55 protein-coding genes (2 of these 55 only partly in view) are annotated in these 56749 nt (G+C 62.8%); 26 read left to right on the forward strand and 29 right to left on the reverse strand.

Translation table 11 applies throughout. The features are described from left to right. The 4 genes from IEV62_RS02045 to IEV62_RS02060 form a co-directional block, all read right to left on the reverse strand. Positions 1-720 carry the 5' portion of an alpha/beta hydrolase gene (locus IEV62_RS02045; RefSeq protein WP_188445112.1) on the reverse strand. The gene continues 447 nt to the left of window position 1, outside the view, so the window shows 720 of its 1167 coding nt (coding positions 1-720); the start codon lies at positions 718-720; the stop codon falls past the left edge of the window. Between the two features lie 75 nt (positions 721-795). Then, positions 796-3357 carry a TonB-dependent receptor gene (locus IEV62_RS02050; protein WP_188445113.1) on the reverse strand — a complete coding sequence of 854 codons (2562 nt, stop codon included), beginning with the start codon at positions 3355-3357 and terminating at the stop codon, positions 796-798. Between the two features lie 222 nt (positions 3358-3579). Next, the gene (locus tag IEV62_RS02055) at positions 3580-5166 is read right to left on the reverse strand and encodes an MFS transporter (protein WP_188445114.1); all 1587 of its coding nucleotides are present in this window, start codon (positions 5164-5166) and stop codon (positions 3580-3582) included. Positions 5167-5259: 93 nt separating this feature from the next. Further along, on the reverse strand, positions 5260-6315 hold the full coding sequence (locus tag IEV62_RS02060; RefSeq protein WP_188445115.1) for a phosphotransferase family protein: 1056 nt from the start codon (positions 6313-6315) through the stop codon (positions 5260-5262). Positions 6316-6399: 84 nt separating this feature from the next. Here IEV62_RS02060 and IEV62_RS02065 point away from each other — a divergent pair, with 84 nt between their 5' ends. Next, positions 6400-7449, forward strand: a complete 1050-nt coding sequence (locus IEV62_RS02065) for a phosphotransferase (protein ID WP_188445116.1) — start codon at positions 6400-6402, stop codon at positions 7447-7449. 8 nt (positions 7450-7457) lie between these two features. Here IEV62_RS02065 and IEV62_RS02070 read toward each other — a convergent pair whose 3' ends face one another. Beyond that, positions 7458-7775 (reverse strand): hypothetical protein, encoded by a 318-nt coding sequence (locus IEV62_RS02070; protein WP_188445117.1) that lies wholly within the window; start codon positions 7773-7775, stop codon positions 7458-7460. Next, complete coding sequence (locus tag IEV62_RS02075; protein ID WP_188445118.1) at positions 7772-8722, reverse strand: LysR substrate-binding domain-containing protein; 951 nt, start codon at positions 8720-8722, stop codon at positions 7772-7774. The genes IEV62_RS02070 and IEV62_RS02075 overlap by 4 nt, the downstream gene beginning before the upstream one ends. A gap of 146 nt (positions 8723-8868) precedes the next feature. On the opposite strand from IEV62_RS02075, the gene IEV62_RS02080 reads away from it, so the two are divergent. Together IEV62_RS02080 and IEV62_RS02085 are read left to right on the forward strand one after the other, a co-directional pair. Then, positions 8869-9660 carry an SDR family NAD(P)-dependent oxidoreductase gene (locus tag IEV62_RS02080; RefSeq protein WP_188445119.1) on the forward strand — a complete coding sequence of 264 codons (792 nt, stop codon included), beginning with the start codon at positions 8869-8871 and terminating at the stop codon, positions 9658-9660. Further along, on the forward strand, positions 9657-10520 hold the full coding sequence (locus tag IEV62_RS02085; protein WP_188445120.1) for an alpha/beta hydrolase fold domain-containing protein: 864 nt from the start codon (positions 9657-9659) through the stop codon (positions 10518-10520). The genes IEV62_RS02080 and IEV62_RS02085 overlap by 4 nt, the downstream gene beginning before the upstream one ends. Before the next feature lie 16 nt (positions 10521-10536). Here IEV62_RS02085 and madM read toward each other — a convergent pair whose 3' ends face one another. Then, positions 10537-11313 (reverse strand): malonate transporter subunit MadM, encoded by a 777-nt coding sequence (gene madM / locus IEV62_RS02090; protein WP_229732763.1) that lies wholly within the window; start codon positions 11311-11313, stop codon positions 10537-10539. After that, positions 11310-11735: a malonate transporter subunit MadL gene (madL, locus tag IEV62_RS02095; RefSeq protein WP_188445121.1), complete on the reverse strand. Its 426-nt coding sequence runs from the start codon at positions 11733-11735 to the stop codon at positions 11310-11312. Before madL ends, madM begins: the two co-directional genes overlap by 4 nt. A 129-nt stretch (positions 11736-11864) precedes the next feature. On the opposite strand from madL, the gene IEV62_RS02100 reads away from it, so the two are divergent. Beyond that, entirely contained in the window at positions 11865-13382 is a 1518-nt protein-coding gene (locus tag IEV62_RS02100) for a malonate--CoA ligase (protein WP_188445122.1), read from the forward strand. 37 nt (positions 13383-13419) lie between these two features. On the opposite strand, the gene IEV62_RS02105 is transcribed toward IEV62_RS02100, so the two are convergent. From IEV62_RS02105 to IEV62_RS02135, 7 genes are all read right to left on the reverse strand, one after another. Further along, entirely contained in the window at positions 13420-14910 is a 1491-nt protein-coding gene (locus IEV62_RS02105; protein WP_188445123.1) for a class I adenylate-forming enzyme family protein, read from the reverse strand. A 13-nt stretch (positions 14911-14923) separates the two neighbouring features. Next, positions 14924-16141, reverse strand: coding sequence for a CaiB/BaiF CoA transferase family protein (locus IEV62_RS02110; protein ID WP_229732764.1), 1218 nt, complete (start codon positions 16139-16141; stop codon positions 14924-14926). A 91-nt stretch (positions 16142-16232) separates the two neighbouring features. Then, on the reverse strand, positions 16233-17567 hold the full coding sequence (locus tag IEV62_RS02115) for an alpha/beta fold hydrolase (protein WP_188445125.1): 1335 nt from the start codon (positions 17565-17567) through the stop codon (positions 16233-16235). 40 nt (positions 17568-17607) lie between these two features. After that, the gene (locus IEV62_RS02120; RefSeq protein WP_229732765.1) at positions 17608-18039 is read right to left on the reverse strand and encodes a cupin domain-containing protein; all 432 of its coding nucleotides are present in this window, start codon (positions 18037-18039) and stop codon (positions 17608-17610) included. A 17-nt stretch (positions 18040-18056) separates the two neighbouring features. Then, on the reverse strand, positions 18057-18827 hold the full coding sequence (locus IEV62_RS02125) for an SDR family NAD(P)-dependent oxidoreductase (RefSeq protein WP_188445126.1): 771 nt from the start codon (positions 18825-18827) through the stop codon (positions 18057-18059). Beyond that, entirely contained in the window at positions 18824-19135 is a 312-nt protein-coding gene (locus tag IEV62_RS02130) for a DUF4286 family protein (protein ID WP_188445127.1), read from the reverse strand. The genes IEV62_RS02125 and IEV62_RS02130 overlap by 4 nt, the downstream gene beginning before the upstream one ends. Positions 19136-19145: 10 nt before the next feature. Continuing rightward, positions 19146-20210, reverse strand: a complete 1065-nt coding sequence (locus IEV62_RS02135; protein WP_188445128.1) for a Rieske 2Fe-2S domain-containing protein — start codon at positions 20208-20210, stop codon at positions 19146-19148. A 230-nt stretch (positions 20211-20440) separates the two neighbouring features. Here IEV62_RS02135 and IEV62_RS02140 point away from each other — a divergent pair, with 230 nt between their 5' ends. The 8 genes from IEV62_RS02140 to IEV62_RS02175 are packed head-to-tail and all read left to right on the forward strand — an operon-like array spanning position 20441 to position 30175. Next, positions 20441-20971 (forward strand): cupin domain-containing protein, encoded by a 531-nt coding sequence (locus IEV62_RS02140; protein WP_188445129.1) that lies wholly within the window; start codon positions 20441-20443, stop codon positions 20969-20971. A gap of 40 nt (positions 20972-21011) precedes the next feature. Next, positions 21012-22022, forward strand: a complete 1011-nt coding sequence (locus IEV62_RS02145; protein ID WP_188445130.1) for a thiamine pyrophosphate-dependent dehydrogenase E1 component subunit alpha — start codon at positions 21012-21014, stop codon at positions 22020-22022. Beyond that, positions 22022-23020: an alpha-ketoacid dehydrogenase subunit beta gene (locus tag IEV62_RS02150; RefSeq protein WP_188445132.1), complete on the forward strand. Its 999-nt coding sequence runs from the start codon at positions 22022-22024 to the stop codon at positions 23018-23020. Before IEV62_RS02145 ends, IEV62_RS02150 begins: the two co-directional genes overlap by 1 nt. 14 nt (positions 23021-23034) lie before the next feature. Beyond that, the gene (locus tag IEV62_RS02155) at positions 23035-24987 is read left to right on the forward strand and encodes a flavin-containing monooxygenase (protein ID WP_188445134.1); all 1953 of its coding nucleotides are present in this window, start codon (positions 23035-23037) and stop codon (positions 24985-24987) included. Continuing rightward, complete coding sequence (locus IEV62_RS02160; RefSeq protein ID WP_188445136.1) at positions 24984-27098, forward strand: acetate--CoA ligase family protein; 2115 nt, start codon at positions 24984-24986, stop codon at positions 27096-27098. The genes IEV62_RS02155 and IEV62_RS02160 overlap by 4 nt, the downstream gene beginning before the upstream one ends. After that, positions 27095-27988 (forward strand): enoyl-CoA hydratase, encoded by an 894-nt coding sequence (locus IEV62_RS02165; protein WP_188445138.1) that lies wholly within the window; start codon positions 27095-27097, stop codon positions 27986-27988. Before IEV62_RS02160 ends, IEV62_RS02165 begins: the two co-directional genes overlap by 4 nt. Continuing rightward, positions 27985-29145, forward strand: coding sequence for an acyl-CoA dehydrogenase family protein (locus tag IEV62_RS02170; RefSeq protein WP_188445140.1), 1161 nt, complete (start codon positions 27985-27987; stop codon positions 29143-29145). Before IEV62_RS02165 ends, IEV62_RS02170 begins: the two co-directional genes overlap by 4 nt. 1 nt (position 29146) lies before the next feature. After that, entirely contained in the window at positions 29147-30175 is a 1029-nt protein-coding gene (locus IEV62_RS02175) for an acyl-CoA dehydrogenase family protein (protein ID WP_188445142.1), read from the forward strand. Here the strand turns inward: IEV62_RS02175 and IEV62_RS02180 are convergent. From IEV62_RS02180 to IEV62_RS02205, 6 genes are read right to left on the reverse strand one after another with little or no spacing between them, the layout of a single operon-like run. Then, positions 30172-31017 (reverse strand): SGNH/GDSL hydrolase family protein, encoded by an 846-nt coding sequence (locus tag IEV62_RS02180; protein WP_188445143.1) that lies wholly within the window; start codon positions 31015-31017, stop codon positions 30172-30174. The two genes, IEV62_RS02175 and IEV62_RS02180, sit on opposite strands and share 4 nt — an antisense overlap. A gap of 34 nt (positions 31018-31051) precedes the next feature. Beyond that, positions 31052-31876, reverse strand: coding sequence for an SDR family oxidoreductase (locus tag IEV62_RS02185; RefSeq protein ID WP_188445144.1), 825 nt, complete (start codon positions 31874-31876; stop codon positions 31052-31054). Positions 31877-31926: 50 nt separating this feature from the next. Continuing rightward, on the reverse strand, positions 31927-33033 hold the full coding sequence (locus IEV62_RS02190) for an alpha/beta hydrolase fold domain-containing protein (protein WP_188445145.1): 1107 nt from the start codon (positions 33031-33033) through the stop codon (positions 31927-31929). Then, a complete protein-coding gene (locus IEV62_RS02195) occupies positions 33030-33485 on the reverse strand; it encodes a cupin domain-containing protein (protein WP_188445146.1) in 456 nt (151 codons plus the stop codon). Before IEV62_RS02195 ends, IEV62_RS02190 begins: the two co-directional genes overlap by 4 nt. Positions 33486-33511: 26 nt before the next feature. Further along, positions 33512-34276: an SDR family NAD(P)-dependent oxidoreductase gene (locus IEV62_RS02200; RefSeq protein ID WP_188445147.1), complete on the reverse strand. Its 765-nt coding sequence runs from the start codon at positions 34274-34276 to the stop codon at positions 33512-33514. Then, positions 34273-36063 (reverse strand): flavin-containing monooxygenase, encoded by a 1791-nt coding sequence (locus tag IEV62_RS02205; protein WP_188445149.1) that lies wholly within the window; start codon positions 36061-36063, stop codon positions 34273-34275. The genes IEV62_RS02200 and IEV62_RS02205 overlap by 4 nt, the downstream gene beginning before the upstream one ends. Before the next feature lie 84 nt (positions 36064-36147). Between IEV62_RS02205 and IEV62_RS02210 the strand changes: the two genes are divergently transcribed. Genes IEV62_RS02210 through IEV62_RS02220 form a run of 3 tightly spaced genes read left to right on the forward strand, consistent with a single transcriptional unit; the run spans position 36148 to position 38188 of the window. Then, positions 36148-36765, forward strand: a complete 618-nt coding sequence (locus tag IEV62_RS02210; protein ID WP_188445151.1) for a TetR/AcrR family transcriptional regulator — start codon at positions 36148-36150, stop codon at positions 36763-36765. Continuing rightward, a complete protein-coding gene (locus tag IEV62_RS02215; protein ID WP_188445153.1) occupies positions 36762-37190 on the forward strand; it encodes a nuclear transport factor 2 family protein in 429 nt (142 codons plus the stop codon). Before IEV62_RS02210 ends, IEV62_RS02215 begins: the two co-directional genes overlap by 4 nt. After that, positions 37187-38188 (forward strand): NAD-dependent epimerase/dehydratase family protein, encoded by a 1002-nt coding sequence (locus IEV62_RS02220; protein ID WP_229732766.1) that lies wholly within the window; start codon positions 37187-37189, stop codon positions 38186-38188. Before IEV62_RS02215 ends, IEV62_RS02220 begins: the two co-directional genes overlap by 4 nt. Positions 38189-38315: 127 nt before the next feature. Here IEV62_RS02220 and IEV62_RS02225 read toward each other — a convergent pair whose 3' ends face one another. The 6 genes from IEV62_RS02225 to IEV62_RS02250 all read right to left on the reverse strand — a co-directional run bounded on the left by IEV62_RS02225 (position 38316) and on the right by IEV62_RS02250 (position 44388). After that, the gene (locus tag IEV62_RS02225; RefSeq protein WP_188445157.1) at positions 38316-38672 is read right to left on the reverse strand and encodes a nuclear transport factor 2 family protein; all 357 of its coding nucleotides are present in this window, start codon (positions 38670-38672) and stop codon (positions 38316-38318) included. Next, entirely contained in the window at positions 38669-39301 is a 633-nt protein-coding gene (locus tag IEV62_RS02230) for a TetR/AcrR family transcriptional regulator (RefSeq protein WP_188445159.1), read from the reverse strand. Before IEV62_RS02230 ends, IEV62_RS02225 begins: the two co-directional genes overlap by 4 nt. 11 nt (positions 39302-39312) lie before the next feature. Next, the gene (locus IEV62_RS02235; RefSeq protein ID WP_308510435.1) at positions 39313-41058 is read right to left on the reverse strand and encodes an N-acyl-D-amino-acid deacylase family protein; all 1746 of its coding nucleotides are present in this window, start codon (positions 41056-41058) and stop codon (positions 39313-39315) included. An 89-nt stretch (positions 41059-41147) separates the two neighbouring features. Further along, on the reverse strand, positions 41148-42200 hold the full coding sequence (locus IEV62_RS02240; RefSeq protein WP_188445163.1) for a cyclase family protein: 1053 nt from the start codon (positions 42198-42200) through the stop codon (positions 41148-41150). A 20-nt stretch (positions 42201-42220) separates the two neighbouring features. Beyond that, positions 42221-43390: an Rv3169 family protein gene (locus tag IEV62_RS02245; protein ID WP_188445165.1), complete on the reverse strand. Its 1170-nt coding sequence runs from the start codon at positions 43388-43390 to the stop codon at positions 42221-42223. Positions 43391-43416: 26 nt separating this feature from the next. Further along, on the reverse strand, positions 43417-44388 hold the full coding sequence (locus tag IEV62_RS02250; RefSeq protein ID WP_188445166.1) for a phosphotransferase family protein: 972 nt from the start codon (positions 44386-44388) through the stop codon (positions 43417-43419). Positions 44389-44453: 65 nt separating this feature from the next. Between IEV62_RS02250 and IEV62_RS02255 the strand changes: the two genes are divergently transcribed. From IEV62_RS02255 to IEV62_RS02295, 9 genes are all read left to right on the forward strand, one after another. Then, the gene (locus tag IEV62_RS02255; RefSeq protein ID WP_188445168.1) at positions 44454-45332 is read left to right on the forward strand and encodes an SMP-30/gluconolactonase/LRE family protein; all 879 of its coding nucleotides are present in this window, start codon (positions 44454-44456) and stop codon (positions 45330-45332) included. A gap of 155 nt (positions 45333-45487) precedes the next feature. Continuing rightward, entirely contained in the window at positions 45488-46459 is a 972-nt protein-coding gene (locus IEV62_RS02260; RefSeq protein ID WP_268234221.1) for an acyl-CoA dehydrogenase family protein, read from the forward strand. Position 46460: 1 nt separating this feature from the next. Beyond that, positions 46461-47639: an acyl-CoA dehydrogenase family protein gene (locus tag IEV62_RS02265; protein WP_188445172.1), complete on the forward strand. Its 1179-nt coding sequence runs from the start codon at positions 46461-46463 to the stop codon at positions 47637-47639. Between the two features lie 2 nt (positions 47640-47641). Continuing rightward, positions 47642-48718 (forward strand): Gfo/Idh/MocA family protein, encoded by a 1077-nt coding sequence (locus tag IEV62_RS02270; RefSeq protein WP_188445174.1) that lies wholly within the window; start codon positions 47642-47644, stop codon positions 48716-48718. A gap of 2 nt (positions 48719-48720) precedes the next feature. Further along, positions 48721-49416 (forward strand): hypothetical protein, encoded by a 696-nt coding sequence (locus tag IEV62_RS02275; protein ID WP_188445175.1) that lies wholly within the window; start codon positions 48721-48723, stop codon positions 49414-49416. Next, entirely contained in the window at positions 49413-51080 is a 1668-nt protein-coding gene (locus IEV62_RS02280; protein WP_188445176.1) for an AMP-binding protein, read from the forward strand. The genes IEV62_RS02275 and IEV62_RS02280 overlap by 4 nt, the downstream gene beginning before the upstream one ends. Beyond that, positions 51077-51934: an enoyl-CoA hydratase gene (locus tag IEV62_RS02285; protein WP_188445177.1), complete on the forward strand. Its 858-nt coding sequence runs from the start codon at positions 51077-51079 to the stop codon at positions 51932-51934. Before IEV62_RS02280 ends, IEV62_RS02285 begins: the two co-directional genes overlap by 4 nt. 30 nt (positions 51935-51964) lie before the next feature. Beyond that, the gene (locus IEV62_RS02290; RefSeq protein ID WP_188445178.1) at positions 51965-52252 is read left to right on the forward strand and encodes a hypothetical protein; all 288 of its coding nucleotides are present in this window, start codon (positions 51965-51967) and stop codon (positions 52250-52252) included. Beyond that, a complete protein-coding gene (locus IEV62_RS02295) occupies positions 52252-53274 on the forward strand; it encodes an MFS transporter (protein ID WP_373868536.1) in 1023 nt (340 codons plus the stop codon). Before IEV62_RS02290 ends, IEV62_RS02295 begins: the two co-directional genes overlap by 1 nt. 5 nt (positions 53275-53279) lie before the next feature. On the opposite strand, the gene IEV62_RS02300 is transcribed toward IEV62_RS02295, so the two are convergent. Continuing rightward, positions 53280-54044 carry a hypothetical protein gene (locus IEV62_RS02300; RefSeq protein ID WP_188445179.1) on the reverse strand — a complete coding sequence of 255 codons (765 nt, stop codon included), beginning with the start codon at positions 54042-54044 and terminating at the stop codon, positions 53280-53282. Positions 54045-54158: 114 nt separating this feature from the next. Here IEV62_RS02300 and IEV62_RS02305 point away from each other — a divergent pair, with 114 nt between their 5' ends. Continuing rightward, complete coding sequence (locus IEV62_RS02305; RefSeq protein ID WP_188445181.1) at positions 54159-55406, forward strand: cytochrome P450; 1248 nt, start codon at positions 54159-54161, stop codon at positions 55404-55406. Between the two features lie 3 nt (positions 55407-55409). On the opposite strand, the gene IEV62_RS02310 is transcribed toward IEV62_RS02305, so the two are convergent. Next, on the reverse strand, positions 55410-56204 hold the full coding sequence (locus IEV62_RS02310; RefSeq protein WP_188445183.1) for an enoyl-CoA hydratase-related protein: 795 nt from the start codon (positions 56202-56204) through the stop codon (positions 55410-55412). Positions 56205-56350: 146 nt separating this feature from the next. Between IEV62_RS02310 and IEV62_RS02315 the strand changes: the two genes are divergently transcribed. Then, positions 56351-56749 carry the beginning of an acyl-CoA synthetase gene (locus IEV62_RS02315; protein WP_188445185.1) on the forward strand. It continues 1140 nt past the right edge of the window, so 399 of the gene's 1539 nt are visible here — the first part of the coding sequence; it begins with the start codon at positions 56351-56353; its stop codon lies beyond the right edge, outside the window.

Consider the following 56749-nt stretch of genomic DNA (forward strand, 5'->3'; position numbering starts at 1 on the left):
GCGATAGGAAAGGTTGAGGACGAGGTTTCCGCCTGCGGATTCTCCCCACAACGCCAGCCTCGATACGTCGCCGCCATAGCGGCCCGCATTCGCCCCGACCCAGGCCAGCGCGCAGCCAAGCTGCGGCTCGACGACATTCCATGTGTGTCGTGTCGCGGTCGACAGGCTATATTCGATCGAAATCACCAGATATCCGCGCGCGACGAACCAGCGATAATCCGCTTCGCGCTGCTTGAGCGACTGGCCACCCCAGCCACCGCCGTGGACATAGACCAGGATCGGCGCGGCGTTGCTGCCGGGCTTCGGGCGATAAATGTCGAGCGGCAAGTGTTGTCCGTCATAAGCCGCGTAGATCATCGTTTCGGGCTTCGGATTTGCCGCACTTTGCGAGGTGGCAAGCAGAGCCTGCGCCAAGTCGATGCTGATGCCATTCGCCCGCGCAACGGCGATCTGCTGTATCTGAACATAGCCAAAGCCCAGCGCCGCGATCGCCGCAAGCGACGCCACGACACCTGTCCGCTTATGGCGGTTGCGACGCCAGCGCAGAAAAAGCCAAACCGCGCCGAGAATCGAGATCAGAGTGACCCAGGGGCCGAACCTGGAAGTGACGACCGGTCCGAGTTCGCCCAGCATCGGGATCGCTGGAATCAGGCTGCCAATCGCCGCAAGGCCGAACAGAGAAAGCAGCGCATACGCGAAGATCTTCAAGCTTTTAGCCACGCACCCGCGCCTTTCCCGAACGCACAAAAGGCGCGGCCTTCCGAAGAAGCCGCGCCTTTCATGTTGTTGCTACTCCTACTTCGAACCGAAGGCGTAGCGCAGCGTCACGCCGAGCTCGCGCGGCAGGGTCGTACGGACCTGATCATAACCGGCTGGTGCAATGGCATAAGGGCCATAGACGTTGTTCACCGGGGTAACGCGGGCCAGTTCCGCCTGCTTGTCGAACACATTCTTGGCATAGACGCCGAGGCTCCAGGCACTGTGCCCACCCGTCAAACCGGCATACAGATCGACGATGGCATAGGCCGGAGTCGACCGGAAAGCGCCCGCCTGTCTGAAGTTGCCGTAGTTGGGATTGTTTCCCTTGTAAGCGACGTTGAAGCGCAGATACCCGTCGAGCGCGTTGGTGAGCGGGATGTTGTAATTCCCGCTCGTAGTGGCCGAGAACGGGGCATCCTGATTCAGCACTTGACCGGCAACCGATGGGCAGAAGTTGATCGGATTGGCAGCGGTTACGGCAGCCGCCCCGGCGCAGTCACCCGGATTGGACGGAACGAGTGCCCCCTTCGACTTGATCTGAGAATAAGCGAGCGTCGCGTTCAGCGTCAGATTCCTGATTGGCTGCGCGTTAATCTCAAGTTCGAACCCGCGAACCTGCGAATCGACGTTACGATAAAAGGCCAAGCTGGTCAGCGCGACCCGGCTCGACACCGTGTTGAAGTACTGAACGCCTTCGAAAGTCGTCAGCTGATTCTTGTAATCCAGCTGGAATACCGACGCATTGACCTGCAGGCGACGACCCCAGCTCGTCTTGATACCAACTTCGTAGGATTTGGCCGTTTCGGGCGCTGGCGTCACGAGATTGGTCGGCAGGCCGGGATTACTGATCGCGGGCAGGCCGGTGCGGAACGAGCTCCCCGTCGTCGCATAGGCGAGGATATCGTCGGTGAATTTATGCGACAGCGAGAAATTATACAGCGCGGCGGTATATTTGTCGTTGTTGTTCTGGGTCGCATTGCCGACGCCAGCTGGCACGACAGCATCGCACGTCCCCGGATACGCCGTGCTCGCGACGATGTTTGCACCCGAGAACGCGCCCACCACTGCGCACGATGTCACCAGCGGCTGGTACGCAGCGGGGAAACCCAGCCGAACGACGTTAAGATTGCCGATGTTGTTCAGCGCCGGGAAGGTAGTGATCGCCAGCGACACGGGCACCCGGTCACGCACGATTGCCAGCCCGCCGGTAAGTTCGGTTTTCGGGCTCAGGTGGAACTTCACATCGCCGTAGAACGAATCGAACACTTGTCCGATGCCGATATTCGTCGAGCTGTTGAGAACATACGCTGGGTTCGGCGTTCTGACCGCTCCCGGCAACGACGTCGGTCCGCCGAAGGCACCCGCGAGATAGACCGGCGCATTGAAGTTGAGGGTGCCCTGAGAATGCTTCGAAAACCAACCGATGTCATAATCGAACGGCCGGTCGGCATCTGGCATCGAAGATAGCCGGATTTCGTGTGTCGAGAATTCGGGCAGCCCAATATTGCTCGGCGAGGTATAGGATTCGAAGCCGGGGATCATGTTGAGCGGGTCCGAAGTCGTAAAGGTGGCCGGGCCGCGATTGAACTGACGGCCGAAGTTGTAGCTCAGCTTCTGGCCGAACACTTCCCAGCTGGCGTTGACTGTCAGCAGGTCAATCTTTTCTTTGAAAATGCTCGGCGCATCCTGAACCGATGCGCGCTGCCCGATTGTCAGCGCAGGGCCGTTGAAATTCGCCGGAATCGCACCGAGCGCTCCGAGGAAGGCGACTGGCGAAGCGGCAGCGCCCGGGCTGCCCGTGCCCACAACCTGATTGTAGAACAACTTGTCGGTCGTGCGGCGCTGATACATCCCCAGAATGCTCACCGTGTCGGTCGGCGTGAACAGCACTGTACCACGGAACGAGCGGTCCTTGATGCTCGGCTTGATCGTGCTGTTTACGCTGTAGACCCGGTTGGCCTCGCTATTCTCGATATTGGTGGCGAGGCGAATGGCAAGGATGTCTTTGATGATCGGCACATTGATCGCGGCCTGCAAGTCCAGGTGATTGGCAGAGGCATAGAAGCCCTGCACATAGCCGCCGAATTCCGTCAGGTTGGGCTTTTTGGTGGCGATCGTAACGGCACCCGATATCGACGGCGCCCCGCGCGACGTCCCTTGCGGCCCGCGCAGCACTTCGATCTGGCCGATATCGAACAGCGACACGACGGTGTTGCCCGGATCGAACGGCACTTCGTTGAAATAGATCGGTGTGGCTGGCGTGCCCGAGCCCGGACGCCACGAAACGCCGCGTAGCGAAACCTGCGTGGAGGCGGCGTCGTTGACGAGAGTCAGGCCCGGCGCCAGCTTGCTGAGTTCATCCGCCGACGTGATCGCAAGCTGCGAGAGCTTGTCGCCCGTGACAACCTGAACGCTGACCGGCACGTCCTGCAAGCGCTCGTCCGAGCGGCGCGCGGTGACGATGATGTCGGCTTCGACGACGGCTCTTTCGTCCGCGGGGGCGGGGGCAGGCGCAGTCTGCGCCAGCGCCGCAATTGGCCCGCACAATGACAATGTTCCAACCGACGCCAGAAGCGCGACCCGGAACGTCCGCGACATGTTAATCTGCTGTGGTGCCTGAAGGCGCATCACCATCTCCCCATTAGTTGCTGTGACCCTCCCTGTCGGGATCACTTGAACATCTTGATCTCGATCTAATTGGGGCGCTCAAAGAATGCAATGACAAAAGCGCATTGTGCATTCCGACGAGACGTTCGCCCGTGTTCCCGACAGCGGGAGTCAGCCGCGGATGGGCACTAACCCTCCAGGTTACGGAAATGTTTAGCCTATTTCACCCGCCGACCGCGCCCGCGCCAGACGCACCTCCGGCGTCTCCCGGCCGATCCGCCGGGCAGCCAGCACCAGCATGGTTGCGGCCAAGGGCACAAATGCGAGGAGGCCGTAAAGACCGGTCGTGAGCGATCCAGTGATCGTGCTGATCTTCCCGGCCCAATAAGGCCCGAATCCCGACGAAATGACGATCATCACGAGCGTGAAAATTGCCGCCGCTGCACCGCGCATCCGCACCAGCACCAGATCTTGTACCAGTCCGGCAAAGGCACCCGGCCACGACATCGAGAAGAATGTCAGCACGCAGAACGCAGCGACAAATCCCCCCAGCGTTGTGGCGCTTAGGAGAATGAAAAGCATTGGCACCGGCACGGCAAGCGCAACCAGCGCAATCCAGATCGGCGCGCGCAGATCGCGGCGTTTCCACCAATCGGACAGGAAACCGCCAATGATAACGCTGATCGCCGCCGATCCCAATTGCGCAAGCCCAAGGGCTATACCGATCTGCCCGGCGGTGCCCGGCAATGTCCGCATGGCATAGGGCGCCGCCCAGATGCTGACCGTGCCGACAAAGCAGGTCAGAAACGCCCCGCCAAGCATCGAGAACATGAACGTGGGGCAGCCGAACGTCAGCGCATAGAGCGGGCGATCGACGTGGCGCAGCACCTGTGCCCAGGTCGCGATCGAATAGGCCCCGATGCCCACCGCGATCCATTGCGCCCAATCCCCGGTCAGGCTGCCGATCACGGTCGCCGTGATCGTTAACACCGCCAAAAATACAATGTTCGATACAGCTGCGCGCTTACCGCCGACCCGGGCCAGCGCGAAGAGCGTGAAAGGCGGGATCGCGGCGGAAAGTTCCCGTAGGATGAGGGTACGCGCGGGCACCGTGACATGTCCCGCCGGGCGCGGCGGCTCGCGGAGGAAGGCAATCAGGATCGCCAGAAGAATGCCGGGGATTCCGACAATCAGAAAACTCGCGCGCCAGTTTGACACGCTGCACGCATTGCCGGGAAAGCTGTGGCACCACTGCGACCAGTTCTGGATGAGCAATCCCCCCAGCACGAGCGAACCACCGATCCCGAAATGCACGCTGGCCAAATAAGTGCCCAGCACGGCCGCCCGGTTGCGGGCGGGGAAATAATCGCACAGCAGCGAATGCGCCACGGGACTGGCGGTTGCCTCGCCGACCCCGACACCGATGCGCGCGACCCCGAGGCCGAAGAAACTCGTCGCCCCGCCCCCCACTGCCGTCATTGCGGACCACAGCGCCAGCCCGAACGCCATAAGCCGGGTACGGCTGAGCACATCGGCGATGCGCCCCATCGGGATCCCCAAGACCCCGTAAAGCACCGAGAAAGCGGTACCGAGCAGGAAGCCGAGCTGGGCATCGGTCAAGCGGAGTTCCGCCTGAATGGCCGGTGCCAAAATCGAGACGATTTGCCGGTCGAGATAATTGAACAGGTTGGCGAGAATCAACAGGAACAGCGCGTAATAGGCATAGGGCGTGGCGCGCTGAACCCCAGCCTGACCGGTTCCGACCGCTGCGGCATTGCTCGCCTGGGGTGCCATGCTCATCCTCGCTTCGATTCAACGTTCGTGAACCTCACCCTAAAATGCTGCGGCAATAATGCAACACACCTTGCGCATTGTGTAAACGATATGTTTCGGTCAACGCGCGAGGTAGCGGGCCGTCTCGCTTCCGGGTTCGGCCGCCGCCGCCATCCCGCGCAAGACCTGCATCCGCACGCCGAGGCATTCCATCTTGAACACGACGAAAATTTCGTACCACTCGATGTCGGCTGCGGATTTCCCCGAAACTTCCGACCAGAGCGCAATCGTCTCGTCGCGCGACCCCATGCCGTCGAGCACAGGAATGCCGCGCCCATCGGTCTGGACATAGTCGCTATAGAGCCACCAGCCGAGATCGTGCAGCGCCCCGCCGAGTGAAGGCTGCTCCCAGTCCATCACCGCTGCGACGCTGAAATCGTCGGCGATCATCATGTTACCCAGACGCGCATCGCCCCAGACGATGCCAGCGGGGCGGTTGGCCGGTTTGCGCGCGAGCAATCGGTCGAACCCGTCGCGCAGCAGCACGCGTTGCCCGGCCGGATCGATCCAGCCGAGATAGCGCCGCCAGCGGTCGGTTTCCTGATCGAAATCCTCGGCGAAGTCGCCTGGCAGGTTGAGGAAAGCGCCATCGGCGATCGGCACCGTCTGGATTAAAGCGAGCTGCGTCACCGCATCGTGCCACATCCGCCGCCGGTCCGCAGGGGCGGCATCCACTAGCCAACCGCTCTGCGAATAGGGCGGATAACTGACCGCAACGCGCCCCGCGACCTTTTCCATCACGAAGAACGGTGCGCCCAGCAGCGCGGGGTCGTGCTCGATCCACAGCGCTTGCGCGACCCGCACCTGTCCGCTGTCGTGCATGACCTGCATCAGCCGATATTGCTGGTCGAACATGTCGTCCTGATAAACGAAGTGGCGGGTGGGCTTGATGCGGACGACCATGCCGCGATGTTCGGTGCGCGCGCCGTCGGTCCATGTCGCATCGAACAGGATCGTCTCATGCGACATGCCCGCGCCGAGCGGATAGCGCAGATCGGTGAGACGGATATCACGCACCGTCGGCATCCGGTCGCCGAGCCACCCGACGAGCGCGTCGGCTAGCGTATCGAGATCGCGCACATTCGGTGCGACGATCGCGGGACCATTGGTGTTCATCTGGTATTCTCCCTGTCTGTTGATTGACGCCGCCGCCGCCGGTGTCCAGTGACAAGCCGGACTCCGACACCGACGGGAATCGATATGCCCTTTTCATTCGACCCGGCACCGGCTCGGCTCGACGATGTGCTCGACCCGGCGTGGCTGACGGGGGTGCTGTCGACCCGCTGGCCCGATGCCGTCGTGCGCGACGTGACGGTCATCGAGACGCTTGTCACGCAGGCGACCAAGGTGCGTCTCGCCCTCGATGTTGCAGGCGGCGGCGATGACGTGCCGACGCAAATCTGCATCAAAGGCATTCTTACGATGACGCAGGTACCGAGCACCGCCTCGGTCGTCGAAACGCGCTTCTACCGCGACTGTGCCGCGCATCAGCCCGTCCGCGTCCCGCACTGCATCTATGCCGCGCTTAACGCGCCGGGCGACAATGGCGTGATCGTCATGCGTGACGAAATCGCAGCGGGCGGCACCTTCCTGTCGGCGCTGGTGCCATTCACTCCCGATGAAGCGCGCCAGACGCTGGAGCAGTTGGCGCAATTTCATGCCGCTGGATGGCACGACCGCCCGCTGTTCGATCAGCCATGGGTGCCGCGCTTTCTCGACCAGATCGGTGCCGCGCCGATCATGCCGCTCGATAGGCTCCAGGCGCTGCTGGATGGGCCGAAAGCAACGCGGTTGCCGCCCGCCATCAAGGACGCGGCGCGGTTGCAACGCGGCGTGACCGCACTTGCCGCGCAAATCCGCGAGCGCCCCGCCTGCCTCGTCCACGGTGATGCCCATGCCGGGAACATCTATCGCTGCGCAGAGGGCTTCGGCCTCGTCGATTGGCAAATCCTGCAAAAGGGCGAATGGGCGCAAGACATTGCCTATCATCTCGCCGCCGTGCTCTCGCCCGTCGACCGGCGCGCGCACGAACGCGCCCTGCTCGACCATTATCGCGACCGGCTTGCGGCGCTCGGCGGCCCCCGGCTTGACGCTGAAGAGGCCTGGCGGCGATACCGTGCCGCAATGCTCTACGGCTATTTCCTGTGGGCGATCACCCAGCGAGTCGATCCAGCGATCACCGAGGTGTTCACCCACCGCCTCGGCACCGCGGTCGACGACCTCGACAGTTTTGCCGCGGTCGCCGACTGATCGGCGCGTCAGCTTTCGACCCTAACGCCTTGCGACATGGCGACGATTGACAGAGTCAGTGAGCTGTCCATCAGGTCCGACAGCACAAGCTGTGCCTTGGCCATATTGCCGAGCACCGCCATCGGATCGCCCTCAAGCCCGTAGATCAGCATGAAATCCCAGGCCGGAACGCCGTCCGGTGCCTTCAGCGGCATCACCGTGTGCCGTTCTGCCGAGACCAGCCCCGGCACCGCCAACAGATCGGGAATGTGTGTTTCGTCATACCATTTGGCCAGTGCCTCGGCCTGCCCCGGCTTTGCCTTTGCCATTACAATCATCTTGTTCATTGTCGTGCCTCTGCTGCGGTTATGAGATTGATCGGGGGGGCGACGTCGAGCCATTCAGGGTGTGCCGCAATGAGCGACTTGGCCACCTCGACGAACGCCGCCGCAGTCGCGCTCAGATGGTCGGGACGCCAGACCATGACGAGTTCCCAACGCATATAGGCCGGCATGTCCGTGATCGGCAGAAAAGTGACATTGGGTGTTTGCCGCAACGCCGCAGTCCCGGCGACGATGCCGCAGCCGAGGCCCACACTCACCAGACTGAGCGTCGTGTTGGTCTGGGTCGCCTCCTGCGTGACCCTGGGGATCACCCCTGCGCTCTTGAACATCGACAGCACGTCATAGCCCTGTGGCGCAAGTTTGCGCGGTGCTGAGATAAAATCCTGCTCAGCGAGCGTAGCCAGCGAGACCGACGCGTGCCGGGCCAAGGCTGAGTCGCCGGGAACCGCCGCCAGAAAGGCAGAGCGTTCGACCAGTAAGGATTCGCACCGTTCGATCTGGTCGGTTGCGGCGGTGACGAAGCCGATGTCGAATTCGCCCGCCAGCATCCCCGGCATCTGCTCGGGCGATGACTTTTCGTAGAGCAAGGTGTTCACATGCCGGTGCGTTTCGCGGCATGTCGCGAGCAGCTGCGGCAGGAAGCGGTAGAGCGCCGGGCCGACGAAGCTGATGCGAAGTTCGTCCTTATGCTCGGCGGCGCGCCGGGCCACCTTGCGCGACAGCTCGGCCTGGATAAGCGTTCTTCGTGCTTCGACAAGGAACGCGCGACCGGCATCGGTCATCTCGACGCCGCGCCGCGATCGGTTGAGCAGGGAAACGCCAAGATCGAGCTCGAGCCGCTGGATCGACTGGCTGAGTGGCGGTTGCGCGATGTTGAGGCGAAGTGCCGCTCGCCCGAAATGCAGTTCCTCGGCCACCGCGACAAAGTGGCGCATGTGCCGCAGGTCCATCGATCCTCGCTCCCCTTGTCGGTCGACCGCATCTGGGGCCAACGCCTTATGCGTAAATCCGAATTTGCCGCGCATCAAACGATTCCGGCTGCAATCGCGGATAAATGCTATTAGGCTTGTGCAATATAAAGCGGCGGAGATCGACAATGAATTTCGGGTTGGACGGAAAGCGTATCCTTGTGCTCGGGGGCGGCCTCGGGATCGGCGAGGCGACTGTCCGGCTGATCGCGGCGGAGGGTGCGCACGTCGCCGTCGTCGACCGCGAGCTGGAGCGCGCGAAGGCCGTCGCTGATGCGGTTACGGCACGCGGCGGCACGGCGGCGGCGTTCTGCATCGACGTGCTCGACGACGACGCCCTCGTCGCTGGCATTGCGCAGATCGAGCGCGACTTCGGGCCACTCGACGGCATGGCAACGGTCATCGGCATGGCGGCGTGGGGGTCGCTGATCGATATCGACATGGCGACGTGGGACGCTGATCAGAACCGCAACCTTCGCTATTTCTTCCTCGCCGCTCGCGAAGTCGCACGCAGCATGATGACGCGGCGCGTGGGCGGCAGCATCGTGTGCGTCGGATCGGTCAACGGCATCCGCTCCGCGCCGAATCACGGGGCCTATGGCGCGGCCAAGGCGGGTCTTATCAACCTCGTCGCCACCATGGCCACCGAATGGTCGCCGTTCGGCATCCGCGTCAATGTCGTCGCCCCCGGCCCGATCGTCACCCCGCGCATTCCGCACACGGGCGAGGAAGGCGAGCGCAAGATGATGGTCAACGTCCCGATGCATCGCCGCGGCAGTGTCGAGGACATCGCCAAGGCGATCGCTTTCTTCCTATCCGACCTGTCGCCCTATATCACCGGCCAGACACTCGCGGTCGATGGTGGCTCGCTCGCCACCAATCCGTTTATCCCGCTGGCGGACGGGCACGTGCCGGCATGATGACGTTGCCGCCCGAACGCGCGGGGCACGGCGCCCCCACCGATCTGGTCGCGCGACGTGATGCGATTGCGGCGGCGGTGACGGCGGGCATTTGGCGGACCGAACCCGCCTTCGAACAGCTCGAGATTGGCGGCGTGCGTTGCCTGCGCTGCTCCCCTCCGGCCGAAACGCGGGGCAATGTGCTGCACATCCACGGCGGTGCGTTCCGGCTCGGCTGCCCGGAGATGGTGGCCCCCTTTGCTGCGGCGCTGGCGGCGCGGTGCGGGGTCAGCGTGATCTGCCCGGCCTATCGCCTCGCACCCGAACACCCCTTCCCTGCTGGTCTCAACGATACCTTCCGCGTGATGACGGCGCTGGGTACCGGCGGGCTGATCCTATCGGGCGATTCGGCGGGCGGCGGCATCGCGGCAGCGCTGGCTGCACGCGTTCCCGAGAACGCGGCCCCGCTCGGCGGGGTGGCGCTGCTCTCGCCATGGCTTGACCTAACCGTCAGCGCGGTCAGTTTCGACGCCAATGCAATGACCGACCCGCTCTTCTCGTCGGAAGCAGCGCACGAGGCGGCGGCGCTCTATCTTCAAGGGCTTTCGCCGCACCACTACCAGGCATCGCCGCTCTTCGGCCCGGTCGATCGCTTCCCGCCGACAATCATCAATGTCGGCGCGGGCGAGGTGCTGGTCGACGATGCCCGCGCCCTTTACGACCGGCTCACCTCTGCCGGTGTCGTGGCGCAGCTCGACGTCGTCACGGGCATGACGCATGTGGCGGTGACGCGCGATCTCGCGCTACCCGGCGCGGCGGAAGCGTTTGCTTTGCTCGCCGCCTTCATTGACAAATGCCTGATCCAGGATCGGGCTGGCTGACCAAGTCGACGCTGCGCTATCCCGTGACCGCTAAAACGGCGAAATAGAGGATCGATGGCGCCAACAGACAGCCCAATCCCGTGTGAAATGTCGCTGTTAACGCACCGTATGGCACGAGCCTCCGGTCGGTTGCGGCGAGCCCGGCGGTCACGCCACTAACCGTGCCCATCATACCGCCGAACACCATTGCGGTTCGCGGATTGTCGAGACCGATGAAGCGTGCGACCAGCGGAGTGGTGATCATGACTACTACAGACTTCACCACCCCGATGCCGATCGACAGCGTAACGATCACCGGTGCCGCGCCCAGCGCCGCGCCGGTTACCGGCCCCACGATATAGGTCACCGCGCCAGCGCCGATCGTCGAGATCGTGACGGCGTCGCGGTACCCGAACGCCCAGGCCAGGCCCGCGCCAAACAGGAACGGCAACACCGTACCCAGCACCAGCGCAATCGTTCCGACCAGCCCCGCACGTTTGGCGCGCTCGATATCGACTTCACAGGCGGTGGCGACGATGGCGAAATCGCGCAGCATTGCGCCGCCCATCAGGCCGAAACCCGACAGAACAGGAATGTCGCTCAGCCCCTTGTGCCCGCCCGTCGCAATCCCGCCCCAGAAGGCAAGGGCGAGGCCGATGATAATGGCAATCGCCGAACCGTGGATGCGACCACCGGTCAACCGCGACGCGAGCGCGTTGGACAGCCACATGATGATACCGACCATCGCAAAGGCGACTAGCAGCGCATTTGCGGTAAGCACATGGTCGAAGAGCGTTATGCCCGCGCCCGTCACGCGGTATCCGCCTGTTCGGTGATCGACGCAAGACGCTCGCGAGCTTCGATCTCATCCATGGTTTCGCTGCGGCCGGACATACGCCCGATCAGCGCCACCATCGCAAAGCACAGGCAGACAACGCAGATGCCGCCGATCAAGACCATCGGCCCGCCCGAGACAGCGGCAGCCACATCCTGCTGGGCGGCCATCGCGATCACGATGGGAATGTAGAGCGAGGCCCACAGCATTACGCCCTGATTTACCCCGGCGGTCCATAGCTTCCGGTCGGTCAACCACACCCGCGCGGCGATCAGCAGAATCATCGCGATGCCGACCCCGCCGACATTCGCTTTCACGCCCAGCTGGACGCCCAATAGTTCACCCAGCACCTGCCCGAGCAGCGTACAGAGCGCCAACAGCGCAACCCCCGAAATGGTCATACGCCTACGTTTTCGACCGCCATGTCCACCACTCCCCTTTTGAATTATTGCAATTGCGCGCTAACATAACATTCATTTGGCGGCCACTGCGGAAACGGCAGACCGTGCGAGGCAAATAAGGTTCATTCGATGGCCAATCTTTACACGCAGCTCCAGGCCGGGTTTCCGCAAGACGCGGCCCGTATTTTTGCGACGCTGCGCGATGGCACGGCGATCAGCTACGCCCAGCTTGAACAAGCCTCAGCGCGCTATGCGACACTGCTGGTGTCACTCGACGTTCAGCCCGGCGACCGGGTGGCGGTTCAAACGCCCAAGTGCATCGACATGCTGATGCTCTATCTCGCCTGTTTGCGGACTGGGGCCGTTTTTCTGCCGCTGAACCCGGCCTATACGGCGGGCGAACTGGATTATTTCATGCGTGACGCACAGCCGACGCTGTTCGTCTGCGATCCGGGACAAGTCGATGCGATCCGCGAGCTGGCACAAGCCGCCGGTGTCGCTCGTGTCGAGACATTGGGGGAAGATGGTCAAGGATCGCTTCCGGCACTGGCGGCGGAATGTGCCGCGGGCTTCGCCACGGTTGAACGTGCTGACCAAGATCTTGCTGCGATCCTCTACACGTCGGGCACCACCGGTCGATCGAAGGGCGCGATGCTCAGTCACGGCAATCTCGCTTCGAACGCGTTTACGCTGAAGGATTACTGGCGCTTCACCGGCGAAGATGTGCTGCTCCACGCGCTGCCGATTTTTCACACCCACGGCCTGTTCGTGGCGACCAACGTCGTCCTGGCATCGGGCGCATCGATGGTCTTCCAGTCAGCATTCGATGTAAGCGACGTGCTCGATGCGCTGCCGCGCGCGACCGTGATGATGGGTGTCCCCACCTTCTATATCCGTCTGCTCAAGGAGGCGCGCTTCACCCGCGCGCTGGTCACCCATATTCGGCTGTTCATCTCGGGGTCAGCACCACTCTCTGCCGACATTCACCGGGAATTCTCAGCCCGAACCGGCCACGCCATCCTTGAACGCTATGGCATGACCGAAACCAACATGAACACCTCCAACCCTTACGAGGGTGACCGGATCGCAGGGACTGTCGGTTTGCCACTGCCCGGCATCTCGATCCGCATCGCGGACCCTGAAACGGGCGCTATCCTGCCACAGGGGGCGATCGGTGTAATCGAAATTGCCGGCCCCAATGTCTTTCAGGGCTATTGGCAGATGCCCGAAAAGACGGCAGCGGAATTCCGAGGAGGCTATTTTATCTCGGGCGACCTCGGGCTGATAGCGACCAACGGCTACGTGTCGATCGTCGGTCGCGCAAAGGATCTGATCATCTCCGGCGGATACAATGTTTACCCGGCCGAGGTTGAAACTGCGCTGGATGAGCTCGCCCAGGTCCGCGAATCGGCCGTGATCGGCGTACCCCATCCCGATATGGGTGAGGGTATTGTGGCCGTCGTCGTGCCCACGGAGGCAGGCTTCGCCGATGGCGCTGCGCTGAAAACTACGCTTGCCGACACGCTAGCACGGTTCAAGCAGCCGCGCGTGATCGCCTTTGTCGACGAACTACCGAAAAACGGCATGGGCAAAGTCCAGAAAACCGTTCTGCGCGCGGAATATGCCAGCGCTTTTGAAGTCACGTGAGCTTACTGGTCGGCCCGGCTCAGGCCGAATCGCGACTTTAGGCTGCATCCTCAAACAATGCCCGCACCGCAGCCGCGTCGGTCTTGAGCGAATTGTTTTTCGGGATTGCGTCCACGAACTTCCACATCGTCGGAATGTGCGTGGCATAAACGTGCTCGCGCAGGTGGGTGTCGAGTTCGGCGATGCCGGGTTCGGCCATACCTGACTTGATCTGGATCGCGGCGGCAGGAACCTGCCCCAGCCTTTTGTCAGCCACGCCGACCACCGCCACCGACACGACGGCAGGATGCAGTAGCAACGCGCGCTCGATTGTTTCGGGAAGCAGCTTGAACCCGCCGCGCACGATCGCCCCGTCGGCACGCCCGCGCAGGAACACGAAGCCGTCCGCGTCGATCATCCCGATGTCGGTGGTCCGAATCCAATGGTCGCCGATGCGCGGAGCGACGACTTCCAGCAGTCCCTCCTCGCCTGCTGGTAAAACGTCGCCGGTCTCGGCGTTGATGGCGCGCAGTTGCGCTCCCGCGAACGGGCGACCGACGGTGCCGATTTTGGCGACGCCGAATTCCTTATAATCGTCGGGCGTCATCAAGGTCACGGGCCCGCCGAATTCGGTCGCCCCGTATGACAACAGGATCGGCACATTGTAACGGTCCTGAAAGCGTTGCTGCACCGTCGGATCGAGCGGGGCCGCGCCGGTCATGATCATCGTTATGCACGATAATTCCTCGGGCGGGATATCGGCGTCGAGCACCATCGTAATCGCGGCGGGCGGCAAGATTGGCATAGGCGGCTGGTAGCGGCGCACGAAATCGCGCCAGGCATCGAGCGTGAATCGGTCGAGCAGCACCGCACGTTTGCCCGCAAGCAACGTCGGCAACAGCCCGTAAATCCCCGAAATATTGCCGAGTGGAAACGTCAGCAGCACCGGGGGCGTCGTCGCATCGACGGAGCCGGAGGTTGCGGCGGAGGCGACATTCTGGCCGACCATATACTGCGCGATCGTGTCGTAGGTGAAACCGACGTTCTTCGGCGCGCCGGTGGTGCCGCTGGTATGGACCGCAATTTGCGGTTCAACCGATGGCACAACCCCGGCCGCAGCAGTGGAGCGCGCTGCCCCCTCGACAACCCACGCGCCGTTTTCACTGAGCGCGATCGCAGCCAGCCCCTGTTCGGCAATGACAGCGAGCAGCTCCGGCGTGAAATCGGCCTCGCCTGCCACGACCGCGGCCGCGCCCACCTTGCCGACATCGCGCGCGATGCCAGCCGCGGCCTGAAACGCATAGACCATGCTGATCGAAAAGCGCCCCGCAATCATGCCCAGTTCTGCGGCACATGCGGACGGGCGGTTGCGCGGGACGAAGGCGACCGCCTGCCGTTCGGCGACACCCGCCGCGGCAAGCAACCGGGTAACATCGTCGCCGATGTGGCGCAATTCGCCCCAGCTGAACCAACGCTGCTCATATTCAATAGCCTGCGATTCGGGCGCGCGGTCGAGCGCAGTGCGGCTCAGTTGATCGAGTGTGCTCATAAATGCCTCGTCCTTACCCGATGACCTGGGCGGCGCGCAGCTCGGCAAGCTCGTCCGCGCTGAAACCGATGCCGGCCAAGATCTCGTCGCTGTGTTCGCCGAGCTCGGGCGAGCAGATGAGGTTGGCGGGTGCGCACTGCGAATCGAACCCGATCGGACCCGCCACTACATCGACGACTTCGCCACTCTTCAATGGCAGTTTGAAGATGGTCCCGGCAGCGACGAGCTGGGGGTCGTCGCCCAGTTCATGGATGGTGGCGATCAATTCCCAAGGCGCGTCCCATGCGAGGAACGTGGGAGCCCATTCGGCCCAGCTGCGCGCGCGGAAGGCGGCATCAAGGATAGTACACAGCTCCGCCCCGTTCTGGATCCTGAGCACGTTGGTTGCAAAGCGCGGGTCGGCGGCGAGCTCGGCCTTGCCGATCATCTCGCACAACTCGGGCCAGGGCTTGTCGGGCGACAACAGCATCAGCTGGATAAAGCGTCCGTCGCTCGTCTTGTAGGCGCGCATCAGCGGCGCGCGGTGCCCGTTGGCGAACCCGGCATGCGGATCGTAGCTGGGATTGTTGCGCGAATAGACGAGATCGGACGAGAGGATCCAGGCCGCGTTCTGCAGTAGCGAGGTCTCGACGACCATGCCTTTGCCGGAGCGTTCGCGCCGGAACAGCGCTGACGAAATCCCGGCCAGCAGCGAGATCGCGCTGCTGTGATCGCCAAGCGCAGGGCGCGGACGTGTGGGGACATCGGCATCGGGCGCGGTCAGCAGATCGGCAAAGCCGCCGCGTGCCCAAAATGCCGACGCATCATAGCCCGCTTTGTTGAATTCGGCCCCCTTGAAGCCAAGACCGTTGCCGCGTGCGTAGATCAGCCGCGGATTGCGCGACATCAGGTCTTCCGGTTCCAGTCGCAGCGCTTTCAGCGCCAACGGGCGCAGGCTGGTGATGAACACATCGGCGGTATCGACCAGCCGCAACAAGGCCTCACGGCCTTTCTCGTTCTTCAAGTCGATGGCGACGCTCTTCTTGCCGCGATTATTCTGCTCCATCGCCAGATTGGCGGTCGCGGTCTCGCGCCCATCGCCAATCATAAGCGTACGATAAGGATCGCCGCTGCCAGGTGGCTCGATCTTGATGACCTCAGCCCCATGATCGGCCAACAGCGTGGCCGCCGCCGGCACGAACACATATTGCGCGAGCTCGACCACCCGGACGCCTTCAAAAATATCAGTCATCGCAATCCCCTGTGGCCGCGCGCACATCGTTCAGCGCGCGAAAACCAGCTTCAGCCGCATTATGCACATACCTATATGCATTATCAATCCGTCACGCGAAATGGAGACGCCGGAATTTGCCGCGAAAATAGAGCAGCGGGTCGCGGTGCGGCTCGAACCAGGCGTGGTCGACATGGCCGACGAAAATCAAATGGTCGCCGCCATCGTGAATGGCGTGGGTGCGGCAGTCGAACGATGCCAGCGACCCGGCGAGAATCGGCGATCCGCCCTCGCCGCGCACCGCCCAGTCGACCCCGTCGAAGCGCGCGACATCGCGCGAGGCGAAGCGTCCACCGACCGGCTGCTGGCCGATGTGCAGGACGTTCACCGCAAAGCGGCCCGCCTTTTCAAAGGCGGCAAGATTGGCCGATTTGCGGGCAAGCGCGAACAGAATCAGCGGCGGATCGAGCGAGACCGACGTAAAGCTATTAGCGGTCAAGCCGAGCGGCTCACCGGCTTCGTTTATCGTGGTGACCACCGTCACACCCGTGGCGAAACAGCCGAGCGCATCGCGCAGCACGCGTGGTTCGGACCCTTCGATAAAGGCCAATGCCTGGCGCGGTGCCTTCCGCTCGAGGAAGTCGAGCAGGATCGCATTGAAGTCGTCTTCACGGTCCGACGTAGCGTAGTGCCCCGCGCCTTCGATCTCCGCGATTTCCGCGCCCTTGATCAGCGCCTGAAGCTTCTCGGTGACTGCCGAAGAAACAGTCGCGTTGAGCGAACCCCGGATCAATGTGACAGGGCAGACCAAGCGCGCAGCCGCTGCCGTCAGGCGCGTTTCGAATTCGGGAAGGCTCCCGCTCGCCAGCGCCTTGGGATCGCCGCGCCAGTAGAACCGTCCGTCGTCACGACGGGCATAGGCCGCCATAATCCGGTCGGTGACCGGGCGCGGCTCCGATGGATAGGCGGCGGCAATCGCGTCGATGATCTGCGACGGATCGTCGAACTCCATCGCCCGCGATGCCAGCGCCCGGCCCATGTGCGCCGCGACGGCCTGTTCGACCCAGATATTGGCATCGACCAGCGCCAGCCCGCTGACGAGGTCGGGCGCGCCTTCGCCCACCGTTGCCATCGCGATCAGGGCACCCAGCCCCGCCGTCACCACCACGGCGCGGTTGGGCAGCGCCGCCAAGATGGTACGTAGATCGCCGATATAAGCACCGAGTCCGTACTGCCCGTCAGGCGACGGCGCGCTGTCGCCGTGGCCGCGCAGATCGACACAGATCGCATAGCGCCCCGCCTCGGCCAGCGCCGCCGCCGACCCGTACCAGAACTCGCGCGTCTGCCCGTGCGAAGGGAGCAGCAGGACCGAAGGGTTGTCCGGCGACCCGAACGCGGTTCCGGCAATATGGATGCCGCCGAAGCCCTGAAAATCGAGTCGTTCCATCTTGTCCCTGTAGATCGTTCGAGGTCGCTCGCTGGCGCCGTCAGGCCGCTGCGGGCGCAACTTCCGCACTGGGCTGGGCCTTGAGAATCGCGCGCTCCATCGCGTCGAGACACATTTTGAGCGCATGCGCGGGGTTCAGTTCTAAGCAACGGGTCTTGTCCGTCTCGTACATCAGGACATGGCCTGAGGGTACGAAATAGGCCTCGCCGGCCTCGATAACGTCGTCGGGCCAGTCGGTATCAGGGTAGCGGACCCGGATGCGCCCCTCGAACAAATAACCATAATGCGGGCACGGACAAACCCCGCCCGGCAGGCCGCCGAACTTGTACGACTCGGTGCAGTCGAGCGGCGAGTCGAGCGTGGTGTAGCCCACTTCCATATCGCCCCAATGCGCCGTCTTGAATCCATCATGGCCCAGCGCGGGCCAACGTCCACCGCCACTCGGCAGGTCTTCCAATTTGCAATGCGGCATCGTCTGTCTCCGATTTACTAGCCGAGGAAATATCGCCCGCCGTCGACGACCAAAGTCTGGCCGGTCACGAACCGCGATCCGTCGCTCACCAGGTGAAGCAAGGTGCCGACCATCGCGTCAGGCTTCATCTGCTCGGCGATCAGCTGGGTTGCCTTGGCGCGTTCTTCCGCGACGGCCATGTTGCCGCCCATGATTTCCGAATAGCCCTCGGTGGCGGTGCCGCCCGGCGCGATGCAATTGACGCGGATATTGTCACGCCCCAGCTCGCTCGCGACGCTTTTGGTCAGACCGATAACGGCCGCTTTCGAGGACGTGTAATCGAGCATATAGGGCATACCGAAAGCGGAGATCGACGACTGGTTGACGATGACCCCGCCACCGCCCGCGCGCATGTGCGGCACGACGGCCTTGATGCACAGCCACGCGCCCTTGACGTTGACCGCCATCGTCTTGTCCCAGCGTTCGACCGTCAGATCGGTCAGCGGTCCGCCCTTCAGGCTGGCAAACATTGCGGCATTGTTGACGAGGATGTCGATGCCCCCGAATTCAGCGACTGCCTTGTCGGCCATGGCTTCGGTCGAGGCCTGGTCGGCAACGTCCACCCGCTGAAAGACGGCACGCCCCCCGCGAGCGCAAATGGCCGCTGCGGTCTCCTGCCCTTCCGCCTCAAGCATATCGGCAATGACGACGGCGGCACCTTCCCCGACCAGTGCCTCGGCATAGGCCCGACCGATACCCCGCGCACCACCGGTGACGATGGCGACTTTACCTGCCAGTGATCCCGTCATTGGTCGGTAATCTCCATGGCGAGAACCATCCCCGACTTCGACCGGTCGAAGGTTGGCGAGAACGGACGAATGTTGTCCCGCATTTCGCGCAGCACACTATCGATATCGTCGCTCTCGATTTCGTAAGTGGCGACATAGGGCCAGTCGATACGATTGCTGCTGACCGCCTTGAATCGTCGCGCCGCGATCACGCCGTCCAATGCCAGAAGATCGGGCATGTGCACGCTGTGGTACCATGCGTTATAGGTCGCCTCATCACCCGCGCCTTCGGTCGGACCGTTGAGCGCGAAGAGCATATATTTCGCCATCGTGCAGTTCCTATTCAGCTGCGACCTGCGTCTCGGCGGGCGCGTCGCCTGCTTCGGCGCGCATTTTTTGTTGCATGATCCGACGCGCCATCACCCCCGCCGCATCGGCTTTCAGGATGATCGGGTTATGTTTCAGGAAATCGGTCGAGTTGCCCATGTCGCGCTGCTGCGCCTCGATCATCGGGCCATCTTGTGTTTCGAACACGTTCTTCATCGTCGCCGCAGCGCCCGCAGTAAACTGCTCGCTCTCGAGCGCAAACGTGCGACCCGACCCCCAGAAATAGTGGCTGGAGAATTCGGTTTCAGGGGTAATCAGATGCGCATTGGGCGTCCGATAGCCCTCGTCGATCGTCTTGCCATGATCCCAGAAGGCGGTATCGACAAACAGCACCCCTGGCACGTCCCAGCGCGAATGACCCTGGCCTTCGACGTCCTCGGGCCCCTCCCCCATGCCGTACATCGAGCGCATCGCCGCCTTGATGTGATAATTGTGCCGATACAGCATCGAAAAAACCGTATCGCCATCCCGCTTCACTTTGTTCGTGAAGTCTTCAAAATTCGATCCTTCGTGCACGCCAGGATGCAAATAGTGGATGTGGCTGAGATCGAGCAGATTGTCCGAAATCAGCTGATAGTTACCCTTCATGTGGGTATAGCCTTGGCAACACGTGAATTTTTCCGTGTCGTCGAAAAAGCTGAAGTCCGGGATAAGATCGGGATTGGCCGCTGCCGCGTCGCCCATCCAGATCCAGATCCATTTGTGGCGCTCGACCACTGTATACCCCTTTATGCAGGCACGCGCTTTCTGGCTGTCGTCGTCATGCGGCGCCTCGACACAGGCACCGTTGCCGTCGAAACGCAGGCCGTGATAGCCGCACTGAAGCGTGTCTCCGACGCGCTTGCCCATCGACAGCGGCACAAACCGGTGGGGGCAGCGATCCTGAATCGCGGCGACGCTGCCATCGCTCTTACGAAACATTACGATCTGCTCATTGCAGATTTTGCGGCTGACCATCGGCTCGTCGAGTTCGGCGGCACTCGCCGCAACGTACCAGGTGTTCTTTAGGAAAGTCATGGCGCTTCCGAGGCTCCTTCATCCATCCAGTCCGACCGCGTTCGCGGGGGCGCTATGTCCTAGCGTCGGCTAATGCAACGCATGTAGCGCATTCTTTCGCCGGATGCGATAGCGGAATTATGGAAATGGGCACATTGAAATGTCCGCACGGCGATATGTCCGCGCGGAAAATTCCCGACTTGGCCAACTAATGCAACTGTGCTATGGCATTTCAATCGAGGAGAGGATGGATGCCGATGGGTTCGCCAACAGGCTTTAGAATCATGCGCGCGAGTGACGCGCCCAGCCTTATGGCGGCGGGTTGCATGTCGATCGAGCCCTATTCGGACGTGCAGCGTGCCGGAGTCACCGCGCTCTTGGCCGCAGGCTATGGCGAAGGTGACGACGTCAAAGTGCTGTGCGACATTCCCGGCTTTTCGCTGACGCATGCGTGGCTCAAGAAGGATTATCCTCTGCCGCTGCATAGCCATGATTCCGATTGCCTTTACTATATCATCGCCGGAACGCTGACGATGGGCACGGAGGCACTTGGGCCGCGCGACAGTTTTTTCGTGCCCGCGGGCGTGCCTTACAGCTATCGGCCCGGACCCGACGGAGTCGAAGTGCTCGAATTTCGTCAAGCGACGCAGTTCAACTTTCTCAATCTATCCAAAGGCGAAGCCTGGTGGACAAAAGCGGCGGAGACCGTTGCCGCCAACGCCGCGGACTGGAAATCAGCACAGCGCCCCAGTGATACGGTTGTCGAACCCGCAACAGCATAACCCGATCAACGATACGCCAAACGTCGAGAAAGCCTAGCCGATGACCACAGCATCCCCCGAACCGAACACGAACGCCGCGATCCCCGACGCCGCGACACAGGTCGATATCTATCGTCGAATGTCGTTGATTTCGCAGAATGACGAAGCGGCACGCAAGACGGTCAAATCGGGTCGGCTGATGATGCCCTATTATTCGCCCAAGGGGCAGGAAGTCATTCCGTCTGCGGTCTCGGTCAACCTCAACGACGACGACCGCATTTGCACGATCTATCGCGGCACGCACGACATGCTCGCAAAGGGGGTGCCGCTGCGCGACCTCTGGGCGGAAATGGCGGGGCGCGTGACCGGAACCTGCAAGGGCAAGGGCGGCCCGATGCACGTCACGCACCCCGCCTCCGGAGCCATCCTCACGACGGGTATCGTGGGATCGTCGATGCCGATTGCCAACGGCCTTGCCTGGGCGGCGAAACTGTCGGGCAGCAAGCGCGTGACGATTGCCTATTTCGGGGATGCGGCGTCCAATATCGGCGCGTTTCACGAAAGCCTGAACCTGGCTTCGGTGTGGAAACTGCCGGTCGTGTTCATCTGCCAGAACAATCTGTTCGGCGAACATACCCGTTTCGAGAATGCGACGTCGGTCGACCAGATTTCCAAGCGGGCTGCCGGTTACAGCATGCCCGGCGTGACGGTGGACGGCAACGACCCGTTCAAAATGTACGCCGCCGCGCACGCCGCCATCAACCGCGCCCGCGACGGCGACGGGCCGACGCTGATCGAAGCCATGACCTTCCGCTTTTATGGCCATGTGTTCGGCGACGATGACCATTATATGACCAAGGAAGAGAAAGCAGCGGCTCTCGCCAAAGACCCCCTGCCCATCTTTCGTGCGCGCCTGATCGCCGACGGGGTCGCCACCGACGCGCAGCTCACCGAACTCGATGCGGACATTCGCGCGCAGATCGAGGACGCAATCCAATTTGCGCTGTCGAGCGAGATGCCGCCGATCGAAGAACTGACACGCGATGTCTATGCCGAAGCGGGAGCCGCCTGATGACCGTCGAAACCAAGAAGCTGAATGCGATTCAGGCGATCAATCAGGCGCTGGCACAGGCGATGGAAGCCGATCCCACGATCCTGGTGCTGGGCGAAGATGTCGCCGACCGTGAAGGCGGCGGTGTTGTCGGCGTGACCAAGGGTCTGTCGACACGGTTCGGCGAGGACCGGGTAAAATCCACCCCGATTTCGGAACAGGCGATTATCGGTGCGGCGATCGGTGCCGCCATCGACGGCTATAAGCCTGTCGCCGAGATCATGCTGATGAACTTCACCACGGTCTGCATGGACATGATCGTGAACCATGCCGCCAAGCTGCGGTATATGTCCGGCGGACAGACGACGGTGCCGATCGTCATCCGCATGATGACGGGTGCAGGCATCGCCAGCGGCGGGCAGCACAGCGATTTTCTCGAAGCCTGGTTCGCGCATACGCCCGGCCTAAAGGTTGTCGCGCCGTCGAATCCGGCGGACGCCAAGGGGCTGATGCTATCGTGCATCGCCGACCCCGACCCGTGCATCTTCATCGAAACCTCGCGCGCCTATGGCGTCACCGGTGACGTGCCCGTCGATGCCATCCCGATCCCACTCGGCAAGGCGCGGATCGCGCGCGAGGGCAGCGACGTGACCCTGATCAGCTATGCCGAAATGGTCACCCGTTGCCTGACGGCGGCAGCCGAGCTCGACAAGGAAGGTATCTCCGCCGAGGTCATCGATCTGCGGACGATATCACCCTGGGATGTGGAAGCCGTGCTGGCATCGGTCCGCAAGACAGGGCGCGCGGTCATTGTCCACGAAGCGGTGCGGACCTTCGGCGTCGGTGCAGAGATTGCCGCGACCTTGCACGAAAAGTTGTTTCGCGAGCTCAAGGCACCGGTCGGCCGGTTGGGCGCGCCGTTCACGCCTGTGCCGTTCGCTGGCAACCTTGAACAGGCGTTCCTCGTGCAGCCGGGTGCCATCGTCGAAGCTGCACGCGCGACGCTGGCGACCCATTGAACGGCGCTGGGCACATGACCACCACCAAAGACATCGCGGCCCTTCGCGCCCTCGTCGGCGACCGCACGCACTTGCAGGAAGCGTTAAAGTCGGCCGACGTTGCGCCGCTACTGATGGTGCTTGTGCATCTCGGCGGCGACCCGGCGTGGCTCGACCGGATTGCGCCCTATATCAAAGGCCCATGGAGCTTTCACGAGGAAGCGCCTGAAGCGCTGAAGGCCGAGCTTCGACAGGCGGTCGTCGATATCCTGACCGACTATGCGGACTCCGGGCGGGCGCTGCCGCTTTCGCCGCCGATGGGGCTGTTGCCGCGGATGCTCGACGTCTGCACCGGCGGGACGGTACCGCCTGAATATTATCCGCTGGTCATTGAGGAAATGGATCTCGAGGATAGCGATCCCAAAACCGTTAAATGGCGCACCCAACCTGCGCCTGCCACGTTGGCCAATTTTCATGTCGCGGTCATCGGCTCGGGCTTCACCGGGGTTGCGATGGGGATAAAGCTCAAAGAGGCTGGGATTCCTTTCACGATCATCGAAAAGAACCCCAGCGTGGGGGGCACCTGGTTCGAAAACACCTATCCCGGCATCGGCGTCGACACCGCTAACCATTTCTATTCCTATTCGTTCAACAACAACGCCGACTGGAATCACTTTTTTGCCAAAGGGCCGGACATCCTCGCCTATATCCGGCGCAATGCCGAGTTGGCAGCGCTGAGCGAGCATACGCGCTTCAACGAGGAAGTGACGCAGTCGGTCTGGGACGAGCAAGCGATGCTGTGGCGCATCGACACCGTCACCAAGGATGGCAAACACGACCAGATCGCGGCCAATGTTCTGGTCACCGCGACGGGCCAGCTCAATCAGCCCCAATATCCCACGATCCCAGGGCTGGAGGATTTTCAGGAGCCGGTTTTCCACACTGCGCGCTGGGATCATTCGGTGGGTTATGCGGGCAAACGCGTCGGCATGATCGGCACCGGGGCAAGCGGGATGCAGGTCGGCCCGGCGATCGCGCCCGTCGTCGAGAATTTGACCATCTTCCAGCGTTCGCCGCACTGGGCGATGCATAACCCGCTCTATTTCGAGACGGTCAGCGACGGCAAGAAATGGGTGCTCAAAAACATCCCCTTCTACACCAAATGGTTCCGCTTCCAGCTTTTCTGGTCTTCGTCGGACACATTCCACCACAACCTGAAGGTCGATCCGAACTGGCCCGACCAGAAGCATTCGCTCAATGCCGAAAACGCGAAAGTTCGCGACCAGCTGGTGGCGCACATCGCCAGTGAAGTCGACAACGACCCCGAGCTGATCCGTAAGGCCACACCCGAATATCCGCCCTATGGCAAGCGTATGCTGCGCGACAATCACTGGTACAGGATGCTGACCCGCCCCAATGTCGATCTGGTCACCGAGCACATCGACCATATCGAAAAAGGCGCGGTCATCACCAAGGACGGCGTGCGCCACGAGCTCGACATATTGGTGCTGGCGACGGGGTTTCAGGCGCGCCGGATGCTGTCGCCAATGCACGTCGTCGGGCGCGGCGGCATTTCGATCCGCGACCAATGGGGCGAGGACAATCCGCGCGCGCATCTGGGCATTACAGTGCCCAATTTCCCCAATTTCTTCGTTACCTACGGACCGAACACCAACCTTGCCCATGGCGGCAGCGCGGTGTTCCATTCCGAATGCCAGGTCCGCTACATCATGCTTGCCATCCGCGAACTGATCGAGGGCGATCAAGCGAGCGCAGAGGTGCGCGCAGAACCCTTTGAGGCCTATCAGCAAAAGGTCGACGACGCGATTTCGAAGATGGCGTGGGCGCATCCGGGGATGAGCAGCTGGTACAAGAACTCCAAGGGCCGCGTGACCCAGAACTCGCCATGGCGGCTGGTCGATTATCGCAACCTGACCGCCGAATTCGATCCGGCTGAGTACATATTTACCAAGAAGGCCTCCGCATGAGTCTCGCCGCGCTGCTGAAGCCGAAATCCATCGCGATCATCGGCGCCTCTGACAACAAGACCCGCATCGGCGGCGTGCCGATGGACCTGTTGCTGCGCGCGGACTTCGTGCGCGTCTACGCCGTCAATCCGAAGAACGACACCGTGCAGGGCAAGCCCGCCTACAAGGACATCGAGTCGGTCCCCGAGGTAGTCGATCTCGCGATCGTCGCCGTGTCCGCCGATGCGACGCTGCCGATGCTCGAACGCTGCCACGCGCTGGGGATCAAGGCGGCAATTGCCTATGCTTCGGGCTATGCCGAAACCAACGAAACTGAGGGCGTGCAGCGTCAGGATGATCTGATCGCCTTCACGCGGCGTACCGGCATGAACGTCGCCGGTCCGAATTGCATGGGCAATGCCAATTTTACCGACGGCATTTTCACCACCTTCGGCCAGTCGTTCCAGCCGGGCGAGCCTGCGGGCAACACGGCGCTCCTGACGCAAAGCGGAAATATGTGCGCCACTGTGTTCCGCATGGCCAAGCGGGCGGGCGTGACGTTCAGCCACGTCATCAACACTGGCAATGAGGCCTCGGTCGAGTTCAGCGACTATCTCGATTATCTCGTGGACGACCCAGCGACCCATGCCGCCGTCTGCTACATTGAGGAGCTGCGCGATGGTCGCAAGTTCCTTGACGCCGCCACCCGGTTCCGCGCAGCGGGCAAACTGCTGGCAGTTTACAAGGTTGGTGCGTCCGAAAAGGGCGCGGAGGCGACGCGGTCGCACACGGCGGCGCTTGCCGGCGACAGTGCGGCTTATGACGCTGCCTTTGCGCGCGCCGGAGTCGCGCGGGCAAGCTCGCTCGCCGAACTCGCCGACCTGGCCTATCTGCACGCACTCAGCACCACATCGGGCACCTGCAGGATCGGCGGCAGCAATTGTGGAGTGCTGAGCATTTCCGGCGCGGCGGGCGCGATTCTCGCCGATGCGCTCGCGCTGGCGGGCGGCGGCACGCCGACCTTCCCGCAGGCTGTACAGGAGGGGCTTGCCGCGCAGATTCCCGGACATTCGATGGTCTCGAACCCGGTCGATCTGACCGGAAATATCGTCAATTCGAACACCTTCCTGTCCGAATGCATCAGGCTGGCGCTGCAGCCCGACGAAATCGATGTGCTACTTCTATATCTGCCCGGCACGTTTCTAACGCAGGCGCTCGATCAGGTGGAAAAGGCGGCGGCCGAAACGGGCAAGACGCTGATCGTCATCGATACCTTTGCAATGGCCGATCAGGACCGGCTGGCCGCGCATGGCATCGGCTATTTCGACGATTTCGACCGCGCGGCCCGCGCCATCTCGGCCTATGGCAATTGGTGTAAAGCAGGTGATGCTGCCGTCACGCGCACGACAAGCAGCGTTCGATGGCCCATGATCGAGGCCGGACGCGAAGCGCTGTCGGAAACCGAAGGCAAGGACGCGCTCGCGCGGTTCGGCGTTCCCGTTGTCACCGACAAACTCGTGCACGATCGTGCCGAAGCGCGGCGCGCCGCCGACGCGATCGGTTATCCGCTTGTCCTCAAACTGGTCAGCCCGGACGTCGCGCACAAGACCGAATACGGCCTGATCCGGCTCGGCCTTAACAGCGCCGACGCGGTCGCCGCCGCCTTTGACGAGGTGATGGCCAAAGCGCAATCGATGGCGGGCATCCACATCGAGGGTGTCACGCTCGAGCCCATGCTGGCCGGCGGGGTCGAAATTCTCGCTGGCGTCACACGCGACCCGGTGTTCGGCTGGATGCTCACCGTGGGCCTTGGCGGGGTGTGGACCGAGCTGATGAAGGATGTGCAGCATCGGTTACTGCCGGTCGACTCGGCGGGGGCCGAAACGATGCTGCGTAGCCTCAAGGGCTTCAAGCTGCTCGACGGCTATCGCGGTGCACCCAAAGCCGATGTCACCGCCGCCGCAAAGGCAATTGCAGCGCTTGGCGAGGCCGTGCTTGCCGGGGGTGACGCCTTACGTGAAGTCGAAATCAATCCATTGCTGGTGATGCCCGACGGGCGCGGCGCGGTGGCGGTAGATGCACTGGTGCTGCTCAACGCAAGCGCGCCCGAAACGATGGAGAAGGCAGCATGAGCGATCTGGTCGAACCCAAGGCCTTCGAGCCGGTCTATGAAACCGAAACGCCGGTCCTGTACGAAGTGATCGATCAGGTCGCGTGGATCACGATGCACCGGCCCGATTTCAACAACGCGCAGAACGGCCAGATGACCTATGCGCTCGACGATGCGTTCCAGCGCGCGACCAACGACGACGCTGTCCGCTGCATCGTGCTGGGGGGCAGCGGCAAGCATTTCTCCGCCGGACATGACATTGGCACGCCGGGGCGCGATGTGCTGAAACAGTTCGACAACCGGCTGATGGTGCCGCCGCATGTCACCCGCCCCGCCGCCGAATTGCTCTATACGCGCGAGCAGGAACAGTATCTTGGAATGTGTCGCCGCTGGCGCGATGTCGCGAAGCCGACGGTTGCGATGGTGCAGGGGGCGTGCATTGCCGGCGGCCTGATGCTGGCGTGGTGCTGCGACCTGATCATCGCGTCGGAAGATGCATTTTTTCAGGATCCCGTCGTGCGCATGGGCATTCCCGGCGTGGAATATTTCGCGCACGCCTTCGAGCTGCCGCCGCGCATCGCCAAGGAATTTCTGCTGCTCGGCGAGCGGATGCCCGCCGCGCGCGCCGCGCAGTTCGGCATGGTCAACAAGATTTTCCCGCGCGACCAATTGCGCGTGGAAACCGCAGCGATCGCGGCCAAGCTCGCCGCGCAACCGCGCCTCGGCGCATGGCTCACCAAACAAGCTGTGAATCATGTCGAGGAGCTGCGCGGCAAACGCGCGGCAATGGACGCGGTGTTCCACATGCACCATTTCGCCCATGCCCAAAACGACCTGACCTCGGACAACAGCCTCGGCGGCCTCGATGCCAAAGCGATGGCGGCGGAAAACAAGCGGCAGGCGAGCCAGTGAAGCTCGACTATACCCCCGACCAGCAGGCGTTCCGGCAGGAAGTCCGAAGCTGGATGGCCGCCAATGTGCCCCCTGCCCGCCTCCCCTCGTTCGATCTGACGCGCGAAGGGTTCGAAGCGCATCGCGACTGGGAACGGAAACTCAGCGAAGGGCGCTGGGGTATGGTGACATGGCCTGAGGCGTACGGCGGACGCGCGCTCGACCTCATCCGCTGGCTGATCTTCGAGGAAGAATATTACCGCGCCGGTGCCCCGACCCGCGTCAACCAGAATGGCATTTTCCTGCTCGGCCCGACTCTGATGGAGTTCGGCACCGACGACCAGAAGGCGCGTTTCCTTACGCGTATGGCAGCCGGCGACGATATCTGGGCACAGGCCTGGTCCGAACCTGGTGCCGGCAGCGACCTTGCTGCCGTGCGCTCGACCTGCACCCGCGACGGCGACGAATATGTCCTTAATGGCCAGAAAATCTGGTCGTCGCGCGCCGTCTTCGCCGACTGGGCGTTCGGCCTGTTCCGCGAGCCCGGCAGCGAACGCCACAAGGGGATGTCGCTGATCCTGTTCCCGCTCGACGCACCCGGCGTCACGCGTCGCCCGATTGCACGCATGGACGGCGAACTTGTTTTCGCCGAAATCTTCCTCGACAATGTCCGCGTGCCCGTCGCCGACCGCTTGGGCGACGAGGGTCAAGGCTGGCATGTGTGCATGGCGACGGCCGGGTTCGAACGTGGGCTGATGCTGCGCTCGCCCGCACGCTATCAGGTCGCGGCGGCGAAGCTGGCGGCAATGTACGAGGCCAATAAGGCGCAGCTGCCCGCATCGGTCGGGGAGCGCGTCGCGCAAAGCTGGATGGATGCCGAAGCCTATGCGCTGTCGATTTATTCGACCGCATCACGGCTTGAGGCGGGCGGCACGATCGGCCCGGAATCGTCGACCAACAAGATTTTCTGGTCCGAGCTCGATGTGGCACTTCATCAAACCGCGCTCGACATATTGGGTCCGCGTGCCGAACTGGTCGCGCAGGCTCCTGGTGAGGCGCCCGACGACACCTGGCTTGATGGCTATATTTTCGCGCTGTCAGGCCCAATTTACGCCGGGTCGAACGAAATCCAGCGCAATATCATTGCCGAGCGGATGCTCGGCCTGCCGAGAGCCTGATATGGAATTCGCCTTCACCGACGACCAGCTTACACTGACCCAGGCCGCACGCGAGATGCTGGTCGACAGCTGCCAGCCCGCCGATCTGCGCCGCCTGCTCGATAGCCAGCAGCCGCGCGACGACGCGCGCTGGGCGGCGATCAACGGCATGGGCCTGATCGGGATGCTCGCCCCCGAACGCGCGGGCGGCATGGGCATGACGCTCGTCGATTTCATCGGCATCGCCGAGGCCGCAGGGTATGTCGGCTTGCCTGAACCGCTCGTGGAACTGACGGGCATCGCCCTGCCGCTGCTGGCGCGGCTCGACGGAACGCGCGGCTGGCTCGACAGGGCGATGGCAGGCGCGGTCGTCGCCATCGGTCACCCGATCAATCCGCTTGTGGCCGGTGCCGACACCGCCGACGCATTGTTGCTGGCCGACGGTGATGACATCCACCTCATCGAGTCGAACGCCGTAACGCTGACGCGCGCCGAGAGCTTCGATCCGTTCCGTCGCCTGTTCGCGGTCGAATGGACCCCCTCGCCCGCCACTAAGGTCGGCAGCGATTGGGGCGATACGGCGGATCGCGGTGCGGTGCTCGCCGCCGCCCAGATGATCGGCCTCGCGCAGCGCTGCATCGATATGGCGGTCGCCTATGCCAAGGACCGGCAGCAATTCGGCAAGGCCATTGGCAGCACGCAGGCGGTCAAGCACATGATTGCCTCGGCGCAGGTCAAGGTGGAGTTCGCAAGGCCGGTCGTCCACGCCGCCGCCGCCGAATTGCCGCTCGGCAGTTTGGCCGCCCGCGCGCGCGTCGCCCATGCTAAGATCGCGGCGGGCGAAGCCGCCGACGGCGCCGCTCGTATGGCGGTGCAGGCGCACGGCGCGATGGGCATGACCTGGGAAGTCGATCTCCACTTCTTCCTGAAGCGCGCGATGGCGCTCAATTATGCCTGGGGCACGCCTGCCGCGCACCGTGCAACGGTGATGGCGCGCATCGCCGCGCTCAGGACCGGACCCGACGCGACATTCGCGAGTGAGGTCGCTTAAACGGCAATTGCCTTTGCGATAGCCTCCGCCGTGGCGCGCGCACCGGCAAGCGTCGGATGGAAGTCGGCACCCGCGGCTGGCCTAAAACCGTTGATCCACGGGTCTGTGCTGCACGCATCATGGCCCTTTGACAACAATGCCATATCCACGACGGTTGCGCCCGCGGCTGCCGCTGCTTCCCGCGTCGTCGCGGCAAGTTTGACGCCGACTCCGCGCATCAGCGCCGCCTGCGCTTCGGTTATACCGGCTGACGCACAAATCGGACCGTCAGGCAGGATTGTCGGGTATGTTACGACGATGATCCTGGCTTGCGGCGAGCGTCGCTGAATCTCATGCAGTGTTTCCCGCAATGTCATCGCGAGGTCGTCGAAGGGGCGTTTGCTGATCGGCTTGGCACCGCGCCAGAATGCCCCGACGACACCACCGATAACACCACCGCGATTGCTGTATGCAATCGCGATCAGATCGCCGACATAGCCGACATCGTTACCCCCGGCCGTCAGCGTCACCAGGCGCGTGTCAGGGCCCAGCGCGTCGATCTGCGGCCCGAGCAGCATCTGGCCGCCATGCAGAACGTGCCGTACCGTCGACCCCGACGATGACATGTCGGTAAAGCTCGGCACGCTCAGCAAGCGAGCAAGGTGCTGCGGGTAGCCGTTGATCGTCCGTTGCGAAACAATCGGGCTGCCGGGCGCACGCGGGCCGAGTCCCAGCCCTGCCGCGTAGGAACTACCCAAAGCGACATAATAGGCATTGGTGACGGGCGGCGTCCGGGCCTGCCAGGCGAGGAGCCCCCCGCCGACGAGAATTGTGCCCGCGCCCCCAAGTCCAAGCCATTTCAAAATACGTCGAAGTCGCATGATCGTCCGACCTGCCCTAGCGCAGCTTCATCACGCCGCCGATATCCTTGATGCCTGCAACTGTGCCGCCATCGACCAGAATATCCGTGCCGGTAATATAGCTCGCCGCAGGCGAAGCGAGGAAGGCAACCACCGCCGCGATCTCCTCCGGCCTTCCCTGCCGACCGAGGCAAGTGACGTTGATCATCCGTTGCATTTCGGGGCCAGCGTCATTCTCCAGACGCCCCATCGCGGTGTCGATGATACCGGGAGAGAGCGAGATGATGCGTGCACCCGCTCGCCCAAACGCCGGGGCCATTTTCTGGGCGTATAACTGCACTGCACGCTTGGAAAGCGGATACGCGGTTCGCGAATTCCGCAACGCCAGGCTGCCGAGTAGCGACCTGCGCCCGTCCATCATCTGTCGGACCGCGCGGTCGAACAGCGGATGCGCCATCAATTGCCCCGAATTCGAAGCGATCAGCACTGCCGCGCCTCCCGGTGCCATATGCGGCAACAGGCCTTCGACAAGAGCCGTCGTCGCTGTGTAGTTGATCGCGAACACGCGCCGACCTTCCGCCATCGACGGCGACACCCCTGCCGCATGGGCCAGCGCGCCAATCTTGCGACCCGCCAATGCCGCAACGATCATCGCGGCGTATGCGGGGTCGGTCACGTCTGCCGCCAGTGTGGCAACAGCGACCTGGTCACGCAGCGTCGTGGCAACGACCTCAAGCGGTTCGGCGTGCAAGTCGCACAAAATGAGCGACCGCCCTTCCCGAGCGAAAGCCGTCGCGATGGCCCTGCCCATCCCTCCGGCCGCGCCGGTGACGATAGCGACCTCATCCAACTGTTCGTTCATCATGTCACCTTAGCTCTGCGCTGCGGACGGCGAGGCGGGTTGCCCGAACCTCAATGCAGATTTTTGTGGAAGAAGTTGGCGATCGCCGCGTACGCGTCTTGCGCCTCCGGCAGGTCAGCCTGGTAAATATAGCAGTGTCCGAGGCCGTCTCCGACAATCAAATCCCCCGGCACGCCAGCCTTGATAAGCTGCGAGTGGGTGTAGATCGCCGGACTCATGTCAGGCGCACGTGTGCCGGTGATCACGAGCGTGGGCGGGAATTTGGCGAGTATGTCCAGATGTCCGGCGGGCGACACCAACGGGTCGTTGGAATCGACGCCTTCAAAATACGACATCATCGTCTTCATCAGCGCCGAAGGAGGCGGGTTGGTCCCGGCGGGAGGCGGCGCGGGGAACGAGCCGTCGATATACCCCGACAGATAGGCAGAATCGCCAGTGGCAAACCGCGCCGCACCCGAACCGAAGATGCCGATCGCGCCCGGCACCGGCAAACCATGCGCCGGGAGCCACGCAGCAACCTGGCCCGACAGTGCGCCGCCGGCCGAACACCCGTAGATGCCGATCTGCGACGGCTTATAGCTTTTCAAAAGCTGCCGATAAACGGCAGCGACATCCTCGCTCGCAGCGGGGAATTTGGCTTCCGGCCCCTGCCGATAGTTGACGCTGATTACCTTGTAGCCGCCGACCACGGCAATGGGCAGCGACTCGAGCAGGGCGCAGGCATCTGCACACACCGAAAAGCCACCCCCATGAAGATTGATGAGCACGCGATTGCGGTTGATCTTGCCAACCTTTGGCGTGACGATCCGTGTTGGAACACCTGCAATCATCTGCTGCACGACGTTGGCAGGGTAGCGCGCCTGCATCAGTTTAACCGCTGGACTAAGCACGGCCTCCATTCCCATGCGCATCGTCTTGATGTCGATGTTCGGCGGAATGTCGAAGGGCGGCACACCGGCTCTTGCCTTGAGCGCGTCAACCGCTTGCTTGCTGGAGAAAACCGATGGCGGCAGGTCGAACGCAGGAACGTGAACCGTGCCATCCTGGGAAAATGTGGGGCGCTTGGCGGCGGTGTCCTGCGCCGATGCGGGAATTGCCGCGCCGATGGTGAGCGCTGCGACACAGGACGCCAGCGCGCCATGCCGGATCGTCTTCATGATGTCGCCTCCGCGCTGCCCTGCGTCTCGGCAGGGGCGGCGGCGATACCTGCCGCTGTCATCTTCTCGATCGCCTTCTGGATGGCATCCATGCACGTCTGCAAGGCAGCTGCAGGGTTGAATTCCAAAACCCGGCTCGGCTCGTCGTAGATCAGCACGTGTCCGGACGGGATGAAATATGCCTCCCCTGCTTCGATGACTTCCTCGGGCCAGTCCGACCCGGGATATTGGGCGCGAAGGCGTCCCTCGAACACATATCCATAATGCGGGCAGGGGCAGACGCCGCCGGGCAAACCGCCGAACTTATATTGTTCGGTGCAATCGAGCGGAGCGTGGACGGTCGTCAGGCCGACCTCCATGTCGCCCCACTGTATCGACCGGAATCCTTCATGCCCGATGGCGGGCCAACGGTCGCCACCACTGGGCAGATCTTCAAGCTTGCTATGCGCCATGGCACGTGTCTCCGTAGAAAGGCTGATTATCCAGCAGTGATGCCGCGGTCCGCGTTGATGCAGGCCCCGTGAAACGATTTGCCGCGCGGACCCGCGAGCAGCAGGATCAGGTCGGTCAGATCCTCGGGATCGGACGACCCGCGCAACGGCACGTAGCGCATGAGCAGTGGGAACTCGATGCCTTCGGGCATGACGGATGATGCCGTCATTGCGGTGTTGATGCCGCCCGGTGCGACCGCGTTGATCCGCACCGGCGTATTGATATATTCCATCGCCAACGACTTGGTCAGATTGACGAGGGCCGCCTTGCTCGAGGCGTAATGCGCCAGATAGGCGTGGCCGAGAAATGCCGAAGCCGAAGCGACGTTGACGATGCTGCCCGCGCTCTCGACCAGATGCGGCAGCGCCGCCTGCATGATGAAGAACGGGCCGCGGACATTGACGGCATGAATTTTGTCCCAGCCCGCCGGTGTGATGTCCGGTGCTCGATCAAAGCGGAACGCGCCTGCGACATTGCACAGAACGTCGAGTTGGCCATAAGCCTGCACCGCCTTTCCGGGCAGGGAGATGCAGGCATCGGCATCGCTGATATCGGTGGGAGCGGCCAGCGCTTCGCCGCCATCGGTGCGCACTGCATCCACGGTTTGCGCGAGGCCCGCCGCATCGACGTCCGCCACGACCACCCTCGCCCCTTCCCGCGCAAACGCCAGCGCGGTCGCCCGCCCTAGGCCCGATGCCGCGCCGGTGACGACGACCACTTTGCCCGCAAATTCTCCGTTGGTCGCCGTCATCGCGCGGTAGCCTCTTGTGTGGAGTGGGTCTCGACACCTTCAAGCGTTCCGTCAGCACGCCAGTCACGCAGGATCTGGACGAAATCGAGCAGCGGGCCGAAATAAGGAATCTGGCGAATAGCCGACGGGTCCATGCGCCCTTCGGCATTGAAGTAACCCGGCGTGCACTGCGCGAAAAACATCGCCTGTGCGCCGATCTTGCCGAGCAGCGTGTGAAACCACGCTTCCTGTGCCTCGGCTGTGGGTTCGAATTCCTCGATGCCCTGCTCGATGCACTGCGCGATCAGCCAGCTCGCATGGTTGGCCAGCTCGGTCATCAAATGCGCGAAATTGATCGCAACGCCGCCCTGCAACTGGTCGAAGATCATCAGGTTGGGGAATCCTCGCGCGAGCATCCCGTGCAAGGTGGCCGGCCCCCCAGCCCAGGCATCAGTCATGCTGACGCCACCGCGCCCGTAGATTTCAAACCCCAGCCGACTCTTATATCCCGTGCCGGTTTCAAAGCCCGAACCGTAGATAATGCAGTCGACAGGGTAAGACACGCCGTCCACGACCAGCGCGTCCTCGGTGATGCGCTCCACGCCCTTGCCGCCGGTATCGACGAGCGTGACGTTCGGCCGGTTGAACGCGGGCAGATAGTCGTCGTGGAAGCAAGGCCGCTTGCACATCTGGTTGTACCAGGGCTTGAGCGCTTCGGCGGTTGCCGGATCGGTAACAATGGATTGGATCCGCGCGCGCACCGCTTCCATCGCCGCAAGGTCGATCAATTCCTCTTCCTCAGTCGAGATCTGCAACGCTTTCGGATTGTGGCCGAAAATGCGCGAGAAGCCGTCATCGACCAAGTCGGCTCCCGCCTCCTGACCCGCCACAATCCGCGTAAAATTCTCCATGCGCTCGGTTTGCCAGCCCGGCTGGAGCGATGTCGCCCACGCGGGATCGGTCGGCCGGTTGGCGCGGACCCCGACGGTGGACGGCGTGCGCTGGACGACAAAGAGGTGCTCGGCCATCTCCGCCACGCGCGGCATGGCCTGCACCGATGTCGCGCCGGTCCCGATCAGCGCGACGCGCTTGTCGGCGAGTTTTGCCATCGGCTCGGTCGGACTGCCGCCGGTGTAGTCATAATCCCAGCGGCTAGTGTGAAAGCTCTTGCCCTTGAACGTCTCGACGCCCGGAATTCCGGGCAGCTTGGCCTTGTGCAAGATGCCCCCGGCGATGATCAGGAAACGCGCGCGCAGCTTGTCGCCGCGGTTGGTCGAGACTTCCCAGCGCCCGGCGTCGTCCTGCCAGCGGACTTCCTGCACCAGCGTTTGAAAGAGCGCCTTGTCATAAAGGCCGAACTGCTTGGCAATCCGCTGGCAGTGGGCGAAAATTTCGGGGGCCTTGGCGTATTTCTCGGTCGGGATGTAGCCCGTCTCCTCGAGCATCGGCATATAGATATACGATTCGATATCGCACGCCGCCCCCGGGTAGCGGTTCCAGTACCAGGTGCCGCCGAAATCCCCCGCCTTGTCGATCACGCGTACATCGGTAATGCCGCGCTGCGCCAGTCGCGCAGCTGCCAACAAACCGCCGAGGCCGCCGCCGATGATCGCGACTTCCGTGTCGCATGTGACGGGATCGCGCTGGAAATCCGGATCGGCATAGGGATCGCGGTCGAAATCTTCGAAGAGGCCGGTCAGGTCGCGATACTGATCGGTACCATCGGACCGCAGCCGCTTTTCGCGTTCAGCGCTGTATTTGGCCTTGGTTGCGCAGAGCGACGCACGTGCCGCTTCGGTGTCAGACATGGCCTTCAGATCCTCAGATTCGCCGTTAGTCTACGACTGTGTACTTACTGGACCTATCACTGCCGGTAGACTATGTAAACGGCTATGAACGCCGTCCCCGCTCCGAAATCGCCTCCCAAAGCCCGCGACGCTGCGCGCACGGCCGAGACGATTTTGCGTGCCGCGCAGACGCTGTTTGCGGCGCGGGGTTACACCACGACTGGCGTCCGCGAAGTGGCGGCCGCTGCGGGCGTGAACTCCGCGCTGGTCTGCCGTTACTTCGGATCGAAGGAAGGCCTTTTGCGCGCCGCGGTAGAAGAATTTCTGATCATCGACGTGTTCTTCGACGGTGATCGGGGGGACTTCGGCACCCGCTCGGTCGGGCTCCTGCTCACTGCAGAAACGCTACCCAACCCGGTGGCCATGATGATCCTCGCGACCGCCGATCCGGCGGCGCGCATCCTGTGCGCCGACCTGCTGCACGAGCGGATCATCGTGCCATTGGCCGCGTGGCTCGGTGGGCCGGATGGCTTGGCGCGCGCCGGGCAACTCAATTTGCTGTGGGTCGGATTCATGGTGGCCCGCCAGATTTTACCCACGCGGCCTGTCCATGATTTCGAGACCGCCACCGTCCGCTGGCTGGCCGAGACAACGCAGACGATCGCGGACGGCGCGACGACACCTGAGAACGGCAGTCTACCCCCAGAGAGGATTGCATCATGATGCCGGACGACATAGCAGACCGCATCGCGATCTGCGAACTCAAGGCGCGCTATTGTCGTCTGCTCGACACCAAGCAGTGGGATGCCTGGACCGAAGTATTCACCGAGAATTGCGTTCTCGACACGTCCGAGGCGGGCGGTCCGCCGCCGATCCACGGTCGCGATGCGGCGGTTGCATCCGTGCGGGCCTTTATCGAAGCCGCGCGCACCGTGCATCACGTCCACACGCCGGAAATCGACATCGACGGCGACACGGCGCAGGGCATCTGGGCGATGCAAGATCGGGTCGTGTTCGACGCCGGCCACAGCCTGACCGGCTATGGCCATTATACCGATCGCTATGCAAAGAGCGACGGGACATGGCGGATCGCGGAGAGCAAGCTTACCCGTCTGATACTCGACATTACCGCGCCGGCAGCCACTTGAACGAGGATTCACCGGCGCTCGTCACGGGCGCGAGTGGCTTCGTCGGCAGCCATATCGCGCGGCTTCTGACGGCGCGCGGCCGCAAAGTCCGCGTGTTGCTGCGAAAGACCAGCAGTCAAGCCGCGTTGCGGGGCTTGCCGGTCGAGATCGTGTATGGGGACGTCCTTGATCGGGCATCGATGCGCGCCGCGATGCAGGGGTGCGCGACCGTATTCCACAGCGTCGTCGATCCGCGCTTCTGGCTCACGGATCAGTCGCCGATCTACCGAAACAATGTCGACGGGCTGGTCAACGCCATGGACGCCGCGCTCGCCTGCGGCATCGAGCGCTTCGTCTTCACCAGCACCATGGGTACATTGGGGCTCAACCCCGATGGGCCGGTGACCGAAGACATTCCGTTCAACTGGCTCGACCGCGCACCGCCCTATATCCGCGCGCGCCTCGAAGCCGAAAACCGCTTCTTCGAATACTGCCGCGTTAAGGGGTTACCCGGCGTCGCGCTCTGCGTCGCTAACACTTACGGCCCGCAGGATTATCAGCCGACACCGCACAACGGCCAGCTTTGGCAGATCGCCCAGGGCAAGGCGAAGATCGCCCTCGATGTCGCCCAGCCAACGGTCGATATCCGCGACGTCGCCCAAGCTGCGCTTGCGGCGGAAATCTGCGGCAGGACCGGCGAACGCTACATCATCGCCAACGAATTCATCGGCGCACGCGCGTTCCATGCGCTTGCTATTGCGGGTCGTGGACAGGTGCCACCCGTGTTGATTTCCTATCGCACCGCCTACGCAATCGCGTGGGGAGTCGAGCAAGCGATGAAGCTGCTGCAGCGCAAAGACTATGTGGTCAGCCGCGACGCGGTCTATTTATCCAACGTCTTTGGCGAAATGGACAACGGCAAAGCGCGCCGCGAACTCGGCTGGCAGCCGCGACCGGTCAGCGAAACCGTCCGCGATGCGGTGAACTGGTTTGCGGCGCGCGAGCGCGAAGCACGCTAGTCTGACCTGGCCGTGGCGAGCGGCACCGGCGAGCTCGGTAAGCTCACCAGAATGGTCGGCATGACCGGTTCCACCGCAGCGGAGCAAGGCTTACCGCACTTCAAAACGAGCGGCTGTCCGGCAAACCTCAGTACCACGCAGCCCGATCGAGATACTCGTCGAGCCGGATCATAAGCCCGTCGCGCACCTCAACGACGAGGCACACCGGCCAGTTCATCCACTTCCCTTCCTTGGTAAGCATTTGCCAGACGTGTTGCTGGACAAAGCCGGTGGGGGTTGGCTGGCGGCGCACGTCGGATAGGCGGCGTTCGGGGAATTGCGCGCACATTGCGGTCCAGCTTTCGGCTGCCGCGTCGCGCGTCATCGTGATTCGGTCAAACCCGTGCCAGATTACCGCATCCGGCGTGTAGCAATCACGCGCCGCCTCCACGTCCCCGCTAACCAGTCCGGTATACATGCGGTCGATGATGTTGGTGTCGGTCATGCGATTGTCTCCGAAGCGACGAAGGCGAGGAAGCGGTCGGTCAGGATGTCCAGCATCAGCGGGTCGTTGGCGACGCCTGAATCGAGCGCGGCGTGGTTACTTTGATCGAGAATTTCATAGACCAGCAACCACGCCTCGAGCCAGCGGCGGCGGTCGCCGGGTGCTGCGGAATTCAGCGCAAAGGCGGGTATCGCGTCGCCGAGGGTCGTAATCCACGCGTCGATCTGGGCATGCGCCTGCCGCGTGAAGTCGGGTTCGACCGCGGCGGCTTCGACGAAGACACGCAGCAGCATCCGATTGGCGTGATCGACCGCGAACAGCCGTTCGAGCCACCCGTGCACCGCGCCGCGCGACCACCAGTCGACCTCGCAGACGTGCAGCAAGTCCGGCCCCGCCTCGACCACATTGCGGTCGAACAAGGCGGTCGCGAGGTCGGCTTTACCGCGGAAATGCCGGTAGAACGTCATCCGGCTGACCCCGGCGGCACTCGCAATGTCCTCCACCGACACCGGCGAATAGCCCGACCGCCCAAATTGCTCGACAGCAGCCGCGAGCAATTGCTCGCGGCTGTTGGCCTTGCGCTTACGCTGGAATGCCGCCAGCCCCGTGACCTGTGGATCTTGCGACATTTCCGGCATCATTATTCCGCTGCGATGGCAAGCGCCTCGACAGCTGCAACCGGCCCGATGAACTGGCCGGGATAACGCCCGGTGAACTCGCCCCGGTCGAACGTCGGTTCGCCGTTAACGAGGGTCAGCCGCATCGGTGCCGGATCCCGCGTGTAGCGATAGGTGCGCCCACCAGTGCCGTCCCACACATCCCAGGTCTTGATCTCGGGCCGCATCTCGATCTCGCTTAGGTCGAACACGGTGATGTCGGCAGCTTTCCCGACTTCGATGATGCCACGGTCGCGCAGGCCAAAGAAGTCAGCGAGCCGCCCGGTCAGCATGTGCACGCCCTGCTCGATCGAAATGATCTTGCGGTCACGGACATAGTCGGTGAGCAGGAAGACATTGTAGCCCGCGCCGCAGAACAACTTGCCGTGCGCGCCCGCGTCGCTGACATTGGCGAGCGAATGGGTGTCCTCGAGCAGCTTGTTGAGGATCGACTCGCTCTTTTCCCAAGATTTTTTGAGAATGACCGATTCCTGCCCGTTGTTGAGCACCCAGTCGGCCAGCGCATCCGACGCATGGGCAGTGCCGGTTTCCGCCATGACATCGGCCAGCGTGACCCCGATGGGCCCATAGCCCGATTCGCTTTCGCGCAGGAACAGTGCGGAGGGCACATGCAGATAGCTGTGCGCGAACTGATTGTTCCACGACTCACGGGCGCGATCGCGCCACACGGAATCGTTGAGCATCGCGACCTTCGCGTCCCATCCGGGGGTGTTGACGAGCTCCTGCCAAACGGGATTGCCGTTCTGGCCAAACACCAATGTCCGCCCGAAATTGATCACCGAGGTCGGGGAGAGGACGTTGAAGCTCGTGTAAATCTCCAACCCTTCCGCTTTGAACTGGGCGTGCAATTCTTCCGCACGCGCCAATTGCGGGGCCATATATTCGAGCGTCGGCATCCCTGCCCACTGCATCCTGATGCCCGCGTCCTTGGCAAGACGTCCGAAGCGCTCGAGCATGTCGTTGGCCGACATCCGCATGAAATAATCGAGAATGATCTGGAACGTCGTGCCGGGATACCGCGCGATCACACCGAGCAGCGCGGCAAATTCGGCATCGTCCGCAAGCTGAGACGGCAGCGGCCGTTCGAACTTGTCATAATCGAGATAGTTCGACGACAGCCCCATCGCGCCCGCCGCGAGCGCATCGTCGAGCAAGTCGCACATTTGCGCTATCTCGTCGGGCGTTGCCGCTCGCGTCCAAGCGTCCTGCCCCATTACCGAAAGGCGGAGCGGGATGTGACCGCAGAACGCACAGAAATTCATCGGAACGCGGACGTTGCGCTCCATCGACGCCTTGTATTCGCTCCACTTGGTCCAGTCCCACGGCACGATTTCCCGCATCGGTTCTTCAGGGATGTCCTCGAAGTAATTGAAGATGTCGATGACGTCCTGCTTGCCCTCGACGGTCTGCGGCGCAGGGGCCATCGAGAAGCCGCAATTGCCGTTGATCGATGTGGTCGCGCCGTAGCCGGGCAGCGGATCGAGGTTGGGCGACCACCAGACGCCTCCGTCCCAGTGATTGTGTGTCTCGATCAAGCCGGGCGTGACGTAGCAGCCAGTGGCATCGACGGTGCGCTCACCTTTGGATGCGACCAGCCCCTTGCCGATCTCGACGATCTTGCCGCGCGCGACGCGTACGTCGGCAGGATAGGCAGGTGCTCCCGTGCCATCGACGACGGTGCCGCCCTTGATCAAAATCCGGATTTCCATCGCCGTCATCCTCTTCCGCCGCGCGAGTCTCGCTCGCTACTGTTACGTCGTGTAACATTAGCTGATCGAGGTGTAAAGTTGGGGTGCAGTCAGACCGTGCCCACCCCTGTTACCGGCGATCCAACCGCGCCGGGCAAACGCAGCGGCGGCGCGGTGAACAGGAAGCGCGAGCGGCCGTGCGCGCGAAGCCAGTCGGCGAGATCGGACAGCAGAAACAGCTCGCCCAGCGGGATGCCGAGCTTGAACAGGCAGAGATGGTGCAGCGGGATGTGCGTGCCGTGGCCGTCGGGGACGCTGGTCGGCGGCAGGATCTCGACAGCTTCATTGTCCGAAACGAGCGCGGCGACACCCGAGTTGTCGATCCAGCGGCGGAGGTTTTCGTCGGCGCCGTCGAGCCCGGCGCAGCGCTGCTGATCGAACGCGACGTGAGGATCATCATAGCGCGCGAGCAAGGCGCGATCGAAACCGGTACGGAAGCAGAGCACATCACCGGTTTCCACCTCGATCCCGTCTGCCGCGAGGATCGTCATCAGCCGGTCATAACCAACCGCAACCCGCTCGAGCCCGACATGGGCGAACAGGTCAATCATCACGCCGCGCCCCTGCAGCCCGGTTTCAGCCATGGTTTCGATGCCCAGTGCGCGCGCACCATAAGGACCCGATCGCGCTTCATCCCCGCGCAGATAATCGACCGGCCCCACAACATGCTCGTTGGCGCGGTACCCGTTATAATAGGTCGCCGCGCACGTGCCGTCGCCGTGCCCGTCGTGCAGCGCGCCGATGTGGCACAGGCTGTCCCATTGCGTCGAAAACTGAAGCGAAAGCAGTGCCTTGTCGTCGCACACGACATCGTCCTGCCCTGGCGTAACGCGCGCCATCGGATAGTTCAGCGTCGGGTCCTCGCCGCGCAGGAAGTGACCGAGTTCAGGCGGCTTGCGGCGCGGATGAAGTTCGACGTGGCGCGGGCAATCAAGCGGTAACGACAGGCAAAAGGCGATCCCCTCGCGCACCTCGGCAGCAGCAGCCTTGCGCCGCTCGGGGGTGATCAGGTTGAGGCGACCGACCTGGTCATCGGGTCCGAAATCACCCCAGTTCGATCCTTCAGGTCTGACGCTCCAACGCTCAGTCGGCGATGCGCTCACAAGCTCACTCCACTCCTGCCTTAGACGAACGTCACGCCGGGATATTCCCCGAGGATGATGCTCTCCATATCGCCATACCCCGCATTCGCACCCTCGCGGATGCGGACCGGGCGGTCGCGAATTTGCCAGCGGTAGTTTTCCGTCGTTTTGTCGGGGTGGTTAACATCATCGATGCAGTCGCCGTCGAGGAAGTCCTCGCCCTTAAAACTGCCATGGAGTTGCCCTTTCCATGCGCCGTACATGCCGGGCAACAAGCGGAAGCCCATCTCGCTGTCGATCGCCTCGATCTCGAAAATGCGCTCGACAATCTCGCGGCCCTTGCCCGCGACGAACACGTGGATGCGCCCGTGCATGGCCGCTTTGTCTTCTTTGCGGTACGTCATTTCGGGAAAGAGGTGCAGAATCGGGGTCTGCTGCCCGTCGCTTTCGTTGATAAAGCCGCTTAGGAATTGCGGCGGGCCCTCGCCGCCGAAATCGCGAAAATAATAAGCCAGTTCGTAGCGGCTGCCGTCGGGGCGCGCGATTTGCGAGACCAGCCAGTTGAAATGGTAATTGCCACCCGCCTTGCTTGCCGAAGTCGGTACGAGATTGCCAGGGACGAGGTCCGCCGGATCGAGGCCGACATGTTCGCGGATGCCCCAGCTGTGGTCGCGGAACCCGTACCACTCGTCTGGGTTCACTATGATACGTTCGCCGTCGATCTCGATCCACCCTTCGACCGTGCCGCCCTGATGATAGCGGATCACATCGGACGCTGTGCGGCCACCCGCGAGCACAACATCGCGGTTCTCGAAAAAGGCGGGCAGGTCGGACGTGAAAACCAGGTCGTAGCGGAACGGTTGCGCGCTGTTTTGATCGACCGCGATCCGCAGTTTGCGGAACGGCTCGATGACTTCAAAACGCAGCGGCCCCACCGCCATCTCGTCGATCAGCGGCAAGAGGACACGGCTCGCGCGGACGGTGCGCTGCGTCGTGCCCTGCTGGATGCCGGCAAAGCCATCCATAATGTTGCGGTTGGTATATTTGCCGAGGCCGAAATTGGCCTGCAGCGACGCGTCCCTGCGCATCAGCGTGAACCAGATCTTCTCGGTCCAGCTGCGGTCGCCGGTCCCCACAGAGGCATGGGTGTTGACGATCTGGTGGTTGAAGAATTCGTCGGCACCGATCAGTGCCGAAATCGTGGGAACCATGATGGAAGTCTCCTTGGCCGGTCGGCTCAGAGTTGCGCGAGAAGCGTTTCGATCAGCACGAGATTGCGGTCGAGCGGCACTTTCCACTGAAGGAAGCGCGCGTCGGTGCTTTTGCCGCTGGTATAGAGGTAGTGGCCATAGCCGATGATCGCGGCCATCTTCATCGCTGCAGCGATTTCGTACCACGCGACCCCGGCGGTCGGGCGCCCGGTCTGCGCTGCCCAATTGGCGATGATCCGGTCGCGGTCCCACATGCCGGGAAAGCCGCAAGCGCGGTTGGCCGGGTGACTGTCCGAGGCGAAGAAGAACAAGATATAGCCGAGATCTGACAGCGGCTCGCCATTATAGGCCAGCTCCCAGTCGAGCACTGCCGTCAGCGCGCCCGCGTCCCACATCAGATTAGCCAGTTTGGGGTCGCCATGGACGACGGCAACGGGTCCCGACCGCGGCGCGGGGATGGCAAGCAGCCGGTCGATCTGCGCGACCAGCGAGTCGCATTGCGCCGCCCGCGCCATATCCTGCCAGCGACGCGCCTGATCCTCCGGGCTGATCGCGGCCCCGAGAATGTCGAGCGGTGCGCTGTGGGCCAGGCCACAAAAGATGTTCATCCATGTTTCGCACATCGCCCCGCGCGCTTCGGGCGGGGCATCTGTGAAACTGGCTTGCGGCTGATAATCGTTCACCTCCTCGCCAGCGACCCGGGCCATCACGAAGAAGGGATCATCGAGGACAGCGGGATCATCCCCGGTGTAGAGAATGGCGGGGACCGGAAGCCCCAGCGCGGCCACCGCCTGATAAATTCGCGCCTGCGCGATGACGTCATGGCTGCCAGGCATCAACGCTTCGGCCGACGCCGGAAGACGCAGAATTTGGTTCAGGCCTTCGATCAGGTAGGTCTCGTTCGAATGGCCGGTCGAAAACGCCCGAATGCCGGTAATCCCGCCGCCGTCGGGCAGGACGCGCGCCAGCCCATCCCGAATCAGATCCAAATCACGCATGTCCATCCTCTCACGATTGAACATCGTGCATTGCATTAGCAGGTGCAAGCGACAATGATTGCGGCATGACGCAAGCGACATGTACTTTTGATGCCAACAATTATCTGGGCGAGTCGCCGGTCTGGTCGGTCGATGCGCAAGCCTTGTGGTGGGTCAATTGCGAGCAGCCTGCTGAAATCCTCCGCTGGGTGCCGTCGACGCAGGTGCTCAGCCGCTGGCCGATGCCGCAGCGAATCGGTGGTCTGGTGACCAGGGAAGGTGGGGGCTTGCTTGTCGCGCTTGCCGACGGTGTCTATGAATTCGACGCCATCAGCGGCGCGGTGACGTTGCGCGCCGCTTCGCCGCTTCCCGCGCATGTGACGCTACACGAATGCCAATGCGACCGGCAGGGCCGGTTCTGGGTGGGTTCGTTCGATCATCGTTTTCCGGCAGACCGCAGCGCTGCGGGCGGCGCATTTTTCCGGCTGGACAACGGGGTTCTCACGCCGGTTATCGCGGGTATTGCGGTCGCCAACGGCCTCGCTTTCAGCGCCGACGGTCGCACGATGTTTGCCGCCAGCACACCGCAACGCACCGTCAAAGCGTTCGATATCGATCCGAGATCGGGGGCGTTGTCGAACGAGCGTATCTTCCTGTCGCTGCCCCCGGGGGACGGCCATATCGACGGTGCCACGGTCGATGCCGAAGGTGGTTACTGGCTGGCAGTCGTCGCCAAGGGCGTCATCCGCCGTTACTTGCCCAACGGCGCACTCGACCGAGAAATTGCCCTGCCCTGCGCCAACCCAACCAAGCCGGCATTCGGAGGTCGCGGCATGGAGACGTTATTCGTCACCTCGACCCAGATGCGGATCGCCCTCGATGGGCCGGGATCGGCCGCGAATGGCGGGCTGTTTTCGCTCAATCCCGAGGTCACGGGCGTTGCCGAAACCCATTTCGTCGGATGAAACCGCTATCGTATGCAACATTTTCCGCGAGCGACGTACGAATTAATGCTATTCACCTGTTGCATTTCTTTTTAACAGCCGGATAAGAATGGCCATGAACCTAACGGAGAAAATGAGAATGCCTGGCGCGCGATCGAAGAGCCGGGAGGGCTGCAATGTATCTTGCGCCTGACGGAGACGAGCTCGGGATCGCGCAGGCAGCGGCAGAATTTCTTGCTGAAGCCATGTCGATCGAGCGGCTGCATCGCGCAGCTTGCGCGGACATGAGTGCGGATCTGCGCCACGCGCTGGGGGGTATGGGCTGGTTTGCGCTGGCGCTGCCCGAGGACGCCGGCGGCAGCGGACTCTCAGCTGTCGAGCACGCACTGTTCTTTCGCGAAGTCGGGCGCCAGTGCGGGCCGGTCGATGTTCTCGCGCAATGCCTTGCTGCAACAATCGTCGAGGACGTCACCCTTCGCAGTGCGATTGCCAATGGCGACGCGGGGGTAGCGCTGGCGGTCGAGGACGGAACTCGCCTGCGGATCTTCGGCTCGGAAAATGCTGCGTTTATGCTGCAACTCGGGCGGGACCGCTCGGACCTGTATCCGCTGGAAAACACCGCGAGCGAACCCCGCGCATCGCTCGATCCGGCAACCTCGATCCGCCTCTTGGACAGGGTTCCGACCGCCGTCGCGTCCGACACTGGCGACTGCGCCTGGAGGCTTGGTCAGCTCGGAACGGCGGCGATGCTGGTGGGTATTGCCGAGGCATCGCTCGACCAGATCGTCGACTATGCCAAGGTGCGCGAGACATTCGGCAAGAAAATCGGGTCATGGCAGGCCGTGCGCCATCCGTGCGCGGACATGGCCGTGCGGCTCGAAGCGGCACGCGCGCAGCTGTGGTTTGCGGCAACCGCGATGAAGGAAGGACGTGGCGACGCCGGCGTCCACCTCGACGCCGCCAAGTATCTCGCCAACCAGGCAGCCCTCGCCAATGCCGACACCAATATCCAGCTGCACGGCGGCATCGGTGTGACCGACGAGCATCACGCGCATTTGTATTTGAAACATGCGCTCGTCCTCGCCCGTCTGTTCGGCGGGCGCCGCGAAGTGCTCGGGCGTTTGCTCCATGCCGAGGTAGAAGACTGACATGGACCTGCAATATTCCGACAGCGACCGCGACTTCCGCCAGAAGGCGCGGACGTGGCTCGCCGCCAATGTGCCGACGACGCGTCGCCCCGCCAACGGCCACACCTCGGCGCAATACGACCGCGACTGGCAGCGCAAACTCTATGAGCATGGCTGGGCCGGCGTCGCCTGGCCCAAGGAATTCGGTGGGCTGGGCCTGACCGGGCTGCAGCAGGTCCTCTGGTATGAGGAAATGGCCCGCGCGCGTGCGCCGCATTATATCAACACGACCTATGTCGCGCTGATGCACGCCGGACCGACGCTTATCATGCGCGGCACCGAAGCGCAGAAGGCGTTTCACTTACCCAAGATCCTGTCCGGCGACGCGCTGTGGTGCCAGGGATTTTCTGAACCGAATGCCGGGTCCGACCTCGCCTCGCTGAAAGCGCGTGGTACGATCGATGGCGATGACATTGTGGTGTCAGGGGCCAAGATGTGGACCACCGACGCGCAGCACGCCGATTACCAGGAGCTGCTCGTCCGCACCGATCCCGACTCGCAGCGCCACAAGGGGTTGACCTGGATTATCTGCGACATGAAATCGCCCGGGATCGACATCAAGCCGATCCGCACCATGCTCAACGACGAGCACATCAACATGGTCTTTTACGACGATGTGCGGATTCCCAAGTCGAACGTCGTAGGAGAAATCAATGGCGGCTGGGCCTCGGCGCTGGCGACCTTGTCGTTGGAACGGGGACTGGGGTTCATCGGCGATCAGCTCGAACTTTACGAGCGCGTCGGTCGCGCGACCGATATGGCAGGCAAGCTCCGTCTCGAGGACGGCACGTTGGCGATCGATGACAGCAGCATTCGGCAGAAACTTGCCGCCCTCAAGGCCGATGCGCTGGCGATCCGCGCGATGACGCTCGCCGACATCGCCGAGACCGACCGGACCGGCCAGCCGGGGCCGAAAGGCTCGATGATGAAACTGCTCGTGACATCCGCGCACAAGGCGCTGAGCGAGCTGGTCGGCGATATGATGGGGTGGGATTTCCTTGAGTTCGACGGCGACCGCACTTCGCATCCCTGGACCTATGACTATCTGTGGAGCTGGGTCTTTTCAATTTCGGGCGGCACCAACGAAATCCAGCGCGAGAACATCGCCGATCGCGTGCTGCACTTGCCACGGGCACGCTAGGCATGACGTGCTTTCGAATCGGAATTGCCGGCGCGAATGCCGAACGCGGCTGGGCACGCGACGCCCATTTGCGCGCGATCCGCGCAATTCCCGATCTGGCGATCCAGGCGGTTTCGGCGCGGACGCAGGCGATTGCCAATGGTGCCGCAGCCCTTTTCGGCGCGACGAGTGCCTACGATGATTCCATTGCTCTGACGCGTGACCCGCACGTCGATATCGTCGCGGTCACGGTCAAAGTGCCCGAGCATCGCGCGATCGTGCTTGCCGCAATCGCCGCGGGCAAGCATGTCTATTGCGAATGGCCGCTGGGTCGCGACCTCGCCGAGGCGCAGGAGATGGCCGATGCGGCGCGTGCCGCCGGTGTCCATGTCGCTATCGGGCTGCAGGGTGGCAATGCATGGGCGGTGCGTCATGCGGCAACGCTGGTTGAAGCGGGCGTAATCGGGCGGCCATTGTCGCTGCGCGTGGTGTCCCCGACCGCCGGTTGGGGGGCCGAATCTCCGGCCAACTATGCCTATCTTCAGGACAAGACGAATGGCGCGACCTTGTCGACGATTGCAGGCGGCCACACGCTGGCGGCGATCGAGGCGGTTGTCGGCAGCTATGCCAAAGTCGGCGCACGCGCGAGCATCCTCACCGACACGATGACGATCATGGGTACCCAAGACAGCGTGGCACGCTCCTGCGCCGATCATCTGCTCGTCTTCGGCAAACACGACAGCGGTTGTGTGTCCTCGATGGAAATCGTCGGCGGCGTGACCGATGTGCCGTTCCAGTTCGAGCTGCGCGGCGACACGGGCAGCTTGAAGATTACCGGCGATCATCCCGGCGGTTACCAAGTCGCCGAGCTGACCGTGACGACGTCGCGCCCCGCCGCGCCACAGCCCGCCCCCGTCATTTTCGACGTGCGCGCGCCATCGACCAATGTTGCCGAACTCTGGGCGCGGTTCGCAAACGATATACGGACGGGCACGCGGACCGCGCCCGATTTCGACCGGGCCGTACGACTTACCCGCCTTCTTGATGCCATCGATGTGTCGTCTGATCAGGGCCGGGTCATCGCGCTGGAGACTGTCTGACCATGGCGAACGCCCTTCAACTCGTCCTCTCGAACCCCACCCCGGGCATGGAAACCGAATTCAACCATTGGTACGGCGGTGACCACCTGATCCACGGCGTCGAGACGCCCGGCATCCTGTCCGGCCAGAGGTTCCGGCGCGCGGAGGGGCCGTGGCCATCGGGCGCCCATGATTATATGATGGTCTGGGAACTCGACGACCCGGCTTTCTCGCTCGCCGAGCTGGCGAAGATCAAGGGCACCGACGCGATGCCGATCAGCCCGGCGATCAACATGGATACCGTGCAGCCGCCGACGATGTGGCGGCGCGCCAAAGTCCGCAGTGCCGCGCGGATCGCGACCGACAGCCAGTCGCGCCAGACCGTGATTTTCGGACTTTATAATGCGGCCGACGGAGCTGACACCGCCTTTGCCCAGGCACTGTTGACCGGCGGCCTTATGGCGCTTGCCGACCAGCCCGGTGTCATTTCGGCGGAATATCTGACGCTCGCCGATGAACAGATCAGAGGCAATTGCCGCAAATATCCACACGGCATTTTGATCGAATTGCATGACGAAGCAGCAGGACTGGCAGCACTTGAGGACAAGCTCGCTGCCCTGCCCCATGCCGATCCGGCCCGCTGGATGGCCATCGTCTTTCGCCCGCTGGGTGCCAAGACCACCAAGGCCAATGCCGAAAGACTGACGGAGCCGGCATGAGCTGGACCACGCGCACGGACCCAAGCGGCTTGTCGGTCCGCTGGTCAGCAGAGGTAACCGCGCGCTATCGCGCTGAAGGACATTGGCGCGACAGTACGCTCGTCGATGCGGCGCGCGCTGCGGTTGCCGACGATCCCGAGCGCGTCCTTCTGATCGAAGGCGAGACACGCCTGACCCGCGCCGAGGCGTGGGAGCGTGCGCTGCGCCTTGCCGCGTTCTTTCGCGTGCGTGGCATGAAACCAGGCGACGTCGTCTCGCTGCAACTGCCCAACTGGATCGAGACGGCGATCATCGCGCTGGCGGCTCGAATGTCGGGACTCATCATCAACCCGATCCCGCCGATCTACCGCGAGAGCGAGCTAAGCTATATCCTTGCCGATTGCCGGGCGAAGATGATTTTCGTGCCGGAAGTTTTCCGCAAGCACGACCATGTGGCGACGATCGCGGGGCTGCGCGACATGCTACCCGATCTGCGCGATGTCGTTGTGGTGCGCGGCGAATTCGCGCAGAACGGGCGCGCGCAGGACTGGAGCACGGCCCTCTCGCACCCACCGCTCGACGAAGCCGACCTGCCTGCCATCGACCCGGCGTCCGTGATGATGGTCATGTACACATCGGGGACAACGGGCCGCCCCAAAGGCGTCCTTCACACGCATTACAGCTTCGGCAACCGGGTCCGCGCGATGGGCGAGGCCTGGTGCATCGGGTCCGGCGATACCGTGTTCATGCCGTCGCCCGTCACCCACATCACGGGCGCATTCTGGGCGTTCGACATGCCCTGGGTACAGGGATGCGCAAGCGTGCTGATCGATGTCTGGAGCGCCGAAGACGGCATCCGCTGCATCGTTGACAACCGCTGCACCGTCAGCGGCGGTGCAACACCTTTCCTGCAGCAATTTCTCGACCTCGCCCGTGACCAGCCCGACGCGCTTGCCTCGCTGCGCTTGTTCTTCTGCGGCGGCACGACGGTGTCACCGGCGCTGATCCGCGAGGCGAGCGAGACCTTCCCCGGCTGCCTGTTCTTTCGCGCCTATGGTTCGACCGAAATGACGTGTGCGACACTCGGCATCCAGGACCAGTCGCAGGCCGACATGGGCGCCGAAACCGATGGGCTCGTCCGCTATCCGACCGAAGTCCGGCTAGTCGATAATGATGATGTGACAGTGCCCGACGGCGAAGAAGGCGAAATCCTTGCACGCGGCCCGGGGTTGTTTGCGGGCTATCTCAATCCGGCCGATAACGAAGGCACTTTCGACGACGACGGGTTTTTCCGCATGGGCGACCTCGGGCGCGTGGTCCACACCGACTATCTTGTCATCACCGGGCGCAAGAAAGACATCATCATCCGATCGGGGGAGAATATCAGCCCGAAGGAAGTCGAGGATGTGCTCGGCACCCATCCCGCCGTTGCCGAGGTTGCCATCGTCGCCATGCCAAGTGCGGCAACCGGCGAGAAGGGCTGTGCCTTTGTCATCTGCCGCCCCGACCGTTCGCTCGATCTGTCCGAAATCAAGCGTTTTCTCGACAGCGCGGGGCTGGCCCGCCAGAAATTCCCCGAACATCTGGTACTCGTCGATGACCTGCCGCGGGTCCCGTCGGGCAAGGTCAAAAAAGATGTTTTACGACGCCGTGCCCGCGACCTCTCGCTAGGACCAAATGCATGACCGAAACGCTCGTTCGCTATGAAGACCCTGCCCCCGGCGTCGCCCGCATCGTGCTCGCACGCGCCGACAAGCACAATGCGATCAACCCGAAGATGATTTTCGCGGTCAACGATGCGTTCGACCGGGCGCTGGCCGATGACAGCGTCAAGGTTATCATCCTGGCCGCCGACGGGCGCAATTTTTCCGCGGGACACGACATCGCCGAGACGGTCGAAATGTACCAGGCCGACATGCAGGAGCGCAGCCCGCGCATCAGCGGCTGGAGCGGTTTCAACGAGCCCGCAACCCACGGCTGGTATGCCGCCGAAAAAGAAGGGTATCTCGAATCGGCGCGGCGCTGGCGCAACATTTCCAAGCCGACGATTTGCGCGGTGCAGGGCAAATGCATTGCAGGCGCGCTGATTTTCGCCTGGGTCTGCGACATCATCATCGCTTCGAAAAACGCGGTTTTTTCGGATCCTGTCGCTACCTTCGGCATGCCAAGCATCGAATGGCTTGGGCACCCGTGGGAACTGGGGCCACGCAAGGCCAAGGAATTTCTGTTCACATCGGACAGCTGGTCAGCAGACGAAGCGCACCGGCTGGGCATGGTCAACCATGTCGTCGAGCTCGACGAACTCGCCGACTTCACGCTCGCAATGGCGCAAAAGATCGCAACCAAGCCGAGTTTTGCGCTCAAACTCGCGAAAGAGGCGGTCAACAAGACGCTCGACATCCAGGGGCAGATGAACGCGATCGACGCGGCGTTCTATCTGCACCAACTTGGCCACAACCAGAATTTCCGGCTGTTCGGTTGGGGCATGGACCCGACCAATACCCCCGCGCTCGCCACGGTGCCGAAGAAGCCCGCATAGCCATGAGCGGCGGCACCGACGGAAACGCCTATGTCGGATAAAGCGGCGACGGCCCAAGCCGATGGCGGTCCGTATGCCTGGTATGTCGTCGCCGTCCTGATCCTCGCCTATACGTTTTCGTTCATTGACCGGCAGATTTTGACGCTGATGGTCGGGCCGATCCGGGCCACGCTCGGGATTAGCGATTTTCAGCTAAGTCTGCTCCACGGCCTCGCGTTTGCGCTGTTCTATTCAGTTCTCGGCATTCCCATCGGGATTATGGTCGACGCAAAAGGCGCACCGCGATCATCGCCCTCGGCATCGGCGTCTGGAGCGTGATGACGTCGCTATGCGGCTTCGCGCAGAACTTCGTTCAGTTGTTCGTGGCGCGTATGGGCGTCGGCGTGGGGGAGGCGGCACTCTCCCCGGGCGCTTATTCGATGATCAGCGACTATTTTCCGCCGCATCAACGCCCGCGCGCGCTGAGCCTGTATACCAGCGCCGCCTATATCGGCGGCGGCATCGCCACGATCGCGGGCGGGGCGCTGATCGCCCTGATGCCGCCCATCGATCTGCCGGGCGTCGGACGATTGCAACCGTGGCAGGCGATCTTCATTGTCGTGGGACTGCCCGGACTGCTGGTTGCCCTGCCGGTCACGACAGTGCGTGAGCCAAAGCGAACGGGGCTCAAAGCGGGCGCGCATCCCAACTTCAGAGATGTCCGTGCACATCTCGCTGCATGGCGCGGCGCGTACGGTCTCCTCATCATCGGCTATGCCGTGAGTGGCCTGATGTGGAACGGCGCGATTGCGTGGATCCCGACCTATTTCATCCGCCACTTCGGTTGGACGGCAAGTCAGGTCAGTCTGCCGTATGGCCTGATCACGATCGGCGGTGGCGTCGGCGGGATCAATCTCGGCGGCTGGATCGCAACGCGTCTGCGCCAGCGCGGCAGGCTTGACGCGAACATCATCGTTGGGCTGATCGCAATCGCCGTTGCCATGCCGTCAGGCATTGCGGCCGCCTTTGCCGCAACACCCGATCTGGCACTCGCCCTTTTTGCACTGTTCCTGTTTGGCTGTGCGATTCCCTGGGGCGGCGCGGTGGCGGCGCTTCAGGAAATCACCCCCAATCAAATGCGCGGCCAGGTATCGGCGATCTACCTGTTCTGCCTCAGCCTGGTCGGCATCGGCGTCGGACCAACGCTGGTCGCAGGCTTCACCGACCACCTATTCGCCGACGACGCCGCTTTGGGCAAGTCCATTGCCCTGACCATCGCAATCGCAGGCCCGGTTTCGGCGCTACTGCTGTTGCTGGCACGCAGACCCTATTGCCGCGCGCTCCGCGCGGTCGCGTTCTAGGGACTTCAGGCTTTGTCCGGATAGACCGACAGGTCGCCGCCATAGGCAATCCCGCCCGGCCAGAATTCAGTGCCGCTGATCTTGCGGAAGTAATGGACCGTGCGGGCGAGCGACCCCGCCGAGGAGCGCTGTGCCATCGCAATGCCGCTGGGCGAGGTGCCGAGAGCGCGCGCGACGAAATCGCCGATCGTGAACGGCAAGTCGTCGGTTTGCTGCGCGGTCATCACCAGCTGGTCGCCGGGGCAATAACGACACGGTTCGATCTGCACATCGGACAAGCCGCCGCGCTTCATCGCGACATGGCCCGGCACATTGGCGACCTCGACGCTGTGCACATTTTCGTACCACGTGTCATATTCGTCGAACCGGCCCGCGATATAATTGCCGATCAGGATGCTGACCCCCGACAGCGGCTTGTCGCGCTGCCAGTTTGGGCTGCTCTTCCAGTCGCCATACAACCGATAGGTGTGAAGTCGCTCGGTATCGTCATCTGCGATCAGACCCGCGTCGCGCGCATCGGCGATGAGCGGCCCAAGCGCCGGGACATCAATGGCCGGGGTGGGCAGGTCGAAATCATAGACGCTCATATAGCGCCAGGGTTGCGCCTGGTCGGGGATCATCTGGACCGGGTCGATCTCGAACCGCTCTGCCGCCTTGAACCCGCGCAGGTGCGTCAGCGCGTCGGCATGCACACCGTCGAACCAGCTTGCATAGACGTCGGCATTGCCCGCCGTCGTGTTGTGAAGGTGGAGTGTCGTATATAGCGCCATGGCGAGCCTCCCGTGCCCCGGATCCGACGATACAATCTCGCTCGGTCTCAGGGCAATATTGACATTGCGACCTTTAGAATGAATTGCAAGACACGCATTTCGTGAAAGCTCGATATGATCGAAAACGACCTTCCGGCGACGACTATTACCGATCCGGCGCTGTTCGCCGACGATGCGAAGCTGCACGGCATGCTCGCACGCCTTCGCCGGACCGACCCATTTCCCTATGTCGAAGCCGAGGGCCATTTGCCGTTCTGGCTGGCGACACGGCACGCCACGATTACCGCAATCGAGCTCGATCCGGTGCGCTTCATCAGTGCGCCGCGCCAGGTGCTGTTTTCGCTGGCGCACATCGAACGCAGCCAGAAGCTTCTCGGCAATTTGCCGCCGTCGACGCGGATGCGGAACGTCACCGCGATGGATGGTGCCGATCACCGCGTCTATCGCGCGATCACCCAGTCGCACTTTTTCTCCAAGGCTCTGAACGGCATCCGCGAAGACGTTGACGCAATCGCCAAGGAATTTGTCGGTCGAATGGACATCGGCACGGGAGCCTGTGATTTTTCGGGCGATATTGCACTGCTGTATCCGCTTCGCGTGATCATGAGCATTCTCGGTGTGCCGGCCACGGATGAAGCGACGATGCTGCGCTGGACGCAACAGTTGCTGACCAGCCAGGATCCGGAATTCAATGATTCCAACGCCAGCCCGATTACGGCGATGAGCGAAATGTTCGCCTATCTCCAACCGCTTATCGCTGACCGTCGAACCCATCCGAGGGGCGACATCGCCAGTGTCATCGCGACGGCGCAGATCGACGGAGAATATCTGCCCGACCGCGATGTCTTCGGGTATTTCCTGATCATCGCGACGGCGGGCCATGACACTACCAGCTACAGCCTCGCGGGCGGCCTGTTGGCCCTGCTCGAAAACCCCGAACAGCTCGCGCTGCTGCGCGCCGACCCGTCGCTGCTGCCGACGGCGGTGGACGAGTTCATCCGCTGGACGTCGCCGGTCAAGCATTTCACCCGGACCTGTACCGAGGACTGCATCGTCGACGGCAAGCAAATCCACACTGGCGACATTGTCGTGCTGTCCTATCCCTCGGCCAATCGGGACGATGCGGTATTCGACGATCCCTTCGTGTTCCGGGTCGATCGCAAACCCAATCGCCATCTTGCGTTCGGCACCGGGCCACACCTCTGCCTCGGGCAGCATCTGGCGAAGATGGAACTTACCGCGTTCCTCCGCGAATTCTTGGCGCACATCGATGACGTCGCGTTGGCCGGTGAGCCGCGTCGCGTTCAATCGACCTTCGTGGGTGGCGTGAAGCGGCTGCCGATCCGGTATCGCTTTCACTAGCGATCAGCGTCCCTTCCAGACCGGCGCACGCTTCTCGACAAAGGCCTGCGGCCCCTCCGCATAATCCTCGCTGCGGCGCAGGGTTGCAAAGCGCTCGGCAACAACCGCACGGGCTCCGCCGTCGGATTGACCTGCGCTCGCGCGAATCGCGGACAGCGAGTATTGGACCGCGAGCGGCGCGTTCGCCGCGATGGTTTCCGCAAGATGTTTCGCGACCGCCAACGCCTCGCCGGGCGGAACGAGCCGGTTCACTAAACCGTAGCGATGGGCGAGCGCCGCATCGAACTGTTCGCCGACGAGGACAATCTCCTTGGCAATGTTGAGCGGCATGGCCGAGGGCAGCCGGTGAAGCCCCCCCGCCCCCGCCATCAGCCCTCGCGTCACTTCGGGCAGGCCGAAACGCGCATTCTCCGACGCGACGATCATGTCGCAGGCGAGGCAGATCTCGCAGCCCCCGGCCAGCGCCAGGCCTTCGACAGCGGCAATCCACGGCTTGGTGCGCTGCGCGTAGACGAACCCGGCAAAGCCGCCGTTGGCGGTATCGATCCCGAGCGCTTTTCCGGCGGCGATGGCTGACAGATCGGCCCCGGCACAGAACACACGATCATCGCCCGAGGCCAGAATCACGACCCTGATCTCCGGATCGCCTTCGATCCTTCGCACGATCGCTTCCATCGCCGTCGCTGTGGCCGGATTGATGGCATTGCGCTTTTCAGGGCGGTTGAGCGTGACCAGCGCGACGTGCGGCGCGACAAGCGCGAACAGGACGGGGTCGGTTGCTGTGACTGGTTCGGACATCGTAAATCTCCCCTTGGACCCGCGATTATGCCGCTGTGGCGGCGCGCGCAACAATTGAAAGGCGATCGGTGCATTGCGTTGTTTTCAACATGTGCTGGGGTCGCTAGGCTAACGTCAATCACGGCACAACGCAGGAACAATCCCACATGCATCCGCGCCTCCATGCCGACTCGACGCCCGAAGCCACTGCGTTGATCATGTCGGCGTCGGACGCGTGCCTAACGTATCGCGCGCTTGAAGGCCGGACCAATCGCGCCGCACATACGCTCCGCGCTTTGGGTCTCATCAGGGGCGATACCGTCGCCCTGGCGTGCGAAAACCGGGCCGAGTTTCTCGACATCTATTGGGCAACGCAACGGTCTGGACTGACGCTCGTGCCCCTATCGACGCGGCTCAAGACCAGCGAAGTCGCGTATATCATCACCGATTCGGGCGCGAAGCTGTTGCTGATTTCAGCCGGGATGATCGAGACGGCGCGCGAACTCGCCGCCATGCAGGGAGATATTACTGGCCTCGAACAGATTGTCGCCATCGACCCCATCGAC

The sequence above is a fragment of the Sphingomonas psychrolutea genome (assembly GCF_014636175.1).
GTDB classification, from domain to species: Bacteria; Pseudomonadota; Alphaproteobacteria; order Sphingomonadales; family Sphingomonadaceae; genus Sphingomonas; species Sphingomonas psychrolutea.

What these genes read in the sequence shown, in the direction of transcription:
- IEV62_RS02050 (WP_188445113.1), bottom strand. Translation starts at nt 3,357, where the DNA reads ATGTCGCGGACGTTCCGGGTCGCGCTTCTGGCGTCGGTTGGAACATTG.
- IEV62_RS02055 (WP_188445114.1), bottom strand. Translation starts at nt 5,166, where the DNA reads ATGAGCATGGCACCCCAGGCGAGCAATGCCGCAGCGGTCGGAACCGGT.
- IEV62_RS02060 (WP_188445115.1), bottom strand. Translation starts at nt 6,315, where the DNA reads ATGAACACCAATGGTCCCGCGATCGTCGCACCGAATGTGCGCGATCTC.
- IEV62_RS02065 (WP_188445116.1), top strand. Translation starts at nt 6,400, where the DNA reads ATGCCCTTTTCATTCGACCCGGCACCGGCTCGGCTCGACGATGTGCTC.
- IEV62_RS02070 (WP_188445117.1), bottom strand. Translation starts at nt 7,775, where the DNA reads ATGAACAAGATGATTGTAATGGCAAAGGCAAAGCCGGGGCAGGCCGAG.
- IEV62_RS02075 (WP_188445118.1), bottom strand. Translation starts at nt 8,722, where the DNA reads ATGGACCTGCGGCACATGCGCCACTTTGTCGCGGTGGCCGAGGAACTG.
- IEV62_RS02080 (WP_188445119.1), top strand. Translation starts at nt 8,869, where the DNA reads ATGAATTTCGGGTTGGACGGAAAGCGTATCCTTGTGCTCGGGGGCGGC.
- IEV62_RS02085 (WP_188445120.1), top strand. Translation starts at nt 9,657, where the DNA reads ATGATGACGTTGCCGCCCGAACGCGCGGGGCACGGCGCCCCCACCGAT.
- madL (WP_188445121.1), bottom strand. Translation starts at nt 11,735, where the DNA reads ATGACCATTTCGGGGGTTGCGCTGTTGGCGCTCTGTACGCTGCTCGGG.
- IEV62_RS02100 (WP_188445122.1), top strand. Translation starts at nt 11,865, where the DNA reads ATGGCCAATCTTTACACGCAGCTCCAGGCCGGGTTTCCGCAAGACGCG.
- IEV62_RS02105 (WP_188445123.1), bottom strand. Translation starts at nt 14,910, where the DNA reads ATGAGCACACTCGATCAACTGAGCCGCACTGCGCTCGACCGCGCGCCC.
- IEV62_RS02110 (WP_229732764.1), bottom strand. Translation starts at nt 16,141, where the DNA reads ATGACTGATATTTTTGAAGGCGTCCGGGTGGTCGAGCTCGCGCAATAT.
- IEV62_RS02115 (WP_188445125.1), bottom strand. Translation starts at nt 17,567, where the DNA reads ATGGAACGACTCGATTTTCAGGGCTTCGGCGGCATCCATATTGCCGGA.
- IEV62_RS02120 (WP_229732765.1), bottom strand. Translation starts at nt 18,039, where the DNA reads ATGCCGCATTGCAAATTGGAAGACCTGCCGAGTGGCGGTGGACGTTGG.
- IEV62_RS02125 (WP_188445126.1), bottom strand. Translation starts at nt 18,827, where the DNA reads ATGACGGGATCACTGGCAGGTAAAGTCGCCATCGTCACCGGTGGTGCG.
- IEV62_RS02130 (WP_188445127.1), bottom strand. Translation starts at nt 19,135, where the DNA reads ATGGCGAAATATATGCTCTTCGCGCTCAACGGTCCGACCGAAGGCGCG.
- IEV62_RS02135 (WP_188445128.1), bottom strand. Translation starts at nt 20,210, where the DNA reads ATGACTTTCCTAAAGAACACCTGGTACGTTGCGGCGAGTGCCGCCGAA.
- IEV62_RS02140 (WP_188445129.1), top strand. Translation starts at nt 20,441, where the DNA reads ATGCCGATGGGTTCGCCAACAGGCTTTAGAATCATGCGCGCGAGTGAC.
- IEV62_RS02145 (WP_188445130.1), top strand. Translation starts at nt 21,012, where the DNA reads ATGACCACAGCATCCCCCGAACCGAACACGAACGCCGCGATCCCCGAC.
- IEV62_RS02150 (WP_188445132.1), top strand. Translation starts at nt 22,022, where the DNA reads ATGACCGTCGAAACCAAGAAGCTGAATGCGATTCAGGCGATCAATCAG.
- IEV62_RS02155 (WP_188445134.1), top strand. Translation starts at nt 23,035, where the DNA reads ATGACCACCACCAAAGACATCGCGGCCCTTCGCGCCCTCGTCGGCGAC.
- IEV62_RS02160 (WP_188445136.1), top strand. Translation starts at nt 24,984, where the DNA reads ATGAGTCTCGCCGCGCTGCTGAAGCCGAAATCCATCGCGATCATCGGC.
- IEV62_RS02165 (WP_188445138.1), top strand. Translation starts at nt 27,095, where the DNA reads ATGAGCGATCTGGTCGAACCCAAGGCCTTCGAGCCGGTCTATGAAACC.
- IEV62_RS02175 (WP_188445142.1), top strand. Translation starts at nt 29,147, where the DNA reads ATGGAATTCGCCTTCACCGACGACCAGCTTACACTGACCCAGGCCGCA.
- IEV62_RS02185 (WP_188445144.1), bottom strand. Translation starts at nt 31,876, where the DNA reads ATGAACGAACAGTTGGATGAGGTCGCTATCGTCACCGGCGCGGCCGGA.
- IEV62_RS02190 (WP_188445145.1), bottom strand. Translation starts at nt 33,033, where the DNA reads ATGAAGACGATCCGGCATGGCGCGCTGGCGTCCTGTGTCGCAGCGCTC.
- IEV62_RS02195 (WP_188445146.1), bottom strand. Translation starts at nt 33,485, where the DNA reads ATGGCGCATAGCAAGCTTGAAGATCTGCCCAGTGGTGGCGACCGTTGG.
- IEV62_RS02200 (WP_188445147.1), bottom strand. Translation starts at nt 34,276, where the DNA reads ATGACGGCGACCAACGGAGAATTTGCGGGCAAAGTGGTCGTCGTCACC.
- IEV62_RS02205 (WP_188445149.1), bottom strand. Translation starts at nt 36,063, where the DNA reads ATGTCTGACACCGAAGCGGCACGTGCGTCGCTCTGCGCAACCAAGGCC.
- IEV62_RS02210 (WP_188445151.1), top strand. Translation starts at nt 36,148, where the DNA reads ATGAACGCCGTCCCCGCTCCGAAATCGCCTCCCAAAGCCCGCGACGCT.
- IEV62_RS02215 (WP_188445153.1), top strand. Translation starts at nt 36,762, where the DNA reads ATGATGCCGGACGACATAGCAGACCGCATCGCGATCTGCGAACTCAAG.
- IEV62_RS02225 (WP_188445157.1), bottom strand. Translation starts at nt 38,672, where the DNA reads ATGACCGACACCAACATCATCGACCGCATGTATACCGGACTGGTTAGC.
- IEV62_RS02230 (WP_188445159.1), bottom strand. Translation starts at nt 39,301, where the DNA reads ATGTCGCAAGATCCACAGGTCACGGGGCTGGCGGCATTCCAGCGTAAG.
- IEV62_RS02235 (WP_308510435.1), bottom strand. Translation starts at nt 41,058, where the DNA reads ATGGAAATCCGGATTTTGATCAAGGGCGGCACCGTCGTCGATGGCACG.
- IEV62_RS02245 (WP_188445165.1), bottom strand. Translation starts at nt 43,390, where the DNA reads ATGGTTCCCACGATTTCGGCACTGATCGGTGCCGACGAATTCTTCAAC.
- IEV62_RS02250 (WP_188445166.1), bottom strand. Translation starts at nt 44,388, where the DNA reads ATGCGTGATTTGGATCTGATTCGGGATGGGCTGGCGCGCGTCCTGCCC.
- IEV62_RS02255 (WP_188445168.1), top strand. Translation starts at nt 44,454, where the DNA reads ATGACGCAAGCGACATGTACTTTTGATGCCAACAATTATCTGGGCGAG.
- IEV62_RS02260 (WP_268234221.1), top strand. Translation starts at nt 45,488, where the DNA reads ATGTATCTTGCGCCTGACGGAGACGAGCTCGGGATCGCGCAGGCAGCG.
- IEV62_RS02265 (WP_188445172.1), top strand. Translation starts at nt 46,461, where the DNA reads ATGGACCTGCAATATTCCGACAGCGACCGCGACTTCCGCCAGAAGGCG.
- IEV62_RS02270 (WP_188445174.1), top strand. Translation starts at nt 47,642, where the DNA reads ATGACGTGCTTTCGAATCGGAATTGCCGGCGCGAATGCCGAACGCGGC.
- IEV62_RS02275 (WP_188445175.1), top strand. Translation starts at nt 48,721, where the DNA reads ATGGCGAACGCCCTTCAACTCGTCCTCTCGAACCCCACCCCGGGCATG.
- IEV62_RS02280 (WP_188445176.1), top strand. Translation starts at nt 49,413, where the DNA reads ATGAGCTGGACCACGCGCACGGACCCAAGCGGCTTGTCGGTCCGCTGG.
- IEV62_RS02285 (WP_188445177.1), top strand. Translation starts at nt 51,077, where the DNA reads ATGACCGAAACGCTCGTTCGCTATGAAGACCCTGCCCCCGGCGTCGCC.
- IEV62_RS02290 (WP_188445178.1), top strand. Translation starts at nt 51,965, where the DNA reads ATGTCGGATAAAGCGGCGACGGCCCAAGCCGATGGCGGTCCGTATGCC.
- IEV62_RS02295 (WP_373868536.1), top strand. Translation starts at nt 52,252, where the DNA reads ATGACGTCGCTATGCGGCTTCGCGCAGAACTTCGTTCAGTTGTTCGTG.
- IEV62_RS02300 (WP_188445179.1), bottom strand. Translation starts at nt 54,044, where the DNA reads ATGGCGCTATATACGACACTCCACCTTCACAACACGACGGCGGGCAAT.
- IEV62_RS02305 (WP_188445181.1), top strand. Translation starts at nt 54,159, where the DNA reads ATGATCGAAAACGACCTTCCGGCGACGACTATTACCGATCCGGCGCTG.
- IEV62_RS02310 (WP_188445183.1), bottom strand. Translation starts at nt 56,204, where the DNA reads ATGTCCGAACCAGTCACAGCAACCGACCCCGTCCTGTTCGCGCTTGTC.